This is a genomic window from Stenotrophomonas sp. (assembly GCF_032099025.1).
Lineage (GTDB): Bacteria > Pseudomonadota > Gammaproteobacteria > Xanthomonadales > Xanthomonadaceae > Stenotrophomonas.
The window spans coordinates 126,385-184,055 of record NZ_DAMCID010000001.1 but is presented as its reverse complement, the minus strand read 5'-3'; the positions used below and the strand labels follow the sequence as shown (position 1 = coordinate 184,055).

General features: G+C 70.4%; 47 protein-coding genes (2 of these 47 only partly in view). 22 read left to right on the top strand and 25 right to left on the bottom strand.

The annotated features are described in order from the left end of the window. From RT456_RS00830 to RT456_RS00815, 4 genes are all read right to left on the bottom strand, one after another. Positions 1 to 1,204 carry the 5' portion of a GH92 family glycosyl hydrolase gene (locus RT456_RS00830; protein ID WP_313341203.1) on the bottom strand. The gene continues 1,139 nt to the left of window position 1, outside the view, so the window shows 1,204 of its 2,343 coding nt (coding positions 1-1,204); its start codon is at positions 1,202 to 1,204; its stop codon lies beyond the left edge, outside the window. Positions 1,205 to 1,409: 205 nt separating this feature from the next. Further along, the gene (proP, locus tag RT456_RS00825; RefSeq protein WP_313341200.1) at positions 1,410 to 2,897 is read right to left on the bottom strand and encodes a glycine betaine/L-proline transporter ProP; all 1,488 of its coding nucleotides are present in this window, start codon (positions 2,895 to 2,897) and stop codon (positions 1,410 to 1,412) included. A 285-nt stretch (positions 2,898 to 3,182) separates the two neighbouring features. Continuing rightward, positions 3,183 to 3,506 carry a thioredoxin family protein gene (locus RT456_RS00820; RefSeq protein WP_313341197.1) on the bottom strand — a complete coding sequence of 108 codons (324 nt, stop codon included), beginning with the start codon at positions 3,504 to 3,506 and terminating at the stop codon, positions 3,183 to 3,185. A 7-nt stretch (positions 3,507 to 3,513) separates the two neighbouring features. Beyond that, positions 3,514 to 3,927: a host attachment family protein gene (locus RT456_RS00815; protein WP_313341889.1), complete on the bottom strand. Its 414-nt coding sequence runs from the start codon at positions 3,925 to 3,927 to the stop codon at positions 3,514 to 3,516. A 186-nt stretch (positions 3,928 to 4,113) separates the two neighbouring features. Here RT456_RS00815 and RT456_RS00810 point away from each other — a divergent pair, with 186 nt between their 5' ends. From RT456_RS00810 to RT456_RS00795, 4 genes are read left to right on the top strand one after another with little or no spacing between them, the layout of a single operon-like run. Further along, positions 4,114 to 4,791 carry a DUF3348 domain-containing protein gene (locus tag RT456_RS00810; protein WP_313341194.1) on the top strand — a complete coding sequence of 226 codons (678 nt, stop codon included), beginning with the start codon at positions 4,114 to 4,116 and terminating at the stop codon, positions 4,789 to 4,791. Positions 4,792 to 4,801: 10 nt separating this feature from the next. Beyond that, positions 4,802 to 7,204, top strand: coding sequence for a DUF802 domain-containing protein (locus RT456_RS00805; RefSeq protein ID WP_313341191.1), 2,403 nt, complete (start codon positions 4,802 to 4,804; stop codon positions 7,202 to 7,204). Continuing rightward, a complete protein-coding gene (locus tag RT456_RS00800) occupies positions 7,201 to 7,854 on the top strand; it encodes an OmpA family protein (RefSeq protein ID WP_313341188.1) in 654 nt (217 codons plus the stop codon). Before RT456_RS00805 ends, RT456_RS00800 begins: the two co-directional genes overlap by 4 nt. Next, positions 7,844 to 8,437, top strand: a complete 594-nt coding sequence (locus tag RT456_RS00795) for a DUF2894 domain-containing protein (protein WP_313341185.1) — start codon at positions 7,844 to 7,846, stop codon at positions 8,435 to 8,437. The genes RT456_RS00800 and RT456_RS00795 overlap by 11 nt, the downstream gene beginning before the upstream one ends. On the opposite strand, the gene RT456_RS00790 is transcribed toward RT456_RS00795, so the two are convergent. The 7 genes from RT456_RS00790 to RT456_RS00760 are packed head-to-tail and all read right to left on the bottom strand — an operon-like array spanning position 8,434 to position 18,051. Beyond that, positions 8,434 to 9,195 (bottom strand): 2,3-dihydro-2,3-dihydroxybenzoate dehydrogenase, encoded by a 762-nt coding sequence (locus tag RT456_RS00790; RefSeq protein ID WP_313341182.1) that lies wholly within the window; start codon positions 9,193 to 9,195, stop codon positions 8,434 to 8,436. The two genes, RT456_RS00795 and RT456_RS00790, sit on opposite strands and share 4 nt — an antisense overlap. Beyond that, positions 9,192 to 13,118 carry an amino acid adenylation domain-containing protein gene (locus RT456_RS00785; protein ID WP_313341179.1) on the bottom strand — a complete coding sequence of 1,309 codons (3,927 nt, stop codon included), beginning with the start codon at positions 13,116 to 13,118 and terminating at the stop codon, positions 9,192 to 9,194. The genes RT456_RS00790 and RT456_RS00785 overlap by 4 nt, the downstream gene beginning before the upstream one ends. Continuing rightward, on the bottom strand, positions 13,115 to 13,384 hold the full coding sequence (locus RT456_RS00780; protein WP_313341176.1) for a phosphopantetheine-binding protein: 270 nt from the start codon (positions 13,382 to 13,384) through the stop codon (positions 13,115 to 13,117). Before RT456_RS00780 ends, RT456_RS00785 begins: the two co-directional genes overlap by 4 nt. Beyond that, positions 13,381 to 14,016: an isochorismatase family protein gene (locus RT456_RS00775; RefSeq protein WP_313341173.1), complete on the bottom strand. Its 636-nt coding sequence runs from the start codon at positions 14,014 to 14,016 to the stop codon at positions 13,381 to 13,383. The genes RT456_RS00780 and RT456_RS00775 overlap by 4 nt, the downstream gene beginning before the upstream one ends. Then, positions 14,016 to 15,668 carry an AMP-binding protein gene (locus RT456_RS00770; protein WP_313341170.1) on the bottom strand — a complete coding sequence of 551 codons (1,653 nt, stop codon included), beginning with the start codon at positions 15,666 to 15,668 and terminating at the stop codon, positions 14,016 to 14,018. The genes RT456_RS00775 and RT456_RS00770 overlap by 1 nt, the downstream gene beginning before the upstream one ends. After that, positions 15,668 to 16,858: an isochorismate synthase gene (locus RT456_RS00765; protein WP_313341167.1), complete on the bottom strand. Its 1,191-nt coding sequence runs from the start codon at positions 16,856 to 16,858 to the stop codon at positions 15,668 to 15,670. The genes RT456_RS00770 and RT456_RS00765 overlap by 1 nt, the downstream gene beginning before the upstream one ends. Then, positions 16,855 to 18,051, bottom strand: a complete 1,197-nt coding sequence (locus tag RT456_RS00760) for an MFS transporter (RefSeq protein WP_313341164.1) — start codon at positions 18,049 to 18,051, stop codon at positions 16,855 to 16,857. The genes RT456_RS00765 and RT456_RS00760 overlap by 4 nt, the downstream gene beginning before the upstream one ends. A gap of 308 nt (positions 18,052 to 18,359) precedes the next feature. Here RT456_RS00760 and RT456_RS00755 point away from each other — a divergent pair, with 308 nt between their 5' ends. From RT456_RS00755 to RT456_RS00745, 3 genes are all read left to right on the top strand, one after another. Continuing rightward, positions 18,360 to 21,104, top strand: coding sequence for an autotransporter outer membrane beta-barrel domain-containing protein (locus tag RT456_RS00755; protein WP_313341161.1), 2,745 nt, complete (start codon positions 18,360 to 18,362; stop codon positions 21,102 to 21,104). 47 nt (positions 21,105 to 21,151) lie between these two features. Then, positions 21,152 to 21,598, top strand: coding sequence for an ATP synthase F1 subunit epsilon (gene atpC / locus RT456_RS00750; protein WP_313341158.1), 447 nt, complete (start codon positions 21,152 to 21,154; stop codon positions 21,596 to 21,598). Between the two features lie 243 nt (positions 21,599 to 21,841). Continuing rightward, a complete protein-coding gene (locus RT456_RS00745) occupies positions 21,842 to 24,526 on the top strand; it encodes an autotransporter outer membrane beta-barrel domain-containing protein (RefSeq protein WP_313341155.1) in 2,685 nt (894 codons plus the stop codon). A 77-nt stretch (positions 24,527 to 24,603) separates the two neighbouring features. Here RT456_RS00745 and RT456_RS00740 read toward each other — a convergent pair whose 3' ends face one another. Then, entirely contained in the window at positions 24,604 to 24,909 is a 306-nt protein-coding gene (locus RT456_RS00740) for a DUF3817 domain-containing protein (protein WP_313341887.1), read from the bottom strand. Between the two features lie 86 nt (positions 24,910 to 24,995). Next, complete coding sequence (locus RT456_RS00735; RefSeq protein ID WP_313341152.1) at positions 24,996 to 25,757, bottom strand: SDR family oxidoreductase; 762 nt, start codon at positions 25,755 to 25,757, stop codon at positions 24,996 to 24,998. A 98-nt stretch (positions 25,758 to 25,855) separates the two neighbouring features. Here RT456_RS00735 and RT456_RS00730 point away from each other — a divergent pair, with 98 nt between their 5' ends. The 4 genes from RT456_RS00730 (at position 25,856) to RT456_RS00715 (ending at position 29,734) form a co-directional block, all read left to right on the top strand. After that, positions 25,856 to 26,764 (top strand): LysR family transcriptional regulator, encoded by a 909-nt coding sequence (locus RT456_RS00730; protein ID WP_313341149.1) that lies wholly within the window; start codon positions 25,856 to 25,858, stop codon positions 26,762 to 26,764. 130 nt (positions 26,765 to 26,894) lie between these two features. Next, entirely contained in the window at positions 26,895 to 27,671 is a 777-nt protein-coding gene (locus RT456_RS00725) for a DeoR/GlpR family DNA-binding transcription regulator (RefSeq protein ID WP_313341146.1), read from the top strand. A 10-nt stretch (positions 27,672 to 27,681) separates the two neighbouring features. Continuing rightward, positions 27,682 to 28,827: an MFS transporter gene (locus RT456_RS00720; RefSeq protein ID WP_313341143.1), complete on the top strand. Its 1,146-nt coding sequence runs from the start codon at positions 27,682 to 27,684 to the stop codon at positions 28,825 to 28,827. 88 nt (positions 28,828 to 28,915) lie between these two features. Next, the gene (locus RT456_RS00715) at positions 28,916 to 29,734 is read left to right on the top strand and encodes an isocitrate lyase/phosphoenolpyruvate mutase family protein (protein ID WP_313341140.1); all 819 of its coding nucleotides are present in this window, start codon (positions 28,916 to 28,918) and stop codon (positions 29,732 to 29,734) included. An 18-nt stretch (positions 29,735 to 29,752) separates the two neighbouring features. Here RT456_RS00715 and RT456_RS00710 read toward each other — a convergent pair whose 3' ends face one another. Further along, positions 29,753 to 30,670, bottom strand: coding sequence for a M14 family metallocarboxypeptidase (locus tag RT456_RS00710; protein ID WP_313341137.1), 918 nt, complete (start codon positions 30,668 to 30,670; stop codon positions 29,753 to 29,755). A gap of 203 nt (positions 30,671 to 30,873) precedes the next feature. Here RT456_RS00710 and RT456_RS00705 point away from each other — a divergent pair, with 203 nt between their 5' ends. After that, positions 30,874 to 31,761, top strand: a complete 888-nt coding sequence (locus RT456_RS00705) for a LysR family transcriptional regulator (protein ID WP_313341134.1) — start codon at positions 30,874 to 30,876, stop codon at positions 31,759 to 31,761. Between the two features lie 29 nt (positions 31,762 to 31,790). On the opposite strand, the gene RT456_RS00700 is transcribed toward RT456_RS00705, so the two are convergent. From RT456_RS00700 to RT456_RS00670, 7 genes are all read right to left on the bottom strand, one after another. Then, a complete protein-coding gene (locus RT456_RS00700; protein ID WP_313341131.1) occupies positions 31,791 to 32,768 on the bottom strand; it encodes a zinc-binding dehydrogenase in 978 nt (325 codons plus the stop codon). Between the two features lie 51 nt (positions 32,769 to 32,819). Beyond that, the gene (locus RT456_RS00695) at positions 32,820 to 33,596 is read right to left on the bottom strand and encodes a hypothetical protein (protein ID WP_313341128.1); all 777 of its coding nucleotides are present in this window, start codon (positions 33,594 to 33,596) and stop codon (positions 32,820 to 32,822) included. Between the two features lie 95 nt (positions 33,597 to 33,691). Further along, positions 33,692 to 35,332, bottom strand: a complete 1,641-nt coding sequence (locus tag RT456_RS00690; RefSeq protein ID WP_313341125.1) for an MFS transporter — start codon at positions 35,330 to 35,332, stop codon at positions 33,692 to 33,694. Then, a complete protein-coding gene (locus tag RT456_RS00685; protein WP_313341122.1) occupies positions 35,326 to 36,624 on the bottom strand; it encodes an alginate export family protein in 1,299 nt (432 codons plus the stop codon). Before RT456_RS00685 ends, RT456_RS00690 begins: the two co-directional genes overlap by 7 nt. Then, entirely contained in the window at positions 36,603 to 38,456 is a 1,854-nt protein-coding gene (locus tag RT456_RS00680) for an amidohydrolase (protein ID WP_313341119.1), read from the bottom strand. Before RT456_RS00680 ends, RT456_RS00685 begins: the two co-directional genes overlap by 22 nt. Before the next feature lie 32 nt (positions 38,457 to 38,488). Then, entirely contained in the window at positions 38,489 to 38,890 is a 402-nt protein-coding gene (locus RT456_RS00675) for a DoxX family membrane protein (RefSeq protein ID WP_313341116.1), read from the bottom strand. A 2-nt stretch (positions 38,891 to 38,892) separates the two neighbouring features. After that, the gene (locus RT456_RS00670) at positions 38,893 to 39,555 is read right to left on the bottom strand and encodes a hydrolase (RefSeq protein WP_313341113.1); all 663 of its coding nucleotides are present in this window, start codon (positions 39,553 to 39,555) and stop codon (positions 38,893 to 38,895) included. A 206-nt stretch (positions 39,556 to 39,761) separates the two neighbouring features. On the opposite strand from RT456_RS00670, the gene RT456_RS00665 reads away from it, so the two are divergent. After that, complete coding sequence (locus tag RT456_RS00665; RefSeq protein ID WP_313341110.1) at positions 39,762 to 42,782, top strand: triple tyrosine motif-containing protein; 3,021 nt, start codon at positions 39,762 to 39,764, stop codon at positions 42,780 to 42,782. Beyond that, positions 42,779 to 43,441 (top strand): response regulator transcription factor, encoded by a 663-nt coding sequence (locus RT456_RS00660; RefSeq protein WP_313341107.1) that lies wholly within the window; start codon positions 42,779 to 42,781, stop codon positions 43,439 to 43,441. The genes RT456_RS00665 and RT456_RS00660 overlap by 4 nt, the downstream gene beginning before the upstream one ends. Positions 43,442 to 43,524: 83 nt before the next feature. Here the strand turns inward: RT456_RS00660 and RT456_RS00655 are convergent, their stop codons facing one another. Beyond that, on the bottom strand, positions 43,525 to 44,718 hold the full coding sequence (locus RT456_RS00655; RefSeq protein WP_313341104.1) for an MFS transporter: 1,194 nt from the start codon (positions 44,716 to 44,718) through the stop codon (positions 43,525 to 43,527). Positions 44,719 to 44,814: 96 nt separating this feature from the next. On the opposite strand from RT456_RS00655, the gene RT456_RS00650 reads away from it, so the two are divergent. From RT456_RS00650 to RT456_RS00615, 8 genes are all read left to right on the top strand, one after another. Beyond that, positions 44,815 to 45,759: a LysR family transcriptional regulator gene (locus RT456_RS00650; RefSeq protein WP_313341101.1), complete on the top strand. Its 945-nt coding sequence runs from the start codon at positions 44,815 to 44,817 to the stop codon at positions 45,757 to 45,759. Positions 45,760 to 45,815: 56 nt separating this feature from the next. Next, complete coding sequence (locus tag RT456_RS00645; RefSeq protein ID WP_313341098.1) at positions 45,816 to 47,162, top strand: Nramp family divalent metal transporter; 1,347 nt, start codon at positions 45,816 to 45,818, stop codon at positions 47,160 to 47,162. Between the two features lie 75 nt (positions 47,163 to 47,237). Continuing rightward, the gene (locus tag RT456_RS00640) at positions 47,238 to 48,077 is read left to right on the top strand and encodes a class I SAM-dependent methyltransferase (RefSeq protein WP_313341095.1); all 840 of its coding nucleotides are present in this window, start codon (positions 47,238 to 47,240) and stop codon (positions 48,075 to 48,077) included. A 163-nt stretch (positions 48,078 to 48,240) separates the two neighbouring features. Next, positions 48,241 to 50,037 carry an FAD-binding protein gene (locus tag RT456_RS00635; RefSeq protein ID WP_313341092.1) on the top strand — a complete coding sequence of 599 codons (1,797 nt, stop codon included), beginning with the start codon at positions 48,241 to 48,243 and terminating at the stop codon, positions 50,035 to 50,037. A gap of 102 nt (positions 50,038 to 50,139) precedes the next feature. Next, on the top strand, positions 50,140 to 52,041 hold the full coding sequence (locus tag RT456_RS00630) for a DUF885 domain-containing protein (protein ID WP_313341089.1): 1,902 nt from the start codon (positions 50,140 to 50,142) through the stop codon (positions 52,039 to 52,041). Positions 52,042 to 52,153: 112 nt separating this feature from the next. Further along, on the top strand, positions 52,154 to 52,951 hold the full coding sequence (locus tag RT456_RS00625; protein WP_313341087.1) for a DUF2092 domain-containing protein: 798 nt from the start codon (positions 52,154 to 52,156) through the stop codon (positions 52,949 to 52,951). 445 nt (positions 52,952 to 53,396) lie between these two features. Next, complete coding sequence (locus RT456_RS00620) at positions 53,397 to 53,564, top strand: hypothetical protein (RefSeq protein ID WP_313341084.1); 168 nt, start codon at positions 53,397 to 53,399, stop codon at positions 53,562 to 53,564. 93 nt (positions 53,565 to 53,657) lie between these two features. Next, positions 53,658 to 53,834 (top strand): hypothetical protein, encoded by a 177-nt coding sequence (locus RT456_RS00615; protein WP_313341081.1) that lies wholly within the window; start codon positions 53,658 to 53,660, stop codon positions 53,832 to 53,834. 55 nt (positions 53,835 to 53,889) lie between these two features. Here RT456_RS00615 and RT456_RS00610 read toward each other — a convergent pair whose 3' ends face one another. The 3 genes from RT456_RS00610 to RT456_RS00600 form a co-directional block, all read right to left on the bottom strand. After that, positions 53,890 to 56,145: a patatin-like phospholipase family protein gene (locus RT456_RS00610; RefSeq protein WP_313341078.1), complete on the bottom strand. Its 2,256-nt coding sequence runs from the start codon at positions 56,143 to 56,145 to the stop codon at positions 53,890 to 53,892. After that, complete coding sequence (locus RT456_RS00605; RefSeq protein WP_313341076.1) at positions 56,136 to 57,290, bottom strand: BamA/TamA family outer membrane protein; 1,155 nt, start codon at positions 57,288 to 57,290, stop codon at positions 56,136 to 56,138. The genes RT456_RS00610 and RT456_RS00605 overlap by 10 nt, the downstream gene beginning before the upstream one ends. A gap of 144 nt (positions 57,291 to 57,434) precedes the next feature. Further along, positions 57,435 to 57,671 carry the 3' end of a DUF4136 domain-containing protein gene (locus tag RT456_RS00600; protein WP_313341074.1) on the bottom strand. It continues 312 nt past the right edge of the window, so only the last 237 of its 549 coding nucleotides appear in the window; its start codon lies off the right edge, out of view; the stop codon is at positions 57,435 to 57,437.

Sequence of the window (57,671 nt, the reverse complement as noted above, 5' to 3'; positions counted from 1 at the left end):
TGCGCTGCTCCGGCTGCACCAGGGTCAGCAGCGGATGCAGCGCCCGGTAGGTGTCCCACAGCGAGAACGTCGAGTAGTTGGTGTAACCCTCGGCGCGATGCACGGCGTTGTCCGACCCGCGGTACTGGCCGTCGCTGTCCATGAACAGGGTTGGGCCGAGCAGGCTGTGGTACAGCGCGGTGTAGGCGCTGCGGCGGTCATGCGCGGGCGCCTCGATATCGAGCACCGACAGCGCCTGCTGCCATTGCGTGCGTGCGTCCGCGCGCACGCGGTCGAAGTCCTGGTCCTTGACCTCGGCCTCCAGGTTGGCGATCGCCCCGGCTTCGCTGATCGACGAGATCGCCACGGTCACCACCAGCGGTGCATCGAGCGCGCCGAAATCGAACGTGCCCACCAGCTGGCGCCCCTCGATCTGCGGGCGCTGTGCGGGGTTGTTCTGCCCCGGCGGTGGGAAGCCCTTGTAGGCGATGTCGGTCTCGGTGTTGTGCAGCGCGTGGCCGGTGAGCGGCCGCGAGAACCGCATGGCGAAGTACAGCTGCCGGCCCGGCGCCCACCCGCGGGTCTCGCGGAAGCCGGTGACGGTGCCGTCATCGCGCACGCGCAGCCGCGACCACAGGATCTTGCCCGGGTAGTCGTACAGGCTGGTGCGCAGGTCGAGCAGCAGCTTGGCCGACTCGCCCTTCGGGTAGGTGTAGCGGTGCAGGCCGGTGCGGGCGCTGGCGGTGAGTTCGGCGCGGACCTTGTAGTCCTTCAGCGTCACCGCGTAATAGCCCGGCTCGGCCTTCTCATCGGTGTGATCGAAGCGCGATGCGTAGCCGCTGCGCGGCTTTTCCGGGTCGCCACGCTCCAGGCCCGGGTCGCCGGTGAACGGCATCACCAGCACGTCGCCCAGGTCGGAGTGGCCGCTGCCGGAGAAGTGGGTATGCGAGAAGCCGACGATGCTGCTGTCGTCATGGCGGTAGCCGGCTGCCCAGTCGTACGCCTTCTCGCGCGGCTGGATGCGGGTGTCCGGGCTGAGCTGGACCATGCCGAACGGCACCGTCGCGCCCGGGTAGGTGTGACCCTCGCCCGCGGTGCCGATGAAGGGATCCACCGCGGCAAACGCACGTTCGCCTGCGGTTTGTGGGGCCCCCGATGCGCCTCCTGCGACCAGCATTGCACCCATGGCCAGTGCAGCCCAGCCCGACTTCCCCGCTCTGCTCATTTGGATTTAGATCGATTCAAGGTGAAGCGATCCTAGCATTGGTTCTCCCCGCGCCGCATGTTGCGGCGCGGGGTTGGTCGCGTGGATCAGGTTGGCAGGGGTTGCCACGCAACAGCATCATGCCCCGTTGGCGCGGATAGTCCCCGGGCGCGTGGCGACGCGTTCATCGCAATGGCGCCCGCTGATCATGGGGCGCGGCGTGGCACTACGCGGGGGTGGGGTCGTTCGGCAGTGCCGGCTGGGGCAGCGTGGGCTGGGTGGCGTCTACGGTGACCGGCTCGTCGCTGCGCAGCAGCGCGTGCGCTTCGGCTTCGCTGGCCACGGCGGGCGGCGAACCCCGCAGCGGCAGGTTCGCGGTCTCGTTGACGAACAGCATGGTGATGATGCCGATAACCGCCGCACCCATCAGGTAGTACGCCGGCACCAGCGGATCGCCCGTGCGCTGCACCAGCCATGCGGTGACCAGCGGGGTGGTACCGCCGAACAGCGAGACCGACACGTTGAAGGCGATCGACAGCGCGCTGTACCGCACCGGGGTGTAGAACAGCGCCGGGAGTGTCGACGGCATCGAACTGGTGAAGCACACCAGCGCCAGGCCCAGCAGCATCAACCCGAGGAAGATCAGCCAGTCGTTGCCGCTGCCCACCAGCAGCAGGCACGGAATGGCCAGCGCGAACAGCGCGATGCAGGCGCCGATGATCATCGGCCTGCGCCCCAGGCGGTCGCTGAAGAGCCCGCCCACCACGTTGAGCGGCATCATCACCAGCATCACGATGATGATCAGCAGCAGGCCCTTGCTCTCCGCATAGCCCATGGTCACGCTGAGGTAGCTCGGCATGTAGGTGAGCAGCATGTAGTCGGTGACGTTGAACACCAGTACCAGGCCCACGCACTTGAGCAGCTGCGGCCAATGCACGCGCAGCAGCGCGCCCAGCCCGGGGCGCTCGTGGTCGCGCTTCTCGGCTTCCTCGGCATACGCCCGGAACGCGGGCGTCTCTTCCAGCTTCATGCGCATGTACAGGCCCAGCAGGCCCAGCGGACCGGCCACCAGGAACGGAATGCGCCAGCCCCAGTCCAGCATCTGCGTGCTGCTCAACGCCATGTGCAGCGCGGTGACCGTAGCCGCACCGGCGATGTAGCCGCCCAGCGTGCCGAATTCCAGCCAGCTGCCCATCAGGCCGCGATTGCGGTCAGTGGAATACTCTGCGATGAACGTGGCCGCGCCGCCATACTCGCCACCGGTGGAGAAGCCCTGCACCAGGCGCGCCAGCAGCAACAATGCCGGTGCCCACATGCCGATGCTGGCGTAGGACGGAATCAAGCCGATGCTGAAGGTGCCCAGCGCCATCAGGATCATGGTGAATGCCAGCACTTTCTGGCGCCCGTATTTGTCGCCGAGCGGACCGAACACCAGCCCGCCGAGCGGGCGCACCAGGAAGGCGACGGTGAACGTGGCGAACGTGGCGATCAGCTGCGCGGTGGGGCTGCTGGCGGGAAAGAACACCTGACCCAGCGTCACGGCCAGGTAGCCATACACGCCGAAATCGAACCACTCCATCGCATTGCCGAGCGCCGCAGCCCCCACCGCCTTCTTCAACATGGGTCGGTCGACGACGGTGACTTCGTCAACCTGCATCTGGCGGCGGCGTTTGAACCAGCCGAAATGGGCATGTGCGGCATGCAGGTGCTGCATTGCTGTCTCCTGGGAGCGTGGTCACCACGTCGCCCGAGGCCCGCGCACGGCACGGGAAAGCAGCCGCCTCCGAAAGAACGCGGCACGATGCGCGAAGAAGGGGCTTCAACAGACGATCCCGGACGGCCGCGGGGACACAGCGGCGCTGCAGGAAGGATGACCGTGAGGCGGGCGATGGCCCGAGGCAAAGGTCAAGCGATGCATGATAGCACATGCCGGAAATCCAGGCCTCCCCGCCCCATGCCTCCGCCGTGGAGCGACGCCATGCGTCGCTGCATCAACCCATCAACGTTCGCGCAGCGCCGTCAGTGCCAGCAGATCATCCACATCGCGCGGGCGCACCACGCGAGCCACTTCCCCGCCGTCGTGGAGCAGGATCAGCGTCGGCCACAGCTTGACCTGGAAGGAGCGCCCCAACGGGCGCCCCTTGCCATCCTCGATCTTGATGTGATCGGTCGCGTGCTCCGCCTGCCACTGCGCCACCACCGGCTGCGCACCCACGCAATGCGGGCACCATGGCGCCCCGAATTCCAGCAACAGCCAGCCCGCGTGCGCGTCGATGGACGAGCGCAGCGGCTCCTGTACGGCGTAGTCGCGGGTGTACGCCATGCGGCGATCAGCTCAAGGCGCGCTGGATGTCTTCCAGCGGTGCGTTGGTCAGGTCCTTGGCGATGTCGCGCAGCAGCCGCGATTCGACTTCCTTGTGCAGCTGCGGGCGGATGTGGCCCAGGGTCTTCGGGTCGGCGATGAGGATGAGGTGGCTGTACCGGTTCTTGAGCGCGTCATCGTTCAACTGCTGCGCGAGCTGCTTGGCGAACGTGGCTTCGTTGAGCTGGGAGATGCTCATATCCTTGGGCACCGCGCCGGAGGGGCCCTGGCCGGACACGCCCTGCGAACTGATGTCCTGGATCTGCAGTTCCTCGTGCTGCTTGAGCTGCAGCGTGCGTCCGTCGCCGACATTGGTGAAGACGCGGGCCGAGCCGCCGTCTGCCACGACGACCAGGGTACCTTCGGGGATCTGCTGCATGATGGTTGACTCCTTGAGGGGAAAAACGGGCGATGTCTTGACGCCCACCCCCACCGTAGGGAAGCGGATGTAAGCGCGGTGCATACGGGCGTGTGCAGCGCGTGTGGACGGGGCAGCGCAACCGGTCCAGGCCGCAACGCACGGGCATTCAGCAAGCCCGGCTGTCATTCCGGTGTAAAATTCGCTGTTTTGACCGGAACCATGGCGAAAAAGCAGCACCGCACGCCTGTCCCCGGCCCGCCCTTCATACGATTGCTGGCGGCGCTGGCCGACCGCAACGCCCCGCGCACCGGCCCGGACCTGTCCGATCGGCTCAGTCAGTGGATCGACTGGACCCGCGCGGTGGCCTTGTCGCGGGCGCTCGACGGACGCCTGCCGGCCCCGGTCGAGGCTGAACCGGCCCAGGCGGATGCGCTCGCGACGGAATGCGCGCGGGTGCGGGCGGTGCTGGTCGAGACCATCAGCCAGCCGTCGGAGGCCGGCAGGCCGGTCCCGGTCGACGCCATCGCCTACCGGCAGCGGTGCCTCACCGTGCAGCGCGCCATGCTCAGCGCCACCGGCCGCCTGCGCGGCCAGCTGCGCGACCGGCTTGCCGCTGAACCGGGCGAGCTGCCGCGACTGGCCGAAGTGGATGCCGTGATGGAACAGGCGCTGAGCCCGCGCGAACAGCAGCTGCTGGCGAGCGTGCCCGCCCTGCTCGGCGCGCATTTCGAGCGTCTGCGCGAGGACGCGGGCAGCAGCGAGGTCGATCCCGACAGCGGCTGGCTGCAGATATTCAGGAAAGACATGCAGGCCGTGCTGCTGGCGGAGCTGGATGTTCGTTTTCACCCCATCGAAGGTCTGCTTGCAGCGCTTCGCCCCCACTAACCGGGCTGTCATGTTCAGAACTCCTCTCTACGTTGTTGTCTTCCTCGCCGGCCTTGTCGCGGCGTGCTGGATCGGCGCCGGCTACGTCGGCTCCAACCCGGTCGGCCTGGCCATGGCGCTGCTGATCGCGGCCGCCTACTGCGCTGGCGCCCTGGAACTGCACCGCTACCGCCAGGCCACGGCCGGGCTGGTGCTGGCCGTGAACGACGCCGCTGCTCCCCCGGCCACCCTGGGTGACTGGCTGGAACGCGTGCCAGCCGGCCTGCGCAACGCCGTGCGACTGCGCGTGGAAGGCGAACGCGTGGCCCTGCCCGCGCCCGTGTTGACCCCGTATCTGGTCGGCCTGCTGGTGCTGCTGGGCATGCTGGGCACGCTGCTGGGCATGATGGCCACCCTGCGTGGCACCGGCCTGGCGCTGGGCAGCGCCACCGACCTGCAGGCCATCCGCGGCTCGCTGGGCGCGCCCGTGGAAGGGCTGGCCGTGGCATTCGGCACCTCCATTGCCGGCGTCGCCACCTCGGCCATGCTGGGCCTGCTGTCCGCCCTGTGCCGGCGCGAGCGCCTGCTGGTGGTGCAGCAGCTGGACAGCCGCATCGCCACCACCCTGCACGTGCACTCGCAGGCCTGGCAGCGCACCGAAGCCTTCCGCCTGCTGCAGGCCCAGGCCGGTCTGATGCCGGCGCTGGTGGACCGGCTCGACGCAATGAGCGCGGCGATCGAGCAGCAGAGTGGCGCGGCCGGCGAACGCCTGTCGACCAGCCAGGCCACCTTCCACGCCCGTGCCGAGGCTGCCCATGAGCGCCTGGCCGGCGCCGTGCAGCAGGCCCTGCAGGACAGCGTGGCGCAGAGCGCACGCGCCGTGGGCGATGCGCTGCAGCCGATCATGGAAGCGACCATGGCCGGCATCGCGCGGCAGACCGCGGATCTGCAGAGCACCGTCGGCGACGCCGTGCGAGCACAGCTGGACGGACTGTCCAGCGGCTTCGAGGCCAGCCGCGTGGCAACGGCGGCCACCTGGAGCGCGGCGCTGTCCACCCAGCAGCAGGCCCACGCAACGCTCTCGGCCGAACTGCGCTCCACCCTGGCTACGCTCAGCGACCAGCACGACCAGCGGGCGGTGCAGCTGCTGGACACCCTGGCCGCCCGCCTCGATACCAGCGTGGACGCGTGGACGCAGGCGCAGGACGCACAGCAGCAGCGCCACGCCGCCCTCAGCGCCGACCTGCGCGCGACGCTGGACGGCTTCAGCCAGGCCCAGGGCGAGCACGGCACCGCCCTGCTCGATGCCGTCGGCGCCCGCCTGGACGCCACCGCCGGCCAATGGCAGCACGCACAGGCGCTACAGGCGCAGACCCATGCCGCCCTCATTGCCCAGCTGGATGGCGCACTGGCGCGTTTCAGCGACGCACACACGCAGCACGCCACCGCGCTGGTCGACACCCTGGCCGGGCGCATGGACGCCAGCGCCAGCGACAGCGCGCAGGCGTGGCGGGACGCGCTGCACGGCCAGCAGGCGGTGAATGCCGAGCTGGCCGAGCGCAACCAGCAGGCGCTGGTGGCCGCCACCACCCACTTCGACACCCATGCGCGCGCGCTGGTGAATGGCCTGCAGTCGTCGCACGACGGCCTGCAGGACCGCCTGGAAGCCCGCGATACGCAGCGCCTGGCGACCTGGAGCGACGCCTTCACGCAGCTCTCCGAGCGGCTGGGCCAGCAGTGGGCCGACAATGGCGCGCAGGTCGCCGCCAGCCAGCAGGCCGTCTGCGAGACGCTGTCGCGCACCGCGCATGACATCGGCACCCAGGCGCAGGCACATGCCGCCGAGACCATCAGCGAGATATCGCGCCTGGTCACCCTCGCCTCCGAAGCACCCAAGGCCGCCGCCGATGTGGTCGCCGAGCTGCGCCAGAAGCTGTCGGACAGCATGGTCCGCGATACCGCCATGCTCGAAGAACGCAGCCGCCTGCTGGCCACGCTGGAAACGCTGCTGGACGCGGTCAACCATGCCTCCACCGAGCAGCGTACCGCCGTGGATGCCCTGGTCGGCACCTCCGCGGACCTGCTGGAACGGGTCGGCAGCCGCTTCACCGACCACATCGCCGCCGAGACCGGCAAGCTGGAAACGGTTGCCGCCCAGGTCACGGGCAGCGCCGTGGAAGTGGCCAGCCTGGCCGAGGCCTTCGGCACCGCCATGCAGAGCTTCGGCAGCGCCAGCACCGGGCTGGGCGAGCAGCTGCAGCAGGTGGCCGGCGCGCTGGACGCGTCGATGAACCGCAGTGACGAGCAGCTGGCCTACTACGTGGCGCAGGCGCGCGAGGTGGTGGACCTGAGCGTGCTCTCGCAGCAGCAGATCATCGAGGAGCTGCAGCAGCTGGCCGGGCGCCGCCGCAGCAGCGCGGCCGCCAGCGCATGAGCGACGAGATCGAACTCGATGGCGACGGCGACGCCGGCGCACCCATCTGGGCCGCCTTCGGCGACCTGATGTCGGTGCTGCTGGGCGCCTTCGTGCTGATCCTGGTCGGGGTGGTCGCGCTGCAGCTGGAGCTGTCGCACCGGCTGGACCAGGAAGTGGCGCAGCGCCAGGCCGAAGCCAAGCGCCGCCAGACGCTGGAACAGGCCCTGGCCGGCCCGCTCGCTGCCGGCCGGGTCACGCTGGTGGATGGCCGCATCGGCATCCGCGGCAGCGTGTTGTTCGCGCTCAACTCCGACCAGCTGCAGCCCGAAGGCCGCGAGCTGCTCAAGAGCCTGGCCGCGCCGCTGGCCGGCTACCTGTCCTCGCGCGAAGAGATCCTCATGGTCAGCGGCTTCACCGACGACCGCCAGGTGCGCGAGCGCAACCGGCAGTTCGCCGACAACTGGGAACTCTCGGCCGAGCGCGCCCTGACCGTGACCCGCACCCTGATCGCCGAAGGCGTGCCGTCCGGATCGGTGTTCGCCGCCGCGTTCGGCGCCGAGCAGCCGGTCGGCTCCAATGCCGACGAGGAAGGCCGCGCACGCAACCGTCGCGTGGAGATGGCTCCGATCCCGCGCCCGACGCCGACCGTGGCGGGCGATGGACGGTAACCGCCCCGCCGCCGACGACCGCCTCGCACAGTGGCGGGCACAGCAGCTGGATCATCACGATCCGGTGCAGTTTGCGTTCCTGGAGGCGCTGCAGCGTCGCGCGCAGGCGTCCCACGGTGCGCTGCGCCGGGTCCTGGACGCACGCCTGGAGACACTGCTTGACGCGCACGCCGCGCGCCTGGCCGCCTCGGCCGCTGCACCGGTGACCGTGGCCACTGCCGCCACGATGGATTCACTGGCGACACTGGGCGCAGCGCGCAGCACGCAGGCATCGACCTACCCCGCGCTGCCCGCGCTGGCGCAGTTCCGCACCCTGTGGGCACAGCTGCGCACCGCCGGCCAGGTGCGCCAGACGCTGGCGCAGAGCCCCAGCGATGGCGGTCCGTTGAATTCCAGCGTGCTGGTCCATCGCACGATCGGCTGGATGGGCGACGTCTCGCCGGCCTACCTCGAGCACTTCCTGGCCTACGTCGACAACCTCGCCTGGCTGGAGCAGATGCAGCAGCGTGGCACCCTGCCCAGCCGCGACAGCGCGCCGGGCCGGGCACCGGCCAAGCCGCGCCGGGCACGCAGCCCGCGCTAGCCGCGCAGCGTGGCGCCGCCGTCCACGTACAGATCGCTCATCGCGATGTGACCGGCCTGGTCGGACAACAGGAACATCACCGCCTGCGCGATGTCGTCCGGCGTGGCCAGTTTGCGCAACGGAATGCCGGCCTTGTAGGTCGATGGGGTGCCGTCGATGACCCGCTGCGCGCCGTCGTCGTCGGTCCACATGCCGGTCTGCATCGGCGTCAGCGTCGATCCGGGCGCCACGATGTTGCAGCGGATGCCGTGCGGGGCCAGTTCCAGGCCCAGGCAGCGGGTGAACATGGTCGCGGCCGCCTTCGAGGCAGCGTACGCCGCCATGCCGTGGCGCGGAACACCGGCGGCGTTGGAGCTGACGGTCACGATGGCACCCGTGCCGCGCGGCGTCATCACCCGCGCCAGCGCCCGGCCGAGATGGAACACCCCGTCAGCGTTCACCGCGAACACGCGCCGCCAGTGCGCATCGTCGATGCTGGTCACCTCGCCCACCTGCAGCAGGCCGGCCACGTTCACCCCGAAACCGATCGGACCGAACGCCGCTTCCACCTCCGCCACCCGCGCATCCACCGCCGCCGCATCGGTCACGTCGAGCGCGCGCACATGCAGTCGAGGATGGTCGGGCAGCCCAGGCGCGTGCACGTCGGTGGCAATGACGGTGCAGCCACTGTCCAGCAGCTGGCGCACCAGCGCCGCACCGATACCGCCGCCCGCGCCCGTGATCAGCGCCACGGTGTCCTGGAATCCGGTGAGTTTCATGTTCTGTCGTCCTGTGGAATGGCGTCCCGCTGCTGCAACCGTGCCGACAACCACGGCGCGAGCTGCGCCACGGCGTCGCGGCCGGTCAGTTCCGCGTGCAGGAAGGGCAGCGGCAGCGCCTCCACGTGCGTGGCGTGCGGCTGCCACAGCGCCGACTGCAGTTGCGGGCGCTGTACGTGATCATTGGCGGCGCGTACATGGACCAGTTCGCCGTCGTAGTGGCGGTGGTGGTGCGCGCGGATCAGGCGGTTGGTGCCGGTCACCGCCCGCACCACGCCGTCGAGCACCGCGTCGGGCAGATTGCCCAGAGCGCTGTCGCCGCGGCGCAGGAAGGCCACGATGCGTTCGCGGCTGTCCAGGTCCGGGTGGGCGTCCGGGTCGTGGCCGGCGATGGCCAGCAGGGCGCGCAGCGCGGCAACGGGATCGGGCTCGGGCTCGGCCCGCCAGCACTCGCTGGGATACGCATCCAGCAGCACCAGCAGCCCGACCTCGCGCTGCAGCGCCTGCAGCTGCACTGCGATGGCCTGCGCGATGATGCCGCCCACCGACCAGCCCAGCAGGTGGACCGGCCCGCTTGGCTGCTGCACTACGATCCGCGCCACGTACTCCGCGGCCAGCGCATCGATGCTGTCCGGCAACGGCTGTGCGGGATCGAGTACGGGCGACTGCAGGCCATGCACGTCGCGCGCCGGCTGCAGCGCCCGCGCCAGCGCACGGTAATTCCACGCGATGCCCCCGGCGGGATGGATCACGAACAGCGGCGCCCTGCCCGCCTCGCCGCGCGCCAGCGCGATCATCGGCGCGAGCCCGTGGTCGGTGTCCTGCGGCGGGGCATCCAGCCGCGCGGCCAGGCCGGCCACGGTCGGCGTGGCGAACACCGCCCCCAGTCCCGGGTCGCGCTGCCAGCGCTGCTGGATGGCCAGCAGCAGGTGGACCGCCGACAGCGAGTCGCCGCCCAAGCGGAAGAAATCGGCGTCGGCGGTGACCGTCGCCGGCAGACCCAGCACCTGCTGGAACAACCCGGCGATCGCGTGCTCGTTGGGCGTGGCCGGCAGTCGGCCGGCCGCTGCGGCCGTGTCCGGCGCGGGCAACGCGGCGCGGTCAAGCTTGCCATTGGCGGTGACCGGCCACGCCTGCAGCACCACCACGGCGGCCGGCACCATGTAATCCGGCAGCTGCTGGACCAAGGTGCGCCGCAGCGCCTGCGGGTCCAGTGCGTCGCCCGAAACATACGCCACCAGGCGTGGCGCAACGCCTGCGTCGTGCGCGCGCAGCACCACCTCGGCACGCACCACGCCAGACGCGCCACGCAGCGCCGCCTCGATCTCGCCCAGTTCAATGCGCAGGCCGCGCAGCTTGACCTGGTGGTCGCTGCGGCCCAGGTAGTCCAGCGCGCCGTCGTCGCGCCAGCGCGCCACGTCGCCGGTGCGGTACAGGCGGCCCCCGCGTACGTGCGGGTCGTCGAGGAAGCGCTCGGCGGTCAGGTCATCGCGGCCCAGGTAGCCGCGCGCCAGCTGTACACCGCCCAGGTACAGCTCGCCGGGCACGCCCGCCGGCACTGCACGCAGGCGCGCATCCAGCACGTACAGCCGCGTGTTCCAGACCGGGTGCCCGATCGGCACCGGGTCGGAGCGGTCGTCGCGGAGGGCCGGCCACGCACTGACATCCACCGCCGCTTCGGTGGGGCCGTACAGGTTGTGCAGTTCGGCGTGCACGTGTGCGTGGAAGCGGTCGCGCAGCGACGCGTCCAGCGCTTCGCCGCTGGTGAACACCCGGCGCAGCGCCAATCCGTGCGTCTCGGGTGCCTGCAGCCATGCGTTCAGCATGGACGGCACGAAATGCAGCGTGGTGATGCGCTCGGCATGGACCAGCCGGGCCAGTGCCTGCGGATCGCGGTGCAGCCCCGGCGCGGCGATCACCAGCGTGGCGCCCGTGATCAGCGGCAGGAAGAATTCCCACACCGACACGTCGAAGGTGGCCGGCGTCTTCTGCAGGATGCGCTCGTCCGCGCCGATGCCGTAGTGGCTGCGCATCCACAGCAAGCGGTTGACGATCGCCCGATGCTCGATCAGCACTCCCTTGGGCGCGCCGGTGGACCCGGAGGTGTAGATGACATAGGCCGCGTCCTGCGGCTGCACCGCATCGACCAGGTCCGCCTCGCCCTGCACCGCCCACTGCGACGGAGGCAGTACCGTCGTGCCGGCGAAGCGGGCGGCGTCGGCGGCCTCGGCCAGCACGCACACGGGCTGTGCGGAGGCGACGATGCGGGCCAGCCGTGCGTCCGGATGGCCCAGGTCCACCGGCAGGTAGGCGCCCCCTGCGCGCAGCACGGCAACCAGCGCCACCAGCAGCGACAGCGAACGCGGCAGCGCCACCACCACGGTGGACTCGCGGCCCACGCCCAGCGCCTGCAGCTGCAGCGCCAGTGCCCGGCTGCGCTGTTCAAGCCCGGCATAGCAGAGCGTCTGTCCCTCGAACACCAGTGCGGTGGCCTGCGGCGTCGCAGCCATGCGCTCGAGCAGCAGGCGCACCAGCGAGACATCCGGCACGGCATGGTCAGTGGCGTTGATCTCATGCAGCCAACGCCGCGCCTCCGCCGGCGTCGCCAGGGCGATCTCGCCCATCGTGCCGCCCTGCGCATGCACGGCCAGTGCCGTCGACACGAAGTGCAGCAGCCGCGTGGCGTGCGCGTGCAGCGACGGCAGCGCATGCAGCGCCGGATTCGCCTCGATTTCCAGCTCCAGCCGCACCGCGCCATCGCCACGGAAGCCGATGTTGATGTCGTCCACCGGGCCGGTGCACAGCACCTCCAGCTGCGCGGCAAGCTCCTGCCACGGCAGCGGCCGGTAGAACGGCTGTACGTTGACCAGCGGGCCATGCAGGCGCTGCTGCGGCCCGGTCCAGCCGAGATCGCGGCGCAGCTGCTCGCCCCGGTAACGGCCATGCCGGCGCCCGCGCACCAGGGCACGTGCGGTGTCGCGCACGAACTCCGCCACGCTGCCGGTGTCGTTGCCGCGCACGCGCAGCGGCAGCACGTTCATCACCATCGCCGGCACGCGTGCCGACGCACTGCCCAGCCGCCCCATGAACGGCACCCCCAGCACCACTTCGTCGCGCGCCGCGAACCGTCGGCAATACTCGCCCGCCAACGTGGCGAGCAGGTCCGGCCAGGGTTGGCCGATCGACACGGCGGCCGCCTGCAGGCGCTCACGCAGCGCCGGCTCGACCTCGCGCACCAGGCGCAGCGCATCGGCCGACGCGGCGGCATTGCCGCCGGCCAGCGTCTCGCCGGGCGCGGCATCCTGCAGGTAGTCCTGCCAGTACGCGGCATCGGTCGCGCGGCGCTCGCTGCAGCGGTACTGCGCGTCTTCCTGCACCACGGGCAGCAGCGGCTGCAGTGCCTCGGGCGCTGCATCGCCGGCATACAGCGCGCAGACCCGCGCGCTGAGCAGTGCCATGCCGTAGCCATCGGTGGCCAGGTGGTGCACGCGCAGGTACCAGGCGAACCGCTTCGGACCCAGCACGAACAGGCGTTGCTGGGCGATCCGGTCACGGCACGGGTCCACCGCGGTGAGGCGATCGTGGCGCATGGCCTGGCGGGCGGCGCTGTCCGGGTCGGGCGCGTCCGAGAAATCCACCAGCAGCAGCCATGGGCAATGCGCCGGGTCCAGCCACTGCCGCGGCTGGCCGTCAGCGTCTTCGCCGAAGCGCAGCCACAACGCCTGCGCTTCCGCCGCCGCGGTATCGGCGGCCATCACGAAACGCCGCACATCCAGCGCACCTTCGAACCAGACCACGTGCGCGGTGTTGAACGCGGCGGGCGCGGCCGCCAGCCGCTGGGCGTACCACAGCCCGGACTGCGCCTCGCTCAGCGCGTGCCGTTCGCCCACCTCGGCCGTCACCGCCGCCGCCTGCGCGTTCATGCGTTGGACGCGCTGCGTGCCTGCAGCTGCTGCACCACCTGCCACCAGCCCGCCAGCGTGGTGTGCTCGGCCAGGTGGCCGAACTCCAGCGCGATGCCGGTGTTGCCCCAGGCCAGCACCAGCCCGAGCACGCGCATGGAATCCAGCCCCAGGTCCATCAGGTGGTCATCGTCGCCCACGGCGTCGGGGGCCTCGCCGAGCATGCCGGCGATATCGGCGCGCATGCGCGCCAGGGTGAGGGGTGCGAGGTCTGAATCGTGTGTCATGCCAGGTGCTCCAGCAGCTGTTCGGTGGTCAAGGGCACGCCACAGGTGCGGGCGATCCACTGCAGCGCCTGGTCGTGGTCGGCACGCGAGAAGTCCGCCACTGCGTCGGCGGCGATGAAGGCCTCGATATCGCGCTGGAACGCCTCGGCGACCGTCGCAGTGCAGCCGATGTGCGCATAGACGCCGGTCACCAGCAGCTGGTCGCGGCCGCGCGCACGCATCAGCGTGTCCAGGTTGCTGCGCTGGAACGCGCTGTAGCGGTGCTTGACCAGCACGTGATCGGCGGCGGTGGGTGCCAGTGCATCGATGATCGCCTCGTGTTCGGCGCCACTGCGCATGCCCGGCCCCCACAGGTCGGCCTGCAGGCCACGGTCGCGGCGATCCTGGTTGCCGCGCTGGGCGGTATAGAACACCGGGATGTCGTGCGCGCGGCAATGGGCGATCAGCCGGGCAATGTTGGCCACCGCCGGTGCCAGCGGCGCGGCGTCGGCGGCGAACGCGGCCAGGAAGTAGCGCTGCATGTCGTGCACCAGCAGCGCGATCCGCTCGCGCCGGGGCTGCCAGGGGCCGCGCGGCGCGGGCAGTTCGGCCGCGGTGGGCAATGGATAGGCGGAAATCGTGGGCAGCGCCATCAGCGCGGTTCTCCTGTCTGTTCGATGAAACGTTCGCGCAGCTGTGCGCGCAGTTCGCGGCGGCTGATCTTGCCCACCGCCGTGGTGCCGAAGGCCTCAACGAAGACCACCTGGTCGGGGACCTTGAACGCCGCCAGGCCACGCCCCCGCACCCACGCCTTCAGGCTGGCCGCGGTGGGTGGGTCGCCGCGGGCGATCACGAACGCGCAGCTGCGTTCGCCCAGGTAGGCGTCCGGCATGGACACCACCGCCGCATCGAAGACGCTGGCGTGGGCCAGCAGGTGGTCCTCGATTTCCTCGGCGGAGATCTTCTCGCCGGCCCGGTTGATGTGGTCGCCGGCGCGTCCCTGCACCACCAGGTAGCCGCCGGGCAGCTGCTGCACCCTGTCACCGGTGCGGTAGAAGCCATCCTCGGTGAACGCACGCGCATTGGCCCCGGGATCGTTGTGGTACCCGCGGATCGTGTACGGCCCGCGCGTCAGCAGATGCCCGACCTCGCCTTCCGCGACCGGATTGCCGTGGTCGTCCAGCACCAGCACTTCGTCATCGGCCGAGATCGGGCGGCCCTGGGTGTGGATCACGCAGTCCAGCGGATCGTGCAGGCGGGTGTAGTTGACCAGGCCTTCGGCCATGCCGAACACCTGCTGCAGGCGACAGCCCAGCCCGTCGATCACGCGGCGCGCCGCCTCCGGCACCAGCTTGGCGCCGCCCACCTGGACCACCGCCAGGCTGGAGAGGTCGTGCGCGGTGTTCGCCGCCGCCTGTGCCCACAGCAGCGCCAGCGGCGGGACCAGGCCCACGCAGGTGACCCGCTCGCGGGCGATCAACGGGAACGCCACGTCGGGCCCCGCGCCGGGGCTGAGCACCACCCGCGCGCCGGCGTACAGCGCGCCGAAGAAGCCGGGCGAACTCATCGGGAAGTTGTGCGCGGCCGGCAGCGCGACCAGGTAGACGCTGTCGCGGCCGATCGCGCAGATCTCGTTGCTGGCGCGGAACGAGTACAGGTAATCGTCGTGGGTACGCGGAATCAGCTTGGAGAGCCCGGTGCTGCCGCCCGACAGCTGCAGGAACGCCACCGACTGCGGATCCGGATCCGGCGGCAGGCGGGCCGCGTCGCCTGCCAGTGCGGACACGGCGACGAACTCGGCGGCATCGCCCACGATCAACACGTGGCGCAGCGCGGGAATGTCCGCCTGCAACTGGCGCGCCAGCGTGCGGTAATCGAATCCTTCAACGGCGGCGCCGGCGATATAGGCATTGGCCTCGGCCTTGCGCAGCACATGCGCCACTTCGGTGAAGCGGTGCGCGGGGAGTGCATAGACCGGGATCAGTCCGGCGCGGAACAGCCCGCAGACCACGCTGACGAAGTCGACGGTGTTGCCCAGCTGCACCACCACGCGGTCGCCGGGCACCAGGCCCTGCGCCAGCAGCCCGGCGCCGATCCGCCCCGCCTCGGCCCACAGCCGGGCGTAGCTCAGCCGCGTGTCGCCGCCCACCACCGCGATGTCGTCGGCGTACTGCGCCGCGCGCTCGCGCAGGAAGCCGGGGAAGGTCTCGCCACGCCAGTAGCCGGCAGCGCGATAACGCGCCACCAGCGCAGGTGGCCAGCTCTGGCGCAGCGGCATGCGCGGCGGCGCGGGTACAGGATGCATCACGAACTCCCGGTCTCGATCAGGGGGGCGGCGTCGGCGCCCAGCGCCGTCAGCAGCGCCGCGAACTTGGCGGCCGTTTCGGCCACCTCCAGTGCCGGCTCCGAGCCGGCCACGATGCCGGCGCCGGCAAATACACGCGCCTGCGTGCCCTGCACGTGCGCGCAGCGGATCGCCACGTACCAGTCACCATCGCCGTGCGCGTCCATCCAGCCCACCGCGCCGGCGTAGAACCCACGCGGCACCGGCTCCAGCGCGCGCAGCGTGTCCAATGCCCGCGCGCGCGGCGTGCCGCAGACCGCCGGCGTGGGATGCAGTGCGGCCAACAGCGTCGCCACCGGCGTGGCAGGGTCGCGCAGGGTCGCCTCGATCCGGGTGCCGAGGTGCCACATGGTGTCGGTGGCCTGCAGGCCCGGGCGTGGCGCGGCATCGATCCGCACGCACCACGGCGCCAGCGCGTCCACGATCGCCTCCACCACATGGCGGTGTTCGTCGTGATCCTTGCCGGAGGCCAGCAGGTCCTGCGCGACCTGCGCATCCTCGGCGGGATCGGCCCGCCGCCGCGCGGAGCCGGCCAGCGGGTGCGACAGCACCTGCACACCGCGGCGCGATACCAGCAGCTCCGGGCTCGCCCCCACCAACCAGGCCGGCGCCTCCCCGGCCACCGCCGGCAGCGGCATCAGGTAAGTGGTCACGCTGGGATCGCGCCCCAACCGCGCCGCGATGTCGCGCGGGTCCAGCACCTCGGCCGCCTGCACGCGCAGTGTGCGTGCCAGCACGACCTTGGCCAGGCCCGCCGGGTCGGCGCGCAGCAGGTGCAGCGCCTGGTCCACCGTGTCGGCGTACACCGCCGCGCTCGGTTCGGCGACGACCGAACCGTTGAACCGCGCGGGCGGCGCGGGTTCGCTCGCGGCGGCTGCAAGCCACTGCGGCTGGTGCAGCGCATCGTGCGCGTCAGGATCGAACGGCAGCATGCCCACCAGCAGCGCCGGTGCGTGCCGTGGCGTGGTGAAGAACGCCTGCACCCGCGCGGACAGGCTCGCCGTGCCGCCGCGCGGCAACCGCGCACGGCAGCCGCGCGCATCCAGCGTGTGCCCCGGCATGCGCAACAGGAACTGCAGCGCAGCGGTCGCTTCGGTGGCTTCGGCCGCGGCGTCGTCGTGCGCGGCCGCCTGGCGCAGCGTGTCGTTCATCGTGCGCTCCGGCCGTGCAGGCTGGCCGCGAGGGCAAGCGCACCGAGCACGCCCCCGACCAGCAGGTACGGAGCGCCGGGGGCGGCACGGTACAGCAGCGTGCCCAGCATCGGGCCGATCACCATGCCCAGCCCCTGCACCGACGCCACGGCACCGGCGGCAGCGCCCTGTTCGTGCGCCTCGACCGAGTCGGCCGCGAGCGCCTGGAACGAGGGAAACACGAAGCCCATGCCGAACGCGGCCACCGCGTAGGTCGCCAGCAGTTGCCAGGGCACGTGCACCAGCGCCACCGCGGCGAACCCGGCACCGGCGATCAACGCACCGATGGCGATCCAGCGCTGCGGCGGCACGCCCTTGAGCTTCATCACCAGCAGCTGCGCGACGATCAGCCCCACCCCGACGGCGGTCAAGGCGAGCCCGGCCATGCGCGCCCCTTCGGCGGGTGCAAGACCCAGGCGGTCGATCGCGAAGAACCCCACCGTGACCTGCGCGGTGGTGACCGAGATCATCCCTGCGAACACCGCCATCACCGGCAGCCGCAGGCGCGGATCGAACCAGGCCAGGCGTGGCCGCGCAGCGCTGCCCGGCGCCACCGCGGGCGCCGTTGCAGGCAGGCGCCAGGCAATCACCAGCAGCGCCAGCACCGGCAGCAGCGCGGCGACGTACAGCGTCAACGCCAGATGGTGGAAGGCCACCCACCCGGCGGCCGCCGGCCCCACCACCATGCCCACAGCGTTGGCGGTGCCGAGCTTGGCCATGTCTGCGGCACGCTGCCCGGGCGCGGCTTCATCGGCGACCAGCGCCGCCGCGGTGGGCGGCACGGCGGCATAGAACAGGCCGACCAGCGCGCGCAGGCCGACCAGCGCCAGCACCGACACCCACAGGGCCGGCGGTGACTGCAGCGCGGTGTCGACGAACACCGCCAGCGCGATGTAGATGAGCGCATAGGCCGCGAGCGCGATCAGCAGCACGCGCCTGCGTCCGATGCGGTCGCTCGGTGCGCCCCAGCGGCGCGCCGACAGCATCCACAACACGCCGGCGGCCGTCACCGACAGACCGGCAGCCCACTCGGACAAGCCCAGCAGACGCACCACCGGCCCGATGACCGCGACAAACGCCATCATCGCCATGGTGCCGACCAGAGCGGCGAAGACCAACGCCGGCACGGCGGAAACAACGGGAATTGAGCGCATGAGATACCACGACCGATCAGGAAGGAGCGCGCACCGCGCAGACGCGCGGGCGTTCGTTGATTCGGCTTCGTCGATTCGGGATCGGCGTGGCTATCCGGTCAAATGATAACAGCTCGCATTTGGATGTGCGTCTTTTCGGGTCGCATCACGTGTTCCAGTGCACAGACCAAGGGTGATGCACGCAACAATTTGCATGGATCAGGACGGCACAGGAACGCACCATTGCGCGCTGCCCCGACCCGACCATTACCGCTGCAGTGCTGCGGCAGGGTCCGGCGCCTTCGTCCGTCAATCGAGCCCTCCCCCACATGCACTTCCCTTCTTCCTGCGGCGGTCGCCGCACGCTGCCCCTTGCGATTGCCCTCACGCTGGCCACGCTGCCCGCCGCCGCCACGGCCGGCTCACTGACCGGACCGGAGGACAATCACACGGTGCAGCCCGGCGATGACCGTGAGTCCTGGACCGTGGCCAACGGCGCCACCCTCACCATCGAACCCGGCGGCGCAACCGGCGGCGTGGACCTGGACTACGCCAACCTCATGGGCGCGGACGTGGACATGGCAGGTACGTTCGGGATCCGGGCCTCACACGACAGCCGTATTTCCATTGCGGCCGGGAAGATGCACCTGAGCTCGGCCGATGCGGTGGCGGCTGTCATCGCCTCCCGCAGTTCGGCGACGATCAACGACGTCACGGTGAGCTCGGAGGGCAGTGGCTTTACGGTCGTCGACCTCGGCAGTGCGCTGTACATGAACCGCACCACGATCCATGCCGCAGGTGCGGCGCTGAAGGTAGACAACGGCGCCACCCTGGGCGCGGACCGGTTGGAGGTGCACTCGGACACCTTCGGCCTCCAGATCGGGTCCGGCGGCGGCGAGGCCCAGCTGTCCGATGGTTACGTCTCCGGCGACGTCGCGGCCGTCCGCATGGACGCAGGCAGCTTGGTGACATTCGACACAATGCTCGACTCGGCCCAGGGCACCGCCCTGGTCCTGGCCGGTGATGCGGCCGAACCTGGCGTGGCCCCCATCGCGCGCATGAGCCGCGGGAGTCTCACCGGAGCGGTCGGCGCCAGCGTCGCGAACGCGTCGCTCCTGCTGGGCGGCACGCGCGTCTCGGCAGCGGAGAGCACCCTGCCCGACGGCGGTATCGGCATACACCTCCGCGATTCCACGCTGCTGGCCAGCGACGGGGCCCACATATCCGGCTTCAACACCGGCATCCGCCTCTCCGGCAGCGGCGAAGGCAGCAGCAGCGTCAGCCTTGACCGCTCGTCGGTGACGTCGGAGACCGGCCCGGCCATGGACATGCAGGCCAGTGGAACGGCCACCATCGATATCTACAACGGCTCGCGGCTCGACGGGGGCAATGGCGTGGCGCTCAGTGTCGGTGCGGGGGCCAGCGTTGATCTTCGCGTGGAGGACGCGACGGTCGCTGGCGACATCCGGGTCGACGCCTCGGGCCCGCAACGCGCCGAGGTGGATATCCACCTGGGCCAGGGCGCACAGCTGGAGGGCGCCATCGTCAATGGCAACCAGCTCGATCTGGCGGGCGGCGCATGGCAGCTTGCCGGCGACAGCAACGTGCAGCGGCTGTCCCTCGACGACGGCGCGTCGATCACGCTCGGCAACGGCAGCCGGTTCCACACCCTGCGCGTCGCCGGCCACTATGAGAGCCACGGCGGCACCGTCATCTTCAACACCGTGCTCGCCGACGACGACGCCGCCACCGACCGGCTGATCATCGAGGGCGACAGCAGTGGCCAGACCCACGTACGGGTGAACAACATGGGCGGCGCGGGCGCGCAGACCGGGCGCGGCATTCCCTTGATCCAGGTGGCCGGCGCCTCCAACGGCAGCTTTGACCTGAGCGGCCGGGCGGTCGGCGGTCAGTACGAGTACTTTCTGTTCAAGGGCAGCGAAGACGGGCACTGGTACCTGCGCTCGGTGCTGCCGGACGCGCCTGAAGGTCCCTCACTTCCAGACCAGTGCGCGCTCGACCCGACCCTGCCCCAATGCGTGGCGGATCCCGTGCCCGACCCCGACCCGGTTCCCGATCCCATTCCGGACCCGGACCCCACCCCGGACCCGGCGCCGGTTCCGGACCCCGATCCGGAGCCGGCACCGCTTCCCGTCCTGCGGCCGGAGGCCGGCGTCTACCTGGCCAATCTGCATGCGGCCGAGGGCATGTTCGCGCTGGGCCATCACGCCCGCGCAACCGGCCATCCAAACGCACGGGCGTGGGCACGGGTGGACGCCTCGCGCGACCGCTTCGGCGCGCAGGGGCAGCAGCTGCGGCTGCGCGGCACCAGCCAGGCCACGACCGTGGGCGCCACGGTGCTGGGTACCCCCGGGGGCAGCGCAGCAGGGCTGATGATCGGCAGTGGCACCGCCTCGACCACCGCCACCAGCGGCTGGACCGGCTACGGCGCACGCGGCAGGGTCCGTGGCACGGCCGTGGGCGCGTATGCCACCTGGCGCCCTGGTGCGGTCACGGACGCGGCCACCGGCTTCCATCTGGATGGATCGGCACAGCACGTCCGCTTCGCCAACCGCGTCGAGGGCACCGCGCTGGCCACCGAGCGCTACAGCAGCAGTGCCTGGCAGGCCGCGCTGGAGGCAGGCCACGCATTCGGCGTGGGCGGCGCGGGTCCAGGCAGCGTTTACATCGAACCGCAGCTGCATGTCGGCTATACCCGCTGGCGTACGATCCGCCACACCGAGCGCAACGGCACGGCCGTGACCGCCGGTGACGACAGCGGGCTGCTGGGCCGGGTCGGCGTGCGGCTGTCTGCCGTTGCGCACTGGCGCGACACGCCGGCCGTCCTGCAGCCCTACGTGGCCGCCCACTGGGCCGGTGGGCGCGCCGGAGGCACCCTGAGGATGGACGCCGAAACCGTCGACGCACGCCTGCCGCGCAACCGGGGCGAGCTGAGTGTGGGTGCCGCGTTCAGGGGCGCTGCTGGCGTCGGCGCGTCGGCCGCCTGGTCGGGTCGGTACGCGTCCGGCTACCGCCAGCACGGCGCGCAGCTCGTGGTGCACTACCACTGGTAGGGCGGCATGCCCGGTAAGCTGTGGGCACGCCTCCACGAAGACCCGCCATGGCGTCACCTCCCCTGCCCGCGCTGCTTGCCGATGCGCACGGTTTCTCCCTGCAGATCATCAGCCTGGTCGGTGAGCTGTGGACGGGCGACGTGCGCGAGGTGACCCTGCCCGGCAGTGAAGGCCGCTTCGGCGTGATGGCGCAGCACGCGCCCCTGCTGGGCACCCTGCGCGAGGGCATGGTCTCGGTGTACCCGGTGGAACCCGAGCCGCCGCTGCACGTGTACGTGTCCGGCGGCTATGTGGAGGTGCAGCCTGGCAGGGTGATCGTGCTGGCCGACCTGGCCCTGCGCAGTGACGACCTGGACCAGGCCCGCGTGCAGGCCGCCGGTGACGCCGCCCGCTCGCCGATGGCGGTGGACTTCACCGATGACGGCTATGCCCGACTGCACGCCGAGCTGATGCACCAGCGCACCCTGCAACTGCGTGGTCTTCCCTGGAAATAGCGGCGACCCACCCCATCGCCGCAGCGTCGCGGGCAGCTCAAAAGGCCGAATACCTTATTCACGCGCGCTCGACATAGGCGTGCTCATGCTGAACAGGCGAGAGTCATTAGTGACGTGTGCAACATGTTGCATGGTCCAGGACAGGACGCAATCGGATCATTCCGATCCTGCCCGGGGCCTTGGTACTGCGTTGTGGTGCTACGGGGGTCTACCGGTCCACCTGTTCCGTTACGGAGTCCTGCCATGAACCTCACGTCCACGTGCGGCCATCGCCGCGTGCTGTCCACCGCCATCGCCGTGACCCTCGCCGCGCTGCCGCTGGCCGCCAGCGCAGGCTCACTGACCGGCCCCGGCAGCACCCACACCATCCATCCCGGCGACGCACGTGAGCTGTGGACGGTGGAGGACGGTGCCGAGCTCACCATCGCCCCCGGCGGCGCCACCGGCGGCGTCCAGGTCGACAACGCCCGCGTGATCGGTACCGGCGTGGACATGACCGGGCTGTTTGGCATCCGCGTCGCCAACGGCGGCGAGGCCACCCTCAACGGCGGGCAGATGGTGTTCACCTCCAGTGCCAGCGATGCGGGCGGTGTGTCGTCCGGCAGTCGCATGCGCATCGACGCGATGACCGTCACTTCAGCCGGTCGCGGCTTCGCCGCCACCGGTGCAGGCAGCGAACTGATCCTGGGCAACACCCTCCTCAGCACCGGCGGCGAAGCGCTGCAGGTCAGCGATGGCGCCCGGCTGGTGCTCGACACGGTCACCGCAAGCTCGGACGGCAGTGCCGGCGGCGCCCTCGGCTATGCGCTGGATATGGACGGCGGCCGCGCGGAGGTCACCAACAGCACGCTGTCCGGCACGACGGCCGGCATCCGCATGGACGACGGCACCCTGTTATTGACCGGCTCCACCGTGCAGTCCAGCCGCACCGGGCTGATCCTGAGCGGCACCCCGAACGGCAGTCCGTCCTCGCCCGTCGCCGAGGTGTTCGACTCCAGCATCCTCGCGGCCAACGGGGCCACGCTGGGCCGCAATGCCACGCTGACCGCCTCGGGTACGCGTATCCGGGGTGACGCCAGCCTCGGCGGCGGCACCGCCAGCGGGATCGGCGTGGATCTCACCGATGGCCGCTTCACCGCCCTCCAGGGCAGCAGCATCGAAGGCAGCACCAGCGCGATACGCCTGGCCGGCAGTGCGGCCGGCACCAATGCCGTCGACATCAGCGCCTCCAACGTGCGGTCCGACATCGGGCCGGCGATCAGCATGCAGCTGGGCGGAAACGCCAACATCACCGTGCGCGACGGCGCGCGCGTGGAAGGCGGCAACGGCGTCGCGCTGGATGTGGGTGCGCTGGCTACCGCCAATCTGGACGTGGCCGGTTCACAGATCGTCGGCGACATCGTCGGGCGGACCCAGGGCACCAACAACCGTGCGACGGTGAATGTGAGTCTCACCGACGGCGCCACGCTGCGCGGGGCCATCGTCAACGGCACGGACGTGCAGCTGGACGGCGCCGGCTGGCTGCTGACCGGCGACAGTTCGATGCAACAGCTCACTGTGGGCGGTGGCTCGGTCATCGAGTTCGGCGACGGCACCGCCTTCCACACGCTGCAGGTCACCGGCGACTACACCGGCGCAGGCGGCACCCTGGTGTTCAACACGGTGCTGGCCGGCGATGACGCCGCGTCGGACACGCTGGTCATCGGCGGCGACAGCAGCGGCCAGACCAACGTCAGGGTCAACAACGTGGGCGGCGTCGGCGCACTGACCAGCCAGGGCATCGAGCTGATCGATGTCGCCGGTGCGTCCAACGGCACCTTCGATCTGAGCGGGCGCGCGGTCGGCGGCATCTACGAGTACTTCCTGTTCAAGGACGCCGGCAATGGCAACTGGTACCTGCGCTCCGCGCTGGAGCAGGTGCCCAGCCTGCCCGACCAGTGCGTCATCGACCCGCAGCTGCCGCAGTGCGTGGACCCGCCGACCCCGGACCCCGAGCCGGTTCCGGTGCTGCGCCCCGAACCGGGCGCCTACCTGGCCAACCTGCAGGCCGCCGAGGGCATGTTCCGGCTCGGCTATCACGAGCGCGAGGCCGGCCAGAACGGCGGCCGCGCGTGGGCCCGCGTGGATGGCTCGCGCAACCGCTTCGACGCCGACAGCCGCCAGCTCGACGTGCACGGCAGCAGCCAGGCGCTGAGCGTGGGCACCGCATTGCTGCGCACGCCGCAGGGCAGCGGTGTGGGCGTGATGCTTTCCAGCGGCAACGCCAGCAGGACCTCGACCAGCGAGCTCACCGGCTACGCGGCACGCGGCAAGGTCCGCGGCACCGCGCTGGGCGTCTACGGCACCTGGCGTGCCGGCGGCAACGGCGACCCCTACGGCGGCTTCTACCTGGACGGCTCGCTGCAGCACGCCCGCTTCAGCAACCGGGTGGAAGGCACCGCACTGGCCACCGAACGCTACGACAGCCGCGCGTGGCAGGGCGCGCTGGAAGTGGGTCATGCCTTCCGCATCGGCCGTTCGGGCAGCGCCAGCATGCTGTTCGTGGAGCCGCAGCTGCAGGTCGGGTACACCCGCTGGAATGACGTGCAGCACCGCGAACAGAACGGCACGGTGATGACCAGCGACGACGCCAACGGCGTCTTCGGCCGGGTCGGTGTGCGTGTCTCCGGGGTGACCCGCTGGGAGGGCTCGGCCGCACGCGTGCAGCCGTATATCGCGGCCCATTGGCTGCGCACCGGTGCGGATGCGCGCGTGCTCATGGACGATGAGCGTGTCGATGCGCGCATCCCGCGCGACCGCGCCGAAGTGAGCGCGGGCGCATCGATCACCTTCGCCGGCGGCCTCGGCGCCTGGGCCGGCCTGGCGCTGCAGCAGGGCCAGGGTTATCGACAGCGCACCGCGCAGCTGGGAATGAGCTATGAATGGTGACAGGAGAGCAGCCACGCAGGGCGTGGCTCTCCCCTGCGCCGTCGTGCCAGTCCCTGCCTGGCCACGCATGCAGCGGGTCAGCGGGCGGACAACAACCCGCGCCGCTTGAACCACCATTCCAGCGGCAAGGTCACCAGCGGCGGCACGGCGGCGAGCAGTGCCAGCCCTGCGGCCCACCACGGCCAACGCAGTTTCACCGCCGCCAGCACGGTGACCACCACGTAGACCATGAAGGCCACGCCGTGCACCGGCCCGAACAGCGCCACGCCGGCGGTGGTCGGCACCGCCGCGTGGTACTTCCAGTACATGCCGACCAGCAGGCCGGCCCAGGTGAACGCTTCAAACAGGGCTACAACAGCAAATACACGACCCATCGGATGCATCGGAACAGTAGCGCGCAAGACGATCTCGGCAACGGCGGCAAGACCGGCCATCATACCGGCTTGCCGCGAATGCAACGCGTTCGCAGTCAGACGAACATGCCGCCCGATGCTTCCACCCGCTGCGCGTTGATCCACCGAGTCTGCGGTGACAGCAGGGCCACCACCACCGGGCCGATGTCATCCGGTTTGCCGGCGCGGCCCAACGCGGTGTTGCCCGCCACCATCGCGTTGATCTTCTCGTCGTCGCGCACGTGCCCACCGCCGAAATCCGTTTCGATCGCGCCCGGCGCCAGCGTGTTGGCGCTGATACCGCGCGCACCCAGTTCCTTAGCCAGGTAACGGCTGAAGACCTCAATGCCGCCCTTCATCATCGCGTAGGCGGAACTGCCGGGCAGCGAGAAGCGCGCCAGGCCGCTGGAGACGTTGAGGATGCGGCCGCCATCGGCCAGCAGCGGCAGCAGCGCCTGGGTCAGGAAGAACGGCCCTTTCAGATGCACGGCCACCAGGTGGTCGAACTGTGCCGGGGTGGTGTCGGCGATGCTGGCGTAAAGGCCCTCTCCTGCATTGTTGAGCAGCCCCTGCAGCGCCGTTTCGCCCCAGGCCTGCAGCTGCGCCTGCACCGCCGCTGCGAACGCGGCGAAGCCGTTGCTGTCGGCCATGTCCAGCGGCAGTGCCGCCGCACGCCGGCCCAGTGCCTCAATCGCGGCGACAACCTCGTTGGCGGCGTCGGCCTGGTTGCGGTACGTCAGGATGATGTCGGCGCCATCGGCGGCCAGCGCCAGTGCCGCGTTGCGGCCCAGGCCACGGCTGCCGCCGGTGATCAGTACGGTACGGTGGGAAGCGGTCATGTCGGTCTCCTTGAGGGCGTGGAAGCAGACTATTGATATTGCGGCTCCGCATAAATCGCGCGATCCTGATTTGACTGTCCAACCAGAGCGAACAATCGATGGATCGGCTCGACCAGCTGCGCAGCTTCCTGCGCGTTGCAGAACTGGGCTCCTTCACGGCCGCCGCCGACCAGCTCGGCCTGCCCAAGGCCAGCGTATCGCTGGCCGTGCAGCGGTTGGAAGCCGAGGTGGGCGTGCAGCTCCTGCATCGCACCACGCGGCGGGTACGGCTCAGCGCCGACGGCGCCCAGTTCCAGCAGCGCGCCCGCGACCTCCTCGATGACATGGAAGAGCTGCAGGGCATGTTCCGCCGCGACACCGGCCAGCTCAAGGGCCGCCTGCGCGTGGACATGTCCAGCGGCCTGGCCCGCCAGCTGGTGGTTCCGCACCTGCCGGTGTTCCTGGCCCAGCATCCGGAACTGGAGATCGAGCTGAGCGGCACCGACCGCCGCGTCGACCTGGTCCGCGAGGGCTTCGACTGCGTGGTGCGGGTCGGCCCGCTGGACGACAACACCCTGGTGGCGCGCCCGCTGGGCGTGATGCACATCGTCAACTGTGCCAGCCCGGGCTACCTCGCGGTGCACGGCGTGCCGCAGACACTGGACGACCTGGCGACGCACGCACTGGTCCACTACGTGGGCACGCTGGGCCAGCGCTCGCCGGGCTTCGAGTACCACGATGGCGAGGCCTACCGCCGCCTGCCGATGCGTGGCGCGGTCACGGTCAACAGCGGCGAGGCCTACAGCGCGGCGGCGCTGGCCGGGCTGGGCATCATCCAGGTCCCGCGCCTGGGCGCGCGCCGGGCACTGGCCACGGGGGAGCTGGTGCAGGTGCTGCCGCAGTGCGTGGCCGAGCCCATGCCGGTCACGCTGCTGTACGCGCAGCGCCGCCATCTGCCGCGCCGGGTGGCGGCGTTCATGGACTGGATCGCGGCGCTCTTGGTGCCTGAGCTGCAGCGTCCGGACTGAGGGTCGTGCACGCGCATGCACGTTAATGCATGTTTGTGCGCATATCGGGTAGACTTCGGCCCGATCCGCTGCGTATTCGCGCCTGTATGTGCATGAATACCCGGCCACGGCCCCCTACCGAGACCCGCCCATGACACCCGACACCCTGCCTGGGGAACGCCAACAGACCATCCTCCGCCTGCTGCGCGAACAGGGGCGGGTGTTCTCGGCGCAGTTGGCGCTGCAGATGGCCGTCTCCGAAGACTCCATCCGCCGCGACCTGCGCGATCTGGCCGGCCAGGGGCTGTGCCGCAAGGTGCACGGTGGCGCGCTGCCGGCCGCGCCGGACTTCCCGCCCCTGCCCGCGCGGCACGCACAGCAGGCCGCGCAGAAACGCGCACTGGCTGCCGCGGCGGTGGCGCAGGTGCGTCCGGGCAACTGCATCCTGCTCGATGCCGGGTCCACCAACAGCGCCATTGCCGCCTGCCTGCCGCAGCAGCAGGGCCTGCATGTGATCACCAACGCACCGGACATCGCGCTGGCGCTGATGGCCCGTGGCGGGATCGAGGTCAGCCTGATCGGCGGGCGGCTGGACCCGCGTGCGGGCGCCTGCATCGGCGCGCAGGCCCTGGAAGCGGTGAGCGGCCTGCGTGCCGACCTGTGCTTCATCGGCACCTGTGCGGTGGATGCGGAAGCAGGCCTGTGGGCCATCGATGGCGAAGAGGCCCCTCTCAAGCGCGCCCTGCTGGCAGCGAGCAGCCGCTGCATTGCGGTGGCCACCAACGACAAACTCGGCACGCAGGCAGCGTACCGCGTGGTCGGCGCCGAGCAGATCGACCTGCTCGTGATCGAACACGATGCTCCCGATGCGCAGGTGCAGGCCTTCCAGCGCCGCGGCATCGACATCCAGCGCGCTGCGCCGTACTGAGGTTGCCACGATGACCGTCACCGCCTTGCCTGCCCGCGCCGCCCGCGCCGAACAGCACGCCACCCGCGCCGCCTTCTTCCTGCCCGGCTTTGCCACCGCGGCATGGGCGCCGCTGGTGCCGTTCGCCAAGACCCGCACCGGCCTGGACGAGGGCACGCTGGGCCTGGTGCTGCTGTGCCTGGGGGCCGGCTCGCTGCTGGCCATGCCACTGGCCGGTATTCTCGCGGCCCGCCATGGCTGCCGCGCGGTGATGATCGTCACCCTGCTGATGGTGATGGCCAGCCTGCCGCTGCTCGCCATTGCGCCCTCGCCCTGGACGCTGGGGCTGGCCCTGTTCGTGTTCGGCGCGGGGGTAGGCGCCTGCGACTGCACGATGAACATCCAGGCGGTAATGGTCGAGCGCGACAGCGGGCGCCCGATGATGTCCGGCTTCCACGCGTTCTACAGCATCGGCGGTGCGGTCGGCGCCGCGGCCATGACCGTGTTGCTGTCACTGCGGTTGCCACCGCTGTGGGTGTGCGTGCTCGCGTCGATCACGATGGTCGTGGTGTTGGCGGTATCGGTGCCGTACTGGCGGCGCGACCGCGCACCGAGCGGCGCCCCGTTGTTCGCGGTACCGCATGGCGTGGTGCTGGCCATCGGCGTGCTGTGCTTCGTCGCCTTCCTCGCCGAAGGCGCCATGCTCGACTGGAGCGCGGTGTTCCTGCACGAGGTGCAGCAGGTACCGCCCGATCGCGCCGGGCTGGGCTTCATGACCTTCGCCATCGCCATGACCGTGACCCGCCTCGTTGGCGACGGCGTGGTGGCGAAACTGGGCCGCCTGCGCGCGATCCTGCTCGGCAGCATCGTCGCCGCCGCCGGCTTCGGCATCGCCACCTTCGCCAGCGCGCTGCTGCCGGCACTGGCGGGCTACGCGCTGATCGGCCTGGGCTGCGCCAACATCGTGCCGGCGCTGTTCTCCATGGCCGGCAACCAGAAGGCGATGCCGGAAAGCCTCGCCATCCCGGCGATCACCACCCTGGGGTATGCCGGGGTGTTGGCCGGGCCGGCGTTGATCGGGTTCGTCGCGCAGGGCAGCAGCCTGGTCGTCGCCTTTTGTGCGGTCGCTGCGGCGTTGCTGCTGGTGGGCGTGAGCGCGCGGTGGGTCCGCGCGTGACACGGCGGCCGACAGCGTAGAGCCACGCCCTGCGTGGCTGCGGTAAACCGCCTACGATGCCACCACGCTCCCGAGGGAAGGCCACCCCATGTCCGATGATCTCAACCACCGCCGCGCCGCCTTCCGCGCCCTGCACGCCGATGGCTGCTTCGTGCTGCCCAATCCCTGGGACATCGGCAGCGCCCGCTACCTGCATGGCCTGGGCTTCAAGGCCCTCGCCAGCACCAGTTCGGGCGCGGCGTGGAGCCTCGGACGCGCGGATGGCCAGCTGTCGCTGGACGAGACCCTCGCCCACCTGCGCGACCTGGTGGCGGCAACACCGCTGCCGGTGAACGCCGACGTCGGCGATGGCTTCGGCACCGATGGCGCTGGCGTGGAAGACGCGGTGGCGCGTGCCATCACGACCGGTGTCGCCGGCATCTCCATCGAAGACGCCAGCGGCGATCCGCTACATCCGCTGCGGCCGCTGGACGACGCCGTATCCCGCATGCGCGCCGCCCGCGCCGCGATCGACCGCTCCGGCGAAGACGTGCTGCTGATCGGGCGCGCCGAGAACTTCTTCGTCGGCCGGCCCGACCTGGACGACACGATCACGCGCCTGCGTGCCTACGCCCAGGCAGGCGCAGACTGCCTGTATGCGCCAGGCATCAGCACCCGCGAACAGATCGAGGCCGTCGTCGCCGCCGTCGCGCCGAAGCCGGTGAACCTGCTGGTCGGCGGCGCAGTACCGTTCACGCTGCAGGACATCGCCGCGATGGGGGTGCGCCGGGTCAGCGTCGGCGGCGCCATGGCGCGCACCGCCTGGGGCGGCCTGATGCGCGCCGCGCAACAGATCCACGACGAAGGCCGCTTCGACGGCTTCGCCGATGCGGCCAGCGGCGCCGTGCTGAACCAGCTGTTCCGCTGACGGCCCGCTCCGGTTGGATCAGTGCGCCAGCGCGTACTCGATCGCCGCGCACACCGCCGCTACCTGCGCATCGTTGCACTGCTGCGGCGTGGCGCGCGGGCTGTCCGGGTACACCTCGGTGGTGGTGGTGTAGGTCGCGCCGGTAATGCTGGCGCACAGCCCCAGCTTCTTCAGCGGATACTCGATCACGCCCGGGGCGACCACCGGCGAGCCGATGATCTCGTTGCTGTCGTCGGCGGGTGCGATATGCGTCACCTGCTCCACCGCGGCATTGACCGCCTGCTGGAACGCCGGCTGCGGGTTCTCGCTGTCGTCCACCAGATAGAAGCCGTCCGGAATGCCGCCCGGCTCGAACGGCTTGCCATCGCGCGCGGCCAGTGCCGGGCGGAATTCGCTCTCGTCGCTGTCGGTGGTCTCATGCAGGTCGATATGCATGCGCATGCCCTCGCGCAGCGGTGCCACCAGCGCCATCAGTGCCGCCGATTCCTGCGCCGGGCTGTCGGCCACGAACGAGCGGTTCGGGTCGATCGCATCGGCATTCCAGCGCTGGATGCGCTCATAGCCCCAGGGGCTCACGCACGGCGCCACCAGCACGTTGGCGCGGCCGGCGTAGTCCGCCGCGCGGGTCGCCAGGAACTGCAGCGCGCCTTCCACGCCGCTGGTTTCGTAGCCGTGCACGCCACCGGTGACCAGCACCGACGGCAACGCCGGGTCCCAGTCACGGCTGCGCACGGCGAACAGCGGATAGCGGTCCGGCGCGTAGTCGAGCGTGCCGTACTGCACCACGTCGAACCGGTCGCGCAGTGCCTCCAGCACCGGCAGCACATCGTCGGCATAACGCCGCACCGGTACCTGACGCGCCCGCCATTCCGCCTTCTCGGCCGCGCCCCAGGGCTGGCCCGGGGTACCGATGGGATAGAAGCGGGTGTCGTTCATGGCAGGGCTCGCGGTTGTCTCGGAAGAACCCCGATTTTAGCCTGTACGCGCGTGCCACGTTGCCTCGCAGCGCCCGGCGCCAGGGAGCAAGGTGACAGGGATCCTGCCGCCATCGGCTGTTGAGGGTTCACCGCTTGAGTTCATCAATGGCGCGCGCCCATGATGTGGGTGCATGACTGCCATGCGTCCCCTGCCCCCGCCCGATGGCACGCGAGAACTTCAACGACCTGCAGGTCTTCGTCACGGTGGCGCGCGAGCGCAGCTTTACCCGCGCCGCCGCGCAACTGGGCGTCTCCCAGTCCGCGCTGAGCCATACCGTGCGCGGACTGGAGGAACGACTGGGGGTACGGCTGCTGACACGGACCACCCGCAGCGTGTCGATGACCGAGGCCGGTGAACGCCTGTACGAGAGCGTGGGGCCACGGCTGGAAGAGATCGAGCTGGAGCTGGCCGCCATCGCCGAGTACCGCGACCATCCGGCCGGCACCATCCGCATCACCAGCTCCGAACACGTGGCCAACGCGATCGTCTGGCCACGGTTGGCGGCCGTGCTGCCGCGCTACCCCGACCTGAAGGTCGAGCTCACCGTGGACTACGGGCTGGCCGACATCGTGGCGCAGCGCTATGACATCGGCATCCGGCTCGGCGACCGCGTGGCGCAGGACATGATCGCGGTGCCGATCAGCGGACCGCAGCGCATGGCGATCGTCGCCAGCCCCGGCTACTTCAAGCACCACACCGCGCCGCGGGTACCGGCGGACCTGGCCGCGCACGACTGCATCGGCCTGCGCCTGCCCACCCACGGGGGCCTGATGGTGTGGGATCTGCACAAGGACGGCCAGAACGTCAACGTGCGCGTGGACGGGCAATGGACGTTCAACAGCAGCGTGGCCATCCACCGCGCCGCGCTGGCCGGCGCGGGCCTGGCCTACCTGCTGGAGGAGATGGTGCTGGAAGACATCGCCGCCGGCCGCCTGCATCGGGTCATGGCGGACTGGTGCGATGTCTTTGCCGGCTTCCACGCCTACTACCCGAGCCGTCGCCAGTCCTCCAGCGCGCTGCGCGTGGTCATCGAGGCGCTCCGAGGGTAGCGGCGCATCCTGCACGCCGCACGCGCTCCTTACGGGCGAAGCAGTACCTTGCCGTTGCGGCCGGGTTGCAGGCTGGACTTGGCCGCCTCGGCGATCTGGTCCAGGCCGAACACCCCGTCCACCGGCAGGTTCAGGCCACCTGCCGCCGCGAGCTTCAGCAGTTCGCCGACCAGCCGGCGCTTGTCGTCCGGCGCCATCGCCTGGCTGACCTTGCTGCCCCAGAAGCCCTTCACCGTGGCCTGTTTGAAGATCACGTCGCCGGAGCTGAGCTGCATCGGCTCGCCGGTCATCGAGCCGAACGACACCAGCGTGCCGCCGTCGGCGAGCAGGGTCATCAGCTCGCTGCTGGCGCGGCCGCCAACCGAATCCACCGCCGCGACAATCGCGCCCGAACCCACCCGGGCCTGCACCTGCGCCATCCAGTCCGGCTGCGCGGTGGACACGGTGGTGTCGATCCCCAGCGCCTCCATTTCCGCCACGCCGGCATCGCGGCGCACCAGGTTGAGACAGTGCACGCCACGGGCCTTGGCCAGCATCGCCAGCGCCTTGCCGACCGCGCCGTTGGCCGCGTTCTGCAGGATCCACTGGCCCGGTTCCACCCGCAGGAATTCGAGCAGCATCAGCGCGCTCAGCGGCATGGCGATCAACTGTGCGGCGGTGTCGTCATCGATGCTGTCCGGCATCGGAATCACCATGCGCGCCGGGGCGATGAAGTGCTCGGCCCAGGTGCCGTGCACCGACGCGGCGCTCACGCGCTGGCCGATCTGCAGGCCACTGACACCCTCGCCCACCGCGTCGATCACGCCGGTTCCCTCACTGCCACCGATCGCCGGCAGCGTGGGCTTGTAGCCGTACTGGCCGCGCACCGTCCACAGGTCATGGTTGTGGATGGGCGCCAGCACGGTGCGGATCCGCACCTCGCCTGCAGCGGGTTCCGGGGTGGGCATCTCGCCGCCGTGCAGGACCACGGTGGGGTCACCAAACTGCTCATGCAATGCAACGCGCATGGGGGGTCTCCTTCTACGAATACAGACTGCGCCGGCCGCAACCGGCAGGATTCAACGGCGGTGGCGGTGTGCGGCGACCACGCCCGGCCGCGGCGTACGCCAGGCACGCGCGCGCAGCAGCAGGGTCTGCAGCACCAGCAGCGCGGCGATGGCCACCGCCAGCACGGCCACGGTATCGGCCCCCGGCAGGCGCCAGTCCGACTGCTTTACGTACACGCCGGCCAGCGCCCACACCACCGCCGCCGGATAGGCGAAGTGGCCGCGCAGCCGGTAGTTCATGGTCCAGGCCAGCAGCGTGGCCAGCGCCAGCAGCACCAGGCTCCACGCGAGCATGTTGCCGGTGGGCAGCCACTGATAGGCCACGATCACCTGGGCGGTGTTGAGGAAGGCGGCCATGGTCAGCCAGCCGGCGTGCAGGGCCAGCGGATAGGCGGCGAACGCACGTTGCCCGGCACTGGCGGTGGCCGGTGCCGCGCGCGTCGCGGCCACCAGCAGGCACAGCAGCGCCGTCCAGATGATCAGCAGCGCGGGAATGAACCATTGGTTGGAGAACACCGGCATCCACGCCGCGGTCAGCACGAAGCCGGCGGCCGCCCAACCACGCACGCGGGCGTTGTCATCGGGCTTGCGGCGGCGCAGCTGCCACAGCCCGAACAGCACGTTCCAGAGGAAGATCACGCCCCATATCGAGAACGCGTAACCGGCCGCGACCAGCAGCGTGGGGTAGCGGTCGGAGATCGCACCATTGGTCGGGCCGAACTGACCGGTCTGGGAAAACCACGCCACCGTCGGCATGGCCAATGCGGCCAACAACACGATCCAACGCATGCACCCGCTCCTGCTCAAAGAGCGCCGACGATACGCGCATTGCGGTTAAGAAGGTGGCATGGCCCGACGCGTACCGGTCCGCGCGCGCTCGGTCCTCACCCCAACGCCGCATGATCATGACCCGGGTGCAACCCGGTCAATGCCCCGCTGCCGCCCACGAAATGCCGCACGATCGGCGCGTGTTCGTTACGGTGCAATGCCCTCACCTTGTCCTGCAACGCGCGGTCTTCGGCCGTCACCCGCTCATGCTGGCGAAGGTGTTCGATCCAGGACGCGGTCACGAAATACTCCAGGTGGACGCCGGGCGTCGCCACGTCTTCGGCAACGCCCCAGATCACCGCCCCGTCGCGGCGGCGGGTCCGGCCCAGCTCACCCAGCAGGCGATGGAACGCGGCGCGGTCGCCCTCATCGATGTGGTATTCCACGGTGATCAGCACCGGGCCACGGTCATGCGTGACCGGCACCGCCAGCTCCGGTGCGGGCCAGTGACCGGTCGGGCGCAGGTCGAGGTCCTCGCTGCCGGCGATGCGGACGCGCCATACCAGCAGCCCGGCGACCACCGCGCCGATGGCGGCCGCCGTCAAGGCGAGCGGAATCGAGGTGCGCTGCGCGATGCTGCCCCAGCTGAGGCCGCCTGCCGCCATGCCCAGCGAGAACACCATGATGTACAGCGACAGCGCACGCGCGCGGACCCAGGCAGGCACCGCCGTCTGCGCCGCGATCTGCAGCGAGGAAAGCACGGTGATCCAGGCGAAGCCATTGACCAGCATGGCCAGCGGCAACAGCGCCATGTGCCGCAGCCAGGCCAGCCCGAACAGGCTCAGTGCGCAGGCCAACGTGGCCAGCAGCACCAGCAGGTCGCGGTCCAGGCGCGCCCGCAGGCTGGGCAGGACCAGCGCGCCGGTGACCGCGCCGATGCCGATGCAGCCCAACAGCAGCCCGTAGGTGCCGGCCCCACCATGCAGCTCGGCGCGGACCACCAGCGGCAGCAGCGCGGTGAGCGCGCTGGCGAAGAAGAAGAACCCGGCCGACTTGATCAGCACCGCCTGCAGGCGGCCGGCACGCAACGCGTAGCGCAGGCCGGCGCGCAGGCCCGCGCCGAAGCCCTCGGGGGGCAGGCTGGACACGTGCGCATCGGGTACCCACCGGAACAGCACCCACAGCATCGCCGCGAAGCTCAGCGCGTTGAGGCCGAACGCCCAGCCGGCGCCCAGCTGCGCCACGATCAGGCCGCCGATGGCCGGGCCGAGCGAGCGCGCGATGTTGATGCCGATGGAGTTCAGGGCCACCGCCGAGGCCAGCATCGGGCGCGGCACCAGCTCGGAAACGATGGCCGCCTGCGCGGGCATGCCCATGGCCGCGCCGCAGCCCATGGCGAAGGTCAGCGCCACCAGCAGCGGCGGAGTGAGCATCGACAGGGCCGTCAGCGTGGCCAGCGTGGCCGCCACCAGCAGCATCCAGCCCTGGGTGAACAGCAGGAAGCGGCGGCGGTCGACGATGTCGGCCAGGGTGCCGGCCACCAGGGCCAGCAGCACCACCGGCACCGTGGTGGCCGACTGCACCAGCGCCACCATCAACGGCGACCCGGTGCGCTCGGCCATGACCCACGCCGCGGCGACGTCGTTGACCCAGGTGCCGACATTGCTGCCGAGAATGGCCAGCCACATCGCGCGGAACAGCCGGATCTTCAGGGGGGACCACGCGCCGGGGGCGGCGCTCGGAGTCGTCTCTACCATTGCCATGCTCCTACTACCGATGCAAACAGGGTGTCGCGGCCGCCGGCCACACGCAGGCCGGGGCCGGCGTCGAACCAGGCCAGCTGGCCTTGCCAGGTCCAGTGGTCGCTGGCCTTCCAGCGGGTTTCCCACTTGTACTGCTGGCCGATCCGCCGCGGGGTTCCGGCCGTGCCAGGCACCGCCGAAAGCGGCGCCGGCGTGGTGTAGATGGCGTCGCTGCGCCGGTGCTTCCAGGCCAGCTGCACGCCGAGCTCGGTACTCAGGTCCGCGCGCGGCGTCAGCGTCAGGGTGGGCTGCACATCCATCAGGTTGGCCGGCGCCAGCAGGCTGGCCTCGCTGAAGTACGCCGATTTCGGGTACATCGCGTTGAAGGTGTTCAAGCGGCCATCCTGCGCGTTGCGGTCGCCACTGGCGATGTCCAGCTTCACCCCGAGCCGCGGCTGCCAGGCCACACCGGGCCAGCGCACGCCGCTGTCGCTGGCCAGGGTCCAGGCGCGGATGGCCAGGTTGCCCTGCCCGCCCGCGAGCGTGCCGCGCTGGGCCACCAGCTCGATGTTGGCGTCCCAGCGTGGCTGCAGCGCGAACCATCGCGTCCCCAGCGACGTGCGGCGCTCATCGCCCACCGCACTGGCGAAGCGTGCACCGTCGCGTCCATAGCCCAGCAGATACAGGTCCACGCCGTTGCCGGGCCGCACCGCGTGCCAGGTGGCATAGCTGCCGAGCAGGTACTGGCCGCGGTCGCCGCGGTCGTCGAACGCGCCCATGCGGTTGTCGACCGGACGCAGCGCCATCACATCGAGCTTCCAGGCGCCCTGTTGCCAGCGCCCACGCACGCCATCGAAGGCCAGCCGGATGTTGGGGCCGTCGCGTACCGACAGCAGCCGCGAACTGCCGTACGCCGCTTCCTGCCGGCCGAGCTGCCAGGACACCTGCTCGCCCTGCCAGCGCACATAGCCCTGCTGCAGGTCGAGCGCGCCACGATCGGTGCCGCCCGGTCCACCATCGCGGCCCTGCTCGGCATGTACGCCCAGCTGCACCAGGCCGTCCCAAGCACCCCGCCGCACCGCCACCGAGCTCAGTGCGCGCAGCAGCCCATAGCCGTCCTCACGCCCCTGTATCCCGAAGCGGGTCGGGTCGTAATACATGCCACGCAGGCGCAGCGAGGCATCCAGCTGCACCTCGCCACCGCCCTCCAGCGCAAGGCAGCGACCGGCCGCACCGTCCTCGCACGCCACCGCCAGTGACGGCAGCGATGCCGCCAGCCCCAGGCTCAGAACGCGAAGCACGAACATCCCAGTGCGCCCCAGAACGCGTTCGGCGCATCGGTGGGCACGGCATGCGCGGCAGCATGGCCGTGCGCATGGGTGCGGCACGCGGTTGCGCCATGCGCGTGCACATGGCCATTCGCCTGCGCGACCAGGCCGATGGCGGCACCGCCGACGTGATAGCCGCCGAAGCGGTTGACCGGCGACCAGTCCGGCATCGCCGGCGGCAGCGTGGGTGCCAGCGGACCGAACTCGCCTTCCCCATGCACGACCCGTCCGCCGACCACGGTCAGCACGCTGGTGATGTCGGCGATGGCCGCGTCGTCCACCGCGAAGAAGTCCGACGACAGCACGCAGAAGTCGGCCAGCTGGCCCACCGCCAGCGTGCCTTTGTTGGCTTCATCGCCCGAGAACCAGGCACTGCCCTGGGTCCACAGGCGCAGCGCTTCCTCGCGCTCGAGCAGGTTCTCCTCGCCATACAGCGACAGCCCGCCCACCGTGCGCCCGGTGACCAGCCACGACAGCGCCACCCACGGGTTGTAGCTCGCCACGCGGGTGGCGTCGGTGCCGGCGCCGACCGGCACGCCGGCCTGCAGCATGCGCCGCACCGGCGGGGTATGCCGGGCGGCCTCGGCGCCATAGCGCTGCACGAAGGCCTCGCCCTGGTACGCCATGCGGTGCTGGATGGCCAGGCCACCGCCCAGCGCGCGGATGCGGTCGATGTTGCGCGGGGTGATCGTCTCGGCGTGGTCGATGAACCAGTGCAGGCCGTCGAACGGGACCTCGCGGTTGACCTGCTCGTAAACATCCAGGATGCGGTCGATGCTCTCGTCGTAGGTGGCGTGGATGCGGAACGGCCAGCGCTTCTCGACCAGCAGCCTGACCACCTGTTCCAGCTCCGGCTCCATGCCCGGCGGCAGCTCCGGACGCGGCTCGTTGAACAGCTCGAAGTCGGCGGCGGAGAACACCAGCATCTCGCCGGCACCGTTGTGGCGCAGCAGATCGTCGCCCTGGCGGGGGGCCACGATCTCGCTCCAGTGCTGGAAGTCCTGCACTTCCCCGCCCTTGTTCTGGGTGAACAGGTTGTAGGCGATGCGCACGGTGAGATCGCCGTCGCGGTGCAGCTGCTCGATGACCTGGTAGTCCTCGGGGTAGTTCTGGAAGCCGCCGCCGGCGTCGATCACCGAGGTGATGCCCAGCCGGTTCAGCTCGCGCATGAAGTGCCGCGTGGAATTGGACTGGTATTCGATCGGCAGGCGCGGCCCCTTGGCCAGCGTGGCATACAGGATCAGCGCATTCGGCTTGGCCAGCAGCAGTCCGGTCGGATTGCCCAGACTGTCGCGCGCGATCTGGCCGCCGGGCGGGTCCGGGGTGTTCCTGTCGTAGCCACAGGCACGCAGTGCGGCGCGGTTGAGCAGCGCGCGGTCGTACAGGTGCAGCAGGAACACCGGCGTATCCGGCGCGATGGCATTGAGTTCGGCCAGCGTGGGCAGACGCTTCTCGACGAACTGCTCGGCGGTGAACCCACCGACCACGCGCACCCATTGCGGGGCCGGTGTGTTGTCCACCTGAGCCTTCAGCATGGCCATCGCATCGGACAGCGAACGCAGCCCGTCCCAGCGCAGCTCCAGGTTGTAGTTGAGCCCGCCACGGATGAGGTGGGTATGGCTGTCGTTGAGGCCGGGCACCAGGCGGCGGCCGGCGGCGTCGATGACGGTAGCGTCGATCAACCCGGCGCGCACCTCGGCTTCCGCGCCGATGGCGGCGATGCGGCCGTCCACCACCGCCAGCGCGTCGGCCTGCGGCACGCGCGGGTCCAGGGTGGTGATGCGGGCATTGCGGATGAGCAGCGTGGTCATGGGGGTCTCCGGGGACAGGGGCGGCATTGCGCTCAGGTCTGCAGCGCGAGTGCGCCGGGGCCGGCCAGGGCGATGGCGCACAGGGCCAGCGTCCAGAACAGCGGATATTCGATGCCGCCGCGCATCCAGAACCAGCCTTTGGGCAGCGCCAGCACGGCGGTGGACGCCAGGAACAGCGCCGCGATGATCGCGGCGACACGGGTCTGCCAGCCAAGCAGCACGGCCAGCCCGCACATCACCTGCACCGTGGCCAGCAGCAGCGGCAGCGGTGCGGGGGCCGGCAGGCGGAAGCCGCGCAGTTCCTCGGCGAACCCGGCCAGGCCGGGGCCACCGAACCAGCCGAACAGCTTGCCCAGCGCGTGTGGCAGCAGGAACCCGCCGGCGGCCACCCGCAGCACCAGCAGCCCGAGGTCCAGGCCGAGGGTGCCGCTCATGTTCAGTGGCCGCCTTCCTGCGCGCCGAACATGGCCTTGGCGTACTGGATGCCCAGGCCGTAGCCACCGGCGTGCTCACGGGCGATGCCGGTGGTGAGGCCGTAGGTCTCGCCGCGTGCCCAGTCGCGCTGCAGTTCCAGCAGGTACTGCACCGAGGTGACCGGCACCGCACCGGCCTGCACCATGCGCGTTACGGCGCGCTCGTGCGCTTCGTCGCTGACATCGCCGCAGGCATCGGTGATCACGTAGACCTCGAAGCCCTGCTCGATCGCCGACAGCGCCGGGCCAACGATGCAGACACTGGTCCACAGTCCGGCGATGACCAGCCGCTGCTTGCCGATGCGGTTGATCTCCGCGATCACCGGCGCGTCTTCCCAGGTGTTCATGGAGGTGCGGTCGAAGACCTGCTGGCCCGGGAAGATCGCCGGCAGTTCCGGGAACAGGGGGCCGGAGAACGAGGTCTCGGCCACGGTGGTCAGCACCACCGGCACCTTGAAGCCAGCGGCGCCCTTGGCGATCAGCGACACGTTGTTGCGCAGCGCGGCGATGTCGATCGAACGGGTGGCAAAGGCCATCTGCGACTGGAAGTCGATCAGCACCAGGGCATGGTTGGTGGGCGACAGCAACGAAGCGCCGGGCACGGCGGTGGCGGTGGCGGTGGTCATGGGGAGTCCTTTGTAGAGTCCGCCCATGGTCGCTCCCCGGCGGCCGTCGCCCTACCCTCATTGGGTGGTGCCCCCGGCCACTCTTATGGGGGATCGCGGATCACAGGGTGCGCAACGTGCTGCGTGAGTGGTACCGCAAGCCCCTGCGCGCGCGCCTGCCCCGAAAGAGTAGTCCTGCACTGCCCCCGGCCTGAGACAATCGGGCAATGTGCGATGCCCGACACTCCCCACGTTCCGCCGCCGCGCGCCACCTGCGCCGGGCCGGATGGGTGCTGCTGCTGGTGCTATGCCTGCCGTTGCAGGCGTGGGGTGCGGGCTTTGCGGCCTACGAGCACAGCACGTGGATGGTCGGCCAGGGCGCCCCCGGCGACATCTGGGACGTCGCCCAGCAGGCTGACGGTCGCCTGCTGCTGGCCACCGGTGCGGGGCTGTACCGCTTCGATGGCCGCCAGTTCGAACGGGTGGAACCGCCGAACGGCAGCACGTTTCCGTCGGCCAACATGACCTCGCTCACCCTCGATCCCGACGGCACGCTGTGGATCGCGTACTACAACGCCGGCATCACCCGACTGGACGCACACGGCACGCGCGACTTCGGCAGCCGCGACGGACTGCGCCCGGGACTGGTCCCGCGCATGGCGCGCGATGGCAGCGGGCGGCTGTGGGCGGCGTCGGACGGTGGACTGCGCTGGTTCGATGGACACCGTTGGCAGCCGCCCACGACCGCCATGGGCATCGGCGACCTTCCGGCGCACTGGGTGCTGCGCGACCGCCAGGGCACGCTGTGGCTGCTGGCCGGGGGCGAGCTGTGGCGGCTGCGTGCGCATGCCACGCGCTTTGAACGCCTGCATCTGGCGGTGTCACGATTCTCCTCGCTGGCCCTGCGCCAGGACGGCCAGGTCTGGCTCGCCGACCGCCTGCAGGGGGTCATGCCGATTGCCGATGCACACGGGCTGTTGTCGCCGGCCCACCGCCAGGCCCACCGGCTGCCGACGCTGCTGGCCGGCAGGCTCCATTTCGCCGCCGATGGCAGTCTGTGGGGCAGCTTCATCGCCAACGGTGGCATCTTCCAGGCGCACGCCGATGGCAACGGCGGCACCCGGGTGGAGCGCTTCGACGCCGCCCAAGGCCTGGCGTCGACCACTGCCGGCCCGGTGCTGCAGGACCTCGAAGGCAATCTGTGGGTAGGCACGAACCTGGGGCTCAACCGCTTCCGTGCGCACCAGGTCCGGGCCCTGTCGCTGCCCGGGCCGGCCGATCCGCTGCGCACGCTGTCACGCACGGTCGATGGCGAGGTCTTCGGGTACGGTGAGGACATGCGCCCCACCCCCTTGCGACGCGATCTGCTCGACACGGTTGCCCCGCCACGGCAACGGGCCGGGTTGGGCAACGCGCAGCCACTGTGGCTGGCGGACCACGACGCGCTGCGGGTGATCAGCGATGACACCGAGCGCGACCTGACGCTGCCCCGCCTGCCCGCATCGCATGAACTGCGCGCGATGCTGCCGCTGGGGCGCGACGCGGCCTGGCTGTGCCTCGGCAACGACACGGTGCTGCATTACGAGCGGGGTCGCTGGACGCCGGACCCCGCGCTGCCGCGCCAGGCCTGCAGCACGTTGGCGGCCGGTGACGACGGACGGCTGCTGCTCGGCTACCCCGACGGCACCCTGCGCGTGGGGCACGCGGGCCGGTTCCATCACTACACCCGTGCCGACGGGCTGGCCGTCGGCCCGATCACCGCCACCGCGATGATCGACGGCCGCATCTGGGTGGCCGGCGAGAACGGTCTGGCCCTGCTGGGTGAGGATGGGCGTTTCCGCGCCGCACAGGCGATCGCCCCCGGCGTGTTCGAAGGCATCACCGGCATCGTGCGCGACGGCGGTGACCACTACTGGTTCAACGGCAGCCGCGGTCTGGTCCGGGTGGATGCCCTGGGCCTGGACGCCGCCATCGCCGAGGGCCGCATCCTCGCTCCGCGCCTGTTCGATACCGCCGACGGCATGCCCGGCATTGCCACCCAGACCACCCCGGTGCCCAGCGCGGTGCTGGCTGCCGATGGACTGCTGTGGGTCTCGACCAACCAGGGGCTGGCCTGGCTGGACACCGTGCAGGCGCGACCGGATGCGCGCCCCCTGCACCCGCACATCGTCAGCGTGTCCTACGGTCGCCAGCAGCAGCCGCTGCGCGACGGGATGGTGCTGCCGCCCGGCACCGCGCAGCTGCAGATCGACTACATGGCGGTCTCGCTGGCGCGTCCCGATCGCACCCGCTACCAGCACCGCCTGCTGGGTCTGGATGACCAGTGGCAGGACGCCGGCCCGCTGACCCGCGCCTTCTACACCAACCTGCCACCGGGCGACTATCGCTTCGAGGTCAAGGCCGCGAACGAGGACCAGGTGTGGAGCCCGGTGGCGGCGTCGCGCAGCTTCCGGATCGCCCCGATGGCATACCAGACGCTGTGGTTCAAGGCCGCTTGTGTACTGGCGATCCTGGCCCTGCTCGCCGTGGCCATGCGGCTGCGCAGCCGCCGGCTCACCCAGCTGGTGCGGGCACGCCTGGAGGAGCGCCATGCCGAGCGCGAGCGCATTGCACGCGAACTGCACGACACGCTGCTGCAGGGCACCCAGGGCCTGATCCTGCGCCTGCACGCGGTCAGCCGCTCCGTGCATGCCACGCCGGTGGTGCGTGAGGCACTGGAAGCGGCCATGCAGCAGGCCGAGAACGCGTTGGCCGAAGGCCGCGAACGGGTCAACCTGCTGCGCGACGGCAGCAGCGGCTACCAGGACATCGGCGCGGCGCTGGTGCAGGTGTATGGCGAGCGCGCCGCCGACGCCAACAGCCCGTCGCTTCGCCTCAATGTGGAAGGCACGCCGAAGCCACTGCGCCACGATGCCGCCGAGGAGGTCTACCTGATCGGCCGCGAGGCACTGCTGAATGCCCTGCAGCACGCCGCCGCCGCCGCGGTGGACGTGCACCTGGTCTACGCGCGGCGCGGCCTGCGCCTGCACATCCGCGATGATGGGCATGGCCTGCCGCCGATCCTGCCCGAGGGCCGCTGGGGCCTGGTGGGCATGCGCGAGCGTGCCGAACGCCTGGGCGCGCGCCTGCACCTGTGGTCCCGCCCCAGCATCGGCACCGAGATCGAACTGTTCCTGCCCGGCGATCGCATCTATCGCCATCACCGTCGGCGCTGGCGCTGGCGGCGCACTTCCGGAGACTCCGCATGACCACCCCGTCCATCCCGATCGGCATCCTGGTGGTCGATGACCACCCCCTGCTGCGTGACGGCCTGGCCGCACTGCTCGGCATGCAGTCGGACATGCGCCTGCTCGGCGAAGCCGGCGATGGCGAGGAAGCCGTGGCCCAGTACCTGGCGCTGCAGCCAGACGTGGTGCTGATGGACCTGCAGCTGCCCAGGATGGACGGCGTGGAGGCGATCACCCGCATCCGCCACCATGATCCGCGTGCACGCATCATCGTGCTCACCACCTACCGTGGCGACGTCCGTGCGGTGCGTGCACTGCAGGCCGGGGCGAGCGGCTACCTGCTCAAGGACATGCTGCGCCACGAACTGGTGGACACCATCCGCACCGTGCACAGCGGTCGCCGCGCCGGCATTCCGGCCACACTGGCGGCCAGCATCGCCGCGCACGTGGTCGAGGACAGCCTGTCGCCGCGCGAAACCGAAGTGCTGGGCCATGTCGCCAGCGGACGCTCGAACAAGGGCATCGGCGAACAGATGCGCATCTCCGAGCAGACCGTGAAGGCGCACATGAAGAACATCATGGAGAAGCTCGGCGCGCGCGACCGCACCCACGCCGTCACCCTGGCGCTGAAGCGCGGCATCATCAGCCTGGATGATGCCGGCAGCGATACCGACGGTTGACGCATCCCGCCGGTAGCGCCGGCCGCTGGCCGGCACACCGAATTTCCCTGTAACGCCGGCCGCTGGCCGGCACGGGGACCCGCTCAGCGCAGCCGCATTCCCAGGCCCAGCGCGGCGGACAGCGTCGCCAGCACCGCCACCCCGTTCCAGCCCACCTGCGCCAACACCACCGCCCCCAGCGCACCACCGGCCGCCATGCCCAGGAACACGCCGGTGAACAGCAGCGCATTGAGTCTGCTGCGCGCTTCCGGCGCCAGCCCGTACACCAGCGTCTGATGCGAGACCAAGGCAGCCTGGAAGCCGAAGTCGAACACCAGCGCGCTGATCGCCAGCAACGGAAGGATCGCCGCACGCGGCAGCCACGGATCCAACAGCAGCAGTGCGAACCCGACCAGGGCGATCAGGATCGCGATACGCGCCACCGCATGACTGCCGAGCCGGTCGGCCCAGCGCCCGGCCAGCGGTGCCGCCAGTGCACCCGCGGCCCCGGCGATGCCGAATGCGCCGGCCACCGCACTGCCCAGTTGAAAGCGGCTGTGCAGCATCACCGCCAGGGTCGACCAGAACGCGCTGAACCCAACGGCCAACAGGCCTTGTGCATACACCGCGCGACGCAGCTGCGGTTGTCCGCGCCACAGCCCGGCCAGCGAGCGCAGCAGCGCCGGATACTGCAGCCGGGTGGTCGGCGCCATGTGCGGCAGCTCGCGCGCCAGCGCCAGGGCCATCACCACCACCGATGCCGCCGCGATGCCGAACATCGCCCGCCAGCCCAGCACCTCGGCCACCAGCCCGCTGGCCACGCGCGAGAGCAGGATGCCCAGCAGCAGACCCGTCATCACCTTGCCCACCACCGCGCCACGCTCGGCGTCCGGCGCCAGCGTTGCCGCCGCCGGCACCACGTCCTGCGCCACGGTGGCCATCAGTCCCACCAGCAGGCTGGCCATCAGCAGTGTCGGCAGGCTGCCGGCCAGCGCGGCGCAGCCCAGTGCCGCGGCCAGGACCGCCGACTTCACCAGGATCAGCCGGCGCCGGTCAAAGCGGTCGCCCAGCGGCGCCAGCAGCAGGATGCCGAGGGCATAGCCGAGCTGAGTGAGCGTGGGCACCATGCCCGTCGCCTGCGGTTCGCTGGCCAGGCCGGTGCTGATGACGCCCAGCATGGGCTGGCTGTAGTAGATCGAGGCCACCGAGAACCCGGCACCGGCGGCCATCGCCACGATCAACCGCGACGGTACCGTGGTGTGGGCCGGCACCGCGGCCGGTATATGCATGCTGGACATGAGCCGCTCCACAGGGAAAGAAAGTGGGGCCAGCATGGCGCGGCGAATCCAGGCCGTGTAGTAGGCTTCCGTACATATCCATCATACGAAGGTTGCATGAGCCCCACCCCCACGGCGGCCGGCGCGGACCGTATCGACCTGCTGCATACCTTCGTCCGCATCGTCGAGAGCGGCAGCCTGTCGGCCGCCGCCGTGCAGCTGGGCACGACCCAGCCCACGGTGAGCCGGCGCCTGCAGGCGCTCGAACGCCTGTTCGGCCTGCACCTGCTCAAGCGCTCCACCCACCAGATGACCCTCACCGAAGACGGCGCGCGGTGTTATGCGCATGCGCGCGCCCTGGTGGAGGACTGGGAGGCGATCCAGGCCGACCTGCGCGGCGAAGTGGACGTGCCGCGCGGCCGCCTGCGCGTGGTGGTACCGCATGCGTTCGGCCAGGCGCAGCTGCTGCCGCCGATGCTGCAGTTCCTGGCCCGCCACCCGCAGGTGACGCTGGAGTGGATGCTGGAGGACCGCCCGCCGGACTTCATCGCCGACGGCATCGACTGCGCCATCCGCGTCGGCGTCGTGGAGGAGACGCATCTGGTGGCGGTCCCACTGGCCGAGGTGCCGCGGATCGTGATCGCCGCGCCGGCGCTGGTCGCCGGCGGCGACCTGGACGACCCGGCACGGCTGCCCGGCCTGCCGTGGATTGCGCTGACCACGTACTACCGCGAACGCTTCAGCCTGCTTCCTGCCGGCGATGGCCCGGCGCTGCGGGTGGACATCCAGCCACGCCTGCTCACCGACAACCTGTTCGTGGTGCGCCAGGCGGCGCTGGCCGGCCTGGGAGCGGCCGTGGTCTCGGCCTGGCTGGTGGCCGATGACCTGCGCGACGGCACGCTGGTCCGGCTGGTGCCGGACTGGCAGGCACCGCCCCTGCCGGTGCACCTGGTGTACCCCGCCGCGCGCCAGATTCCGTCGCGGCTGCGGGCCTTCATCGACGCGATGAAGGCCGTGCTGCCGCACACCCACGGCATGCGCTCCCTGCCGCCGCCGCGCTGACACCGCGGCGTTGATTTGCACGGCCTTACTAATATAGCCTCTGCTATATTCGGGCCATGAGCGCGGACCCCACTTCCGAGAGCGCCGGCGTCTGGCCGCAAGCCACCGGCAACAGCCCCAGCCTGGGCGACATGCACGCCAGCGTGGCGGTGCCCAGTGGCGGCCATTGGTGGTTCCGGCTGCTGGCCTTCCTGGGCCCGGGCTACATGGTGTCGGTCGGCTACATGGACCCCGGCAACTGGGCCACCGACATCGCCGGTGGTTCGCACTTCGGCTACCTGCTGCTGTCGGTCATCCTGCTCTCCAACCTGATGGCGATCGTGCTGCAGGGGCTGTCGGCGCGCCTGGGCATCGCCACCGGCCGCGACCTCGCCCAAGCCTGCCGCGACCACTTCTCCAAGCCGGTGAACCTGGGCCTGTGGCTGCTGTGCGAAATCGCGATCATCGCCTGCGACCTGGCCGAGGTGATCGGCACGGCGATTGCGTTGAAGCTGCTGTTCGGCCTGCCGCTGGTCATGGGCGCGATCATCACTGCCGTCGACGTGGTGCTGGTGTTGTGGCTGATGCACCGCGGCTTCCGTGCGCTGGAAGCGTTCGTGATCGCGCTGCTGCTGGTGATCTTCGCCTGCTTCGCGATCCAGATCGCCCTGGCCGCACCGCCCCTGCACGCGGTGTTGGGCGGCTTCATTCCCCGTGCGGAAGTGGTCACCAACCCGCACGCGCTGTACCTGGCCATCGGCATCATCGGTGCCACCGTGATGCCGCACAACCTCTACCTGCACTCTTCCATCGTGCAGACCCGCGCCTACCCGCGCACCGACAGCGGGCGGCGCAGCGCGCTGCGCTGGGCGGTCACCGACAGCACGATCGCGTTGATGCTGGCGTTGTTCATCAATGCCTCCATCCTGATCCTGGCCGCCGCGGTATTCCATGCACACGGGCGCACCGACGTGCAGGAAATCGAACAGGCCTACGAGCTGCTGGCGCCGATGCTGGGCGTTGGCGTGGCATCCACCCTGTTCGCGGTGGCGCTGCTCGCCTCGGGCATCAACTCCACCGTGACCGCGACGCTCGCCGGGCAGATCGTCATGGAAGGGTTCCTCCGCCTGCGCATCGCGCCCTGGGCGAGACGCCTGATCACGCGCGGCATCGCGATCGTACCGGTGGTGATCGTCACCGCGATCTACGGCGACCAGGGCACCGCGCGCCTGCTGGTACTCAGCCAGGTACTGCTCTCGATGCAGCTGCCGTTCGCGGTGATTCCGCTGGTACGCTTCGTCGGGGACAGGACCAGGATGGGCGCATTGGTGGCCCCGCGCTGGCTGCTGACCTTGGCGTGGACGATTGCCGGCGTGATCGTGGTGCTGAACATGAAACTGTTGGCCGACACAATGACAGGGTGACCGGATACATCGCCCCTTGACCTCAAGCACGGTTGAGGTGGCAAGGTGATCTCCTTCCCCCCCTCGGATCGCCGGATGCCCACCCCACCCTCACCCCCCACCCAACACGCGCTATGGAACGGACCCGCCGGCGATGCCTGGGTACAGGCACAGGCCCTGCTCGACGGCATGTTCGCCGCGTTTGAACCGCTGTTGGCCGATCCGCTCGCCGCCCAGCCCGACGCGCAGGTACTCGACGTGGGCTGTGGCACCGGTGCGGTCTGCCTGGCCATCGCCCAGCGGCTGGGTCCGGCGGGACACTGCACCGGCGTGGATATCTCCGCCCCGATGATCGCCGTCGCGCGCGAGCGTGCCGCCGCTGCAGGCAAAAACATCGACTTCATCGTCGCCGACGCCCAGCAGCACGCCTTCGTACCGGCCGGCGTCGACCGCATCGTCTCGCGCTTCGGCGTGATGTTCTTCGATGATCCCGTGCTGGCCTTCCGCCAGCTGCGGAACGCGCTGCGCGGAGGCGGCAGCCTGCACGCCATCGCCTGGCGCAGCCCGGCCGAGAATGCGTTCATGACCACTGCCGAGCGTGCGGCCCTGCCACTGCTCACGCTGCCGCCACGGGCGGCGGACGGCCCGGGGCAGTTCGCCTTTGCCGACGCCGCCCGGGTGCAGTCGATCCTGCGCGACAGCGGCTGGCGCGACATCCAGATCACGCCGCTGGACGTGCCCTGCAGCATCGCCCGCGAGGACCTGCCCACCTACGTGTCCCTGCTCGGCCCGGTCGGCCAGGCGCTGCGTGCCGCCGGCATGGACCCCGCCGTGCGTGCGTCGATCCTGTCGACCGTGGTCGACGCCTTCGCACCGTTCGTGCAGGGCGACCGGGTCGTGTTCACCGCCGCCTGCTGGTCGGTGCGCGCGGGTTGAGGGCGGCTATGGCTTCCGCCATTACCGGCTGGGTGCAGCCGGCTGCCAGCCATCACCCCCTCCCCACCATTCGTCCCAGACCCGCTGTCATTCACCCCAAACCCAATGACAGCAAGGGTCGGCCGGCACATGCTGCGGCCATCGCCCTTCGCTGTGCATCCCCATGAAACGTCGCGACTGCCTGAAAGCCAGCCTCACCCTGCCCCTGCTGCCCCTGGTCCAGAAGGCCGCTGCAGCCACCCGTCCGGGACCGGCCAGCGCACTCACCCGGGTCCGCCCGGGCGCTGCCGGCTGGCCCACGCCCGGTGACTGGGAGCACCTGTCCCAGGCGGTCGGCGGCCGCCTCTCGGTGCCGGTCTCGCCGTTCCTGGCCGACCCCGCCACCCGCACCGAAGCACTGGCGCAGATCGCCAACCCGTTCTTCATCGGCGACCAGCCCGCCCTCACCCAGACCAGCGGCTACCACGGCGGCTGGCTGTCACGGCCCAGCGCCCGGGTGGTGGCCGCCGCGAACAGTGCCGATGTCGCCGCCGCCGTCGACTTCGCGCGGCGGCACCGGCTGCGGCTGGTGGTCAAGGGGGGCGGGCACAGCTACCACGGCACGTCGTGCGCGCCGGATTCGCTGCTGGTCTGGACCCGCGCCATGAACCAGGTGGAACTGCACGATGCCTTCGTCGCACAGGGCGCCGCAGCAGGCACCGCCGCGCAGCCGGCGGTGAGCCTGGGCGCCGGCGCGATGTGGATCGATGCCTATGCGGCGGTCACCACGCGTGGCGGGCATTACGTGCAGGGCGGTGGCTGCACCTCGGTCGGGGTCACCGGGCTGGTCACCGGCGGCGGCTTCGGCAGCTTCTCCAAGGCCTTCGGCACCGCTGCGGCCCACCTGCTGGAAGCGGAGATCGTCACCGCCGATGGCCAGGTCCGCGTGGTCAACGCCGACCGTGAGCCGGACCTGTTCTGGGCCCTGAAGGGCGGCTGCGCCGGCAGCTTCGGCGTGGTCACCCGCATCACGCTGCGCACCCACGCCCTGCCCGACACGTTCGGCGGCGTGTCGATGAAGGTGCAGGCCGACAGCGACGACAGCTGGCACGCGCTGGCCGCCGAAGTGCTGCGCCTCTACCGCGACACGCTGTGCAACCCGCACTGGGGCGAGCAGCTGCGCTTCGGTGGCGCACGCACGCTGGAGGTGGCGATGGTGTTCCAAGGGCTGACCCAGGACGCCGCCGCCGCGGCGTGGGCACCGTTCATGGCGTGGCTGGCCGCGCGACCGCAGTACACGCTGCTCGAACCGCTGAAGGCGACGGCCCTGCCTGCACGGCACATGTGGGACGCGGACTTCTTCCGCGCACATGCGCCGCAGTTCATTGCCGAGGACACCCGCAACGACGCACCGCGCACGCACATGCTGTGGAAGGGCGACCAGGGCCAGGTGGGCTGGTATCTGCACGGATATGCGTCGGCCTGGATGCCGTCGGCACTGCTCGGTGATGGACGGCGCGACGCGGCTGCGGCGGCGATCTGTGCGGCGGCGGCGCACATGCCGGTGGAACTGCACTGCAACAAGGGATTGTTCGGCGCCCCCGCCGAGGCCATCGACGCCAGCCGCGCCACGGCCACGCATCCGGCGGTCCTGGATGCCTTCGCGCTGGCCCTGATCGGTACCGCCAGCGGCCCGGCCTACGCCGGCAGCGGCGGCGTGGTGGACGAGGACCGCGCGCGGCGGGGTGCGGCACGTGTCCAGCAGTCCTACCAGGCGCTGCGCACGGTGCTGCCGGCGGCACCGACCTACGTGTCCGAATGCGATTTCTTCCAGCGCGATTGGCAGCAGGCCTTCTGGGGGCCGCACTACCCGCGCCTGCTGGCCGCCAAGCGGCACTACGACCCGGACGGGCTGTTCGTGATCCATCACGGTGTGGGCAGCGAGGACTGGAGCGCCGACGGCTTCGAACGTCGTCGATAGTTCCCCGCAGACGGTGTCGCGTGTTCATCCCACGCGACACGTGCGCCCGCTGCCACTCTGCCGTAGCCTGCGGGGCACTCGCCTGCCATCGGAGATCGCCCCGTGTTTCCGTCCACGCCCGTCGTTGCCGTTCCCGCCGCGCTCTGCCTTGCCATCGCCTGCGCCCTCCTGCCGGTCGCCGCCCACGCACAGGCCACGCCGCCCCCGGCAGAAGCACGCAGCGCGGCCACGGAGTCACGCAGCTTCAACGCGCTGCTCGATGCGCAGACCATGGGCGCGATCAACGCCGACCCGGAGCTGCGCACGCTGCTGGGCATCAGCGGCGATGGCGTCGGTGATCTGTCCGACCGGCTGACCGATGTGTCGCTGGCGCAGCGCGAGGTGAACCGGCGGATGCTGGCCGACAACCTGGCCGCCATCAAGGCGTGGAAAGGCGCGCCGCTGGACCCGCAGCAGCAGCTCAGCGACGGCCTGGCACGCTGGTTCTACCAGGCGCAGATCGACCTGATGGCGGTGCCGTGGTCGGCGGCATGGTTGCCGGTCGGTGGCAGCACCTATGCGGTGGACCAGCTGTTCAGCCTGCCGGTGAACCTGCCGCAGTTCTTCGACAACCAGCATGCCGTCACCGACGTCACCAGTGCCCGCCATTACATCGCACGGCTGCAGGCGATGGGCACCAAGCTGGACCAGGTGCGCGCGAACATGGACATGCAGGCCGGCCTGGGCGTCGTGCCCCCGGACGTCGCGCTCAACGGTGCCGCCACGCAGTTCCGCACCCTGCTGGCGCCGGCGCCGAAGGACAGCCTGTGGGTGCAGTCACTGCAGCGCAAGCTGGACACGCTGCCGGCCATTCCCGCCGACGAACGCGCCGCCCTGGTCGCGCAGGCCACGCGCGCGGTGCAGGACGCGGTCAATCCCGGCTACCAGCGCCTGCTGGATCGCGTTGAGGCGGCACTAGCCACCCGACCCGGCAACAACGGCATCTGGGCAGTGCCGCACGGCGACGCCTACTACGATGCGGCGCTGCGCTGGTACACCAGCACCGACCTGGGTGCCGACGCCATCCACCAGGTCGGCCTGGACGAAGTGGCACGGCTGGAGACATCCATGGATGCGCGCCTGCGCCAGCTGGGCCTGCGCGACGGCAGCGTGGCGGCGCGTGTGGCGACGCTGGGCGACGATCCGCGCTATCGCTATGCCGACAGCGAGGCCGGCCGCACGCAACTGATCGGCGACATCGAGCAGCGCCTGCGCGATCTCGATCCCATCCTGCCTGCCTGGTTTGGCCACCTACCCCCACAGAAGCTGGTGGTGCTGCCGGTGCCCGCGCACATGCAGGCCACCTCGCCCGGCGGTTACTACTATCCACCGGCGATGGACGGCTCGCGACCGGGCACGTTCTTCATCAACCTGGGCGACATCGACGCCAATACGCGCTGGAGCATTCCCACCCTCACCTACCACGAGGGCTCGCCGGGCCACCATTTCCAGATCTCGATCGGTCAGACCCTGACCGACCTGCCCCTGCTGCGCCGCACCCTCAATCCCAGCGCCTTCAGCGAGGGCTGGGCGCTGTATGCCGAGCAGCTGATGGCCGAGGCCGGCGTGTACAAGGACGACCCGGCCGGTGACCTCGGCCGACTGCAGGCCGAAATGTTCCGTTCGGTGCGGCTGGTGGTCGACACCGGCCTGCACCGCAAGCGCTGGACCCCGGAGCAGGCCATGGCCTACATGCAGGAAAAGACCGGCATGAAGGAATCGGAGGTGCGGGTCGAGATCAACCGCTACCTGGTTCAGCCCGGTCAGGCCGCGTCGTACAAGATGGGCCAGCTGCGGCTGCTCGCGTTGCGTGAAAAGGCACGCCGCCAGCTGGGCGATCGCTTCGACATCCGCGCCTTCCACGACCTGGTGCTGGGCAACGGTGCCTTGCCGATGACCGTGCTGGAACAGGCGGTGGATGCCTGGGTGGCGGGCGGTGGTGGCGACCCGCGTCGTGCGCCGTGACCCGTAGAAATACCTAGGACGCGTCGGTGTAACTCCGGTTGTCCGCCCCGCGATGGGTGCGCACAGTGAGGGCATGGCCTGCTGCACAGGCCCGGCCCCACAGGAGACCCCCATGCGCCCGTCACGAACCTGCCTGTTGCTGCTGTTGTTGGCCGCGCCGCTGCCATGGCCAACCGCCCATGCCGCACCGCCCGTGGCCGGCAGCGCCGCGCCTGCGGCCAGCGTGGACGCCGACGCGATCACCGCGCTGACGCGCATGGGCAAGGCACTGCGCGCGCTGCCGCAGTTCACCCTGGCCGCCACCACCCGCACCGATTACGTGCTGGAGGATGGCCAGAAGCTCGCCCTGGCCGGCACCGTGGATTACAGGGTGCTGGGCCCGGACCGCTTCTTCGTGGAGATCCGCAGCGACCACCAGCACCGGCAGCTGTTCTACGACGGGCATACGCTGACCATCTACTCGCCGAACCAGAAGTACTACGCCACCGTCGAGCACCTGGATCGCAGCAGCCAGGCCCTGCTGAGCGATTCGGCGACGCGGCTGGGCGTGGAGTTTCCGCTGGCCGATCTGTTCCTGTGGGGCACGCCGGGGTTCCCGACCGACCGCATCGAATCCGCGTTGTTCGTCGGCAACGAGCGCATCGACGACGAGCTGACCCGGCATTACGCGTTCCGCCAGCCGGGCGTGGACTGGCAGGTGTGGATCTCCGATACCACCCAGCTGCCGCGCCAGCTGTTGATCACCAGCCATGCCGATCCCGCGCTGCCCAATTACCAGGCCACGCTGACGTGGGATACCCGGCGGCCGGTTGCGGCGAAGGATCTGGTGTTCCATCCGGACGGGGCCACCCGCATCGCATTCGTGCCCGTTGCGATGGCAGGCGACGACGCTGGCAAGGGAGATCGCTGACATGCATGCCACGACGACACTGCGCACGGCCTTGATCGCGGCGCTGGTCTGCTCCACCGCCGGTTCCCTGCTCATTCCCGCCGCTGCACAGGCACGGCCGGGGCTGCGCGGATTCGCCCATCCGTCGATCGCCAGCCACGGTGGCGTTGGCGGAGGGGGCTTCAGCCCGCATCCCGGCCCCCGGCCCGGACCCGAGCCTGGACCCCACCCGGGCCCGGGTCCGGGTCCGGGTCCGGGACCCGGACCACACCCGGGACCTGGCCCCGGCCCTGGCCCGCATCCTGGCCCTGGCCCACATCCAGGCCCGGGACCGGGTCCAGGCCCCGGTCCGGGTCCGCATCCGCCGGGTCCGCCGCCGGGCCCCGGGCCGCACCCCTACCCGCCGCCTCCGCCGCCGCCCTACTGGGACCATCCGTTCTGGGATGCCGCCGCCGTCACCGCCGGTGTGGCGCTCACCGCCGCGGCCATCGGCTCGGTGGTGTACTCGCTGCCGGTCGACTGCAGCACGATCGTCGTCGACGGCATCGGCTACCAGCAATGCAGCAATGGCTGGTACCAACCGCGCTACGTGGGCACGACGGTGCAGTACATCGTGGTGGAGGCGCCGCGATGACGCGGCGCATCGAGCACGACCTGCCATGTCGATGCGCCGGCAGCTGATTGCCTGCGCGCACTGAAGCCCCTTCCCCTCGCCCGCGGGCATCCCATGCAAACCCATCCCTGGTTCTGGATCCTCAGCCTGTTCCTGGTGCCGCTGCTGGCCGCGCTGGTGGTCAGCCTGTTCATCCGTCGGCGCGGCATCAGCGCCAATGCGGTGCTGGCCTGGTTCGTCATCGTGTGCTGGATCGGCGCACTGGCCGCGATCCTGTCCCAGGTGACCTGACGGTTTGCCGGCCAGCGGCCGGCACTACGGATGGCTTGCCGGCCTACGGCCGGCACTACAGGGACTGGCCCAGCTCGATGAAGACGACGCGGTGGCCACCTTCGCGGACACCCACGCCGAAGATCAGCGGCCCGATCCACGAGTCGAAGCCCAGGAACAGGCTGCCGTTCCAGATGCCGTCGCTCAGCGACATGTCGCTGCGCTGCTGCCAGGCATTGCCATATTCCACCGTGCCGCCGACCTGGGCCGAGCGGCCCAGCACCTTGCCCAGCTCATACGTGTAGCCGGCGAAACCCAGCGCATAGTCCTGGCCGGTCAGCTCGTTCTGCTGGAAGCCAGCCAGCCGCCAGCGTCCGCCCAGCCGGTACAGGTTCTGCACGGGCGCGGTGCCGGTTGCGGTCACGTGGTAGCGCAGGCCCAGCTGCACCGCATGCTGGCCGAGGGGAAACGCGCCCACTGCGTCCAGGTCGATCTGGCCGAACCGGCTGTCGGCCCCAAGCATTTCGCGGGACTGATACGTGCCCGCGTTGACCAGGAAGCCGTCACGCGGGAAATACAGGCTGTCGATGTTGTCGTAGGTAGCGCTCGCGGTCAGCGCGCCTTCCTCGAAATCCGTGCGCGGCAGCGTCGGGTCGCCGATTTCCACCGAGGCGCTGCCGGTGTAGCGCTCCAGCCCCGCCCGCAGGGCAAGCACGTTGGAGACGTTGCGTACCAGATCCACGCCCGCGCCTGTGCGCCGCACCCGGAAGCGCGCCGTCTTGTTGCCGTCGCCGTCGTACACGTTGAAGGCGCGGGTCTGGAATCCACCCACCGCCTCGAAGGCATAGCGGTTGCGCAGATCGAAGGGGTGGTAATAGCTGCCGGTCAGCGCCGGCTCGCTGCCTACCTGCAGCGTCACCCGGGCTTCGGCGCCGTAGGGCGACAGCGGTGCGAACAGCAGCCCGGCGCGCAGGTTGCTTTCATGATTGCCCTGCAGGTCGTTGCTGAGCGTCCAGCCGGCTTCCAGGTAGGCGGGGCCGTTCGGCTTCTCGTAGGCACTCACCACCACACCCACCTGGCCATCGCGCTCGACCTGCTCGTAGCTGATGCTGGCCAGCGTATCCATGCCATAGGCGCGCAGCAGCCCGGCCTGCATGGCCTTGCTGTCCAGCGGCCGCCCCACCTCCAGCGGCAGGTAGGAGAGCAGCAGTTCATCGGCATAGCGGGTGTGGTTTTCCACCTCGATGAACGCGATGCCGGCCGCCGCGCCGTGCACGGCCCGCTGGTCGCGGGCGGCGAGCCAGCGCTGGTAGATTTCGGGTGGTTGGGAAAACGCGCGCAGCGCCGGCGCGGCCTGCTCGGCCGCCTGCTGGCCGATCTGCAGTGCCTCGGGCGCCTTGTCGAAATCGCCGGTCGCGACCTTGCCGGTCAGCTCCGGGGCAATCAACAGGTCCCGTGGCCCCAGCGTGGACAGCTGCTGGGCGGCGTTGCGCGTGGTCAGGAAGCCGCTGAGCTGCCCGATCACGTCCACCAGGCTCGCATCGCGGTCCAGGGCGCTCAACGGCGTGCCCACGTCCACCGCAATGACCCGGTCCGCGCCCATCGCCCGTACGATGTCGATCGGCACCTGGTTGGCCACACCGCCATCCAGCAGCACCCGGCCATCGATCGCCACCGGGCGGAAGATGCCCGGCAACGACATGCTGGCGCGCATCGCCATCGGCAGGCTGCCGTGCGAGAGCACCACCGCCTCGCCGGTGTTGAGATCGGTGGCGATGGCGCGGAACGGAATGGACAGCGCGTCGAAGTCGCCGCTGACCCGGCTGCCGCCGGTGGCCCGCTCGAACAGGCCGATCAGCTTCTCGCCCTGTGACATGCCGCCAGCCAACTGCACGCGTTTACCCTCGCCACCCAGGCCGATGCCGATGGGCGCCAGCTGCGCGTAATCGTCGGCCTTGCGCTGCAGCGAGCGCTCGCGTCGTGGCAGGGTGTCGCTGAACATCGTCATCCACTGGGTTTCCAGCACCACCTTTTCGATCTGTTCCGGGCTGCTGCCGGAGGCATACAGCGCGCCGACAAGGGCACCGGCACTGGTCCCGGCGATGCAGTCCACGGGAATGTGCAGTGCCTCGAGCTGGCGCAGGATGCGCACATGCGCGATGCCGCGCGCGCCACCGCCGCCGAGTGCCACGCCGATGCGGGGCCGGGTATCACCGGGGTCGCGGTGACCACAGCTGTTGCCGGTGGGAACGTTGACCGTCTCCACCGCCTGCGCGGTGCCTGCCCAGCACAGCGCCGCCAGCAGGATCCATCGGATGGGGGTCATCGCCATGCGCTGCCCACCTGGATGTAGAAGGTGTCGTCTTCCGGTCCCCACGCGTAGTCGAGGCCGACCTGCATGCCCAGCGCGCGGGCGATCAGGTAACGGACACCCGCGCCCTTGGACACCTGGCTGCTGCCGTCGTCGAAGCTGTTGTGCCGGCCCCAGGTGCGACCGGCGCCGACGAAGCCGATCAGCGACCAGCGCGGGGTGACGTTCCAGCGCAGCTCGCTCTCCAGCACGCCGGCGCGGGTGTCCTGGTAGCGCGCCGAGCCAATCCCGCGCAGGTCGATGTACGGCAACCGGTAGAACGGAATCTCGCCGTTGGCCCAGCGGGCATCCAGGCGCCCGCCAAGTACCAGGCGTTTGCCCAGCGGCCAGTAGCCATAGGCATGCCCGCGATAGCTCTGGAACGCGCCGTCGCTGCCGATGCCCGGCAGATAGAAGTTGCCTTCGATCATGCCCAGCCAGCCGCTCGACGGAGTGAACGTGTTGTCGCGGTTGTCGTACTCCAGCGACAGGCCCAGGCCGGAACTGCGCGAGGCCAGCTCCTTCGGGGTGAAGTTGTCGCGGTCGGACGCCACGTCGAACCCGATGTCGACGTCCATGTAGATCCAGGCCAGCCCCAGGTAGAGGTCGCGGTTGCCGAGCTGGCGGAAACCCTGCTGGAACGAGACCACGCCGTCCACGTTGTAGTCGATTTCCAGCGGTGGCAGGCGCTTGCCCGGCGTGTGGAAGCCCAGGTTCATCGACGCATCGGCAACGCCGCCGCGATAGCGCCAGCGGTCGTCGTCGAAATGCAGCGACGCCCCAACGCCGTAGGCCTTGCTGCCGTTTTCGGTGCGGATCGCCATGCCACCGTAGATGTCCGGCGTGACCATCCGCGGCGCGCCATCGGCCTCCGCCGCCGTCGGGTCGCTCTCCTTGGGCCGGTGGAAGAACGCCAGCGCCAGGCCGCCGCCATTGCCCACGGCCGGGTCGGTGATGACGATCGGCACCGGCAGGAACCCGCGGTGCTCCAACAGCCAGCGCGACATGTCGAACTGGCCGTCTTCGGCGTCACGGAACAGCGCCGCGCCGCCGGTTTCAGCGCGCGCCGCGCAGGGAAGCATCAGCCAGCACGCCAGCAGGCACAACGCATGGGCGCGGATCGACACAGGGCACCTCGTCGAGTGGAAACGGGGGGGTGCGTGCGGGCTTCACCGCGGGGCCATGCGTGAAAAGTGCGCGGCGGCGTACCGGCAGGAGGGATGGGTTCCGGCACGCCGTCACGCGGTAAAATCGTGGATGCCGTCAGGCCATCACTTCGCGGGCGCGCTGCCCGGCGGGAAACCGGCGAACAGCTTGTCGAGACCCGCTTCGACCGTGCTGTTGACCCGGTCCGGCGACGAGGGCACCGTGGCGCTGGCTGTGCCGCGCCAGACCGCCTGTTTGCTCCGCGCATCGAACATGTCCACCACCAGGGTGCCTACATCGTAGGTGCGCACCGTGGTGGTCGCGGTGCCCATACCCATGCCGCCGCCCCAGCCGCCGCCACG

What these genes read in the sequence shown, in the direction of transcription:
- RT456_RS00655 (WP_313341104.1), bottom strand. Translation starts at nt 44,718, where the DNA reads ATGTCCAGCATGCATATACCGGCCGCGGTGCCGGCCCACACCACGGTA.
- RT456_RS00665 (WP_313341110.1), top strand. Translation starts at nt 39,762, where the DNA reads ATGTGCGATGCCCGACACTCCCCACGTTCCGCCGCCGCGCGCCACCTG.
- RT456_RS00635 (WP_313341092.1), top strand. Translation starts at nt 48,241, where the DNA reads ATGAAACGTCGCGACTGCCTGAAAGCCAGCCTCACCCTGCCCCTGCTG.
- RT456_RS00785 (WP_313341179.1), bottom strand. Translation starts at nt 13,118, where the DNA reads ATGAACGCGCAGGCGGCGGCGGTGACGGCCGAGGTGGGCGAACGGCAC.
- RT456_RS00640 (WP_313341095.1), top strand. Translation starts at nt 47,238, where the DNA reads ATGCCCACCCCACCCTCACCCCCCACCCAACACGCGCTATGGAACGGA.
- RT456_RS00625 (WP_313341087.1), top strand. Translation starts at nt 52,154, where the DNA reads ATGCGCCCGTCACGAACCTGCCTGTTGCTGCTGTTGTTGGCCGCGCCG.
- RT456_RS00745 (WP_313341155.1), top strand. Translation starts at nt 21,842, where the DNA reads ATGAACCTCACGTCCACGTGCGGCCATCGCCGCGTGCTGTCCACCGCC.
- RT456_RS00660 (WP_313341107.1), top strand. Translation starts at nt 42,779, where the DNA reads ATGACCACCCCGTCCATCCCGATCGGCATCCTGGTGGTCGATGACCAC.
- RT456_RS00765 (WP_313341167.1), bottom strand. Translation starts at nt 16,858, where the DNA reads ATGAACGACACGCTGCGCCAGGCGGCCGCGCACGACGACGCCGCGGCC.
- RT456_RS00780 (WP_313341176.1), bottom strand. Translation starts at nt 13,384, where the DNA reads ATGACACACGATTCAGACCTCGCACCCCTCACCCTGGCGCGCATGCGC.
- RT456_RS00740 (WP_313341887.1), bottom strand. Translation starts at nt 24,909, where the DNA reads ATGCATCCGATGGGTCGTGTATTTGCTGTTGTAGCCCTGTTTGAAGCG.
- atpC (WP_313341158.1), top strand. Translation starts at nt 21,152, where the DNA reads ATGGCGTCACCTCCCCTGCCCGCGCTGCTTGCCGATGCGCACGGTTTC.
- RT456_RS00695 (WP_313341128.1), bottom strand. Translation starts at nt 33,596, where the DNA reads ATGCGTTGGATCGTGTTGTTGGCCGCATTGGCCATGCCGACGGTGGCG.
- RT456_RS00685 (WP_313341122.1), bottom strand. Translation starts at nt 36,624, where the DNA reads ATGTTCGTGCTTCGCGTTCTGAGCCTGGGGCTGGCGGCATCGCTGCCG.
- RT456_RS00755 (WP_313341161.1), top strand. Translation starts at nt 18,360, where the DNA reads ATGCACTTCCCTTCTTCCTGCGGCGGTCGCCGCACGCTGCCCCTTGCG.
- RT456_RS00775 (WP_313341173.1), bottom strand. Translation starts at nt 14,016, where the DNA reads ATGGCGCTGCCCACGATTTCCGCCTATCCATTGCCCACCGCGGCCGAA.
- RT456_RS00730 (WP_313341149.1), top strand. Translation starts at nt 25,856, where the DNA reads ATGGATCGGCTCGACCAGCTGCGCAGCTTCCTGCGCGTTGCAGAACTG.
- RT456_RS00650 (WP_313341101.1), top strand. Translation starts at nt 44,815, where the DNA reads ATGAGCCCCACCCCCACGGCGGCCGGCGCGGACCGTATCGACCTGCTG.
- RT456_RS00610 (WP_313341078.1), bottom strand. Translation starts at nt 56,145, where the DNA reads ATGGCGATGACCCCCATCCGATGGATCCTGCTGGCGGCGCTGTGCTGG.
- RT456_RS00715 (WP_313341140.1), top strand. Translation starts at nt 28,916, where the DNA reads ATGTCCGATGATCTCAACCACCGCCGCGCCGCCTTCCGCGCCCTGCAC.
- RT456_RS00820 (WP_313341197.1), bottom strand. Translation starts at nt 3,506, where the DNA reads ATGGCGTACACCCGCGACTACGCCGTACAGGAGCCGCTGCGCTCGTCC.
- RT456_RS00705 (WP_313341134.1), top strand. Translation starts at nt 30,874, where the DNA reads ATGGCACGCGAGAACTTCAACGACCTGCAGGTCTTCGTCACGGTGGCG.
- RT456_RS00680 (WP_313341119.1), bottom strand. Translation starts at nt 38,456, where the DNA reads ATGACCACGCTGCTCATCCGCAATGCCCGCATCACCACCCTGGACCCG.
- RT456_RS00690 (WP_313341125.1), bottom strand. Translation starts at nt 35,332, where the DNA reads ATGGTAGAGACGACTCCGAGCGCCGCCCCCGGCGCGTGGTCCCCCCTG.
- RT456_RS00725 (WP_313341146.1), top strand. Translation starts at nt 26,895, where the DNA reads ATGACACCCGACACCCTGCCTGGGGAACGCCAACAGACCATCCTCCGC.
- RT456_RS00800 (WP_313341188.1), top strand. Translation starts at nt 7,201, where the DNA reads ATGAGCGACGAGATCGAACTCGATGGCGACGGCGACGCCGGCGCACCC.
- RT456_RS00805 (WP_313341191.1), top strand. Translation starts at nt 4,802, where the DNA reads ATGTTCAGAACTCCTCTCTACGTTGTTGTCTTCCTCGCCGGCCTTGTC.
- RT456_RS00790 (WP_313341182.1), bottom strand. Translation starts at nt 9,195, where the DNA reads ATGAAACTCACCGGATTCCAGGACACCGTGGCGCTGATCACGGGCGCG.
- RT456_RS00615 (WP_313341081.1), top strand. Translation starts at nt 53,658, where the DNA reads ATGCAAACCCATCCCTGGTTCTGGATCCTCAGCCTGTTCCTGGTGCCG.
- RT456_RS00670 (WP_313341113.1), bottom strand. Translation starts at nt 39,555, where the DNA reads ATGACCACCGCCACCGCCACCGCCGTGCCCGGCGCTTCGTTGCTGTCG.
- RT456_RS00700 (WP_313341131.1), bottom strand. Translation starts at nt 32,768, where the DNA reads ATGCGCGTTGCATTGCATGAGCAGTTTGGTGACCCCACCGTGGTCCTG.
- RT456_RS00645 (WP_313341098.1), top strand. Translation starts at nt 45,816, where the DNA reads ATGAGCGCGGACCCCACTTCCGAGAGCGCCGGCGTCTGGCCGCAAGCC.
- RT456_RS00760 (WP_313341164.1), bottom strand. Translation starts at nt 18,051, where the DNA reads ATGCGCTCAATTCCCGTTGTTTCCGCCGTGCCGGCGTTGGTCTTCGCC.
- RT456_RS00675 (WP_313341116.1), bottom strand. Translation starts at nt 38,890, where the DNA reads ATGAGCGGCACCCTCGGCCTGGACCTCGGGCTGCTGGTGCTGCGGGTG.
- RT456_RS00735 (WP_313341152.1), bottom strand. Translation starts at nt 25,757, where the DNA reads ATGACCGCTTCCCACCGTACCGTACTGATCACCGGCGGCAGCCGTGGC.
- RT456_RS00720 (WP_313341143.1), top strand. Translation starts at nt 27,682, where the DNA reads ATGACCGTCACCGCCTTGCCTGCCCGCGCCGCCCGCGCCGAACAGCAC.
- proP (WP_313341200.1), bottom strand. Translation starts at nt 2,897, where the DNA reads ATGCAGCACCTGCATGCCGCACATGCCCATTTCGGCTGGTTCAAACGC.
- RT456_RS00795 (WP_313341185.1), top strand. Translation starts at nt 7,844, where the DNA reads ATGGACGGTAACCGCCCCGCCGCCGACGACCGCCTCGCACAGTGGCGG.
- RT456_RS00770 (WP_313341170.1), bottom strand. Translation starts at nt 15,668, where the DNA reads ATGCATCCTGTACCCGCGCCGCCGCGCATGCCGCTGCGCCAGAGCTGG.
- RT456_RS00710 (WP_313341137.1), bottom strand. Translation starts at nt 30,670, where the DNA reads ATGAACGACACCCGCTTCTATCCCATCGGTACCCCGGGCCAGCCCTGG.